The organism is Pseudomonas sp. P5_A12, assembly GCF_056400685.1.
In genome coordinates this window covers 1-57,167 of the sequence record NZ_JBFUKU010000009.1, presented here as the reverse complement: position 1 = coordinate 57,167, position 57,167 = coordinate 1, and the positions used below count along the sequence as shown (strand labels likewise).

Genomic DNA, 57,167 nt, shown 5'->3' with positions numbered 1-57,167 from the left:
CCAGCCAGTCAAATTCAAAGAACGGCACCGGCCGGGTGCCGAAGATTCCGGCTTCCTGCAACGCCTTCACACCATGCCCGGCGAACACCACCGACAGCGCGCACAAAAGACCGGCGTTGATGCTGAAGAACAACGCCAGCGGCAATTTCGCCGAACCGCGCAGGATGACCCACGCCAGGCCCACCAACAGCACCAGCGCCGTGGCGCCGCCGGCCAGCACGGCGTTGTGCCCCGCGGGACCTGCCTGCAGCCACAGGGTTTCGTAGAACAAAATCACTTCGAACAACTCGCGATACACCGAGAAAAACGCCAGGATCGCAAAGCCAAAACGCCCGCCACCACCCACCAGGCTGCTCTTGATGTAATCCTGCCACGCCGCCGCATGGCGACGGTCGTGCATCCACACCCCGAGCCAGAGCACCATGACCGAGGCAAACAGCGCCGTCGCGCCTTCCAGCAGCTCACGCTGGGAGCCGCTGACATCGATCACGTACGCCGCCAGCGCCCAGGTTGCCAGACCGGCCACCAGCGCCAGGCCCCAGCCGACGTTGACGCTGCGCACGGCCGATTGCTGGCCGGTGTTGCGCAAGAAGGCCAGGATCGCCGCCAGCACCAGAATGGCTTCCAGACCTTCGCGCAGTAGAATCAGCAAACCGGAGATGAAGCTCAGGGACCAACTGAGGCCATCGCTGCCCAGCAGGCCCGCAGATTCCTTCAATTTGGCCTTGGCCGTATCCAGACGCTCCTGGGCCTGGGCCACCGGCAAACCGTCCTGCAATGACTGACGGTAGGCCATCAGCGATTTTTCAGTGTCCTTGCGCACATTGGCATCGACGTTGTCGAGGGAGCTTTCGACCAGCTCAAAGCCTTCCAGATACGCCGCGACAGACAGGTCATAGGCCTGATCGTGATCACCGGCACGGTAGGCGGCGATGCTCTTGTCCAGGGTAGCGGCGGTGTAGTCGAGCAACTGCGCCGGGCCACGCTTGACCTGCGGCGGTTGCGCCCGCTGCGCACGGAACGTGGCGGCAGCTCGTGGGCCATCCGCGGCCTGCACTTCGGCCGGCGTCTGACGGCCGAGGTCGGCGATGTTGTAGGTCTTGTCGGATTTGGCAGCCGCCGGATCGGCGCTGAAGCTGGCGATGTAGGTGGCCAGATCCCAACGCTGACGATCGTCAAGCTGATCGGCGAAGGCCGGCATGTCGGTACCTTCGATACCCTGGCCCAACGTGCTATACAGCGCGTAGAGGCTCAAATGACCCAGGCGTGTCGTATCACGCAGATCGGACGGTGGTGGCGTCAGGCCGACACCCGCCGGGCCGTCGCCAGCCCCCGCATCACCGTGGCACACCGAACAATGCTGAGCATACAGCGGCGCGCCTCGGGTCGGATCCGGGGTAATGATCGGTGCCTGGCTGACTTCATAAGTCACGGCCAGTTTCGCACCCAGTTGCCGGGCCTGACGGGCCACGTCCCCGCCGTCCTGACGGGTCGCGATGGCACTGGCCAGCGAGCTGACGCCCTGCTCCAGCCCGGCTTTCTCCTGCTTGGCCGGCATCGCACCGATCAATCCTTGCAAGGTTTTGATGGATTCCAGCTGCTCGCGGTACTCAGACTCATCGATTACCTTGCCCGCTTGCACGGTTTGCGGGTAATCCGCGCTGATGTAATCGAGCAAATGCAGCGCTTGCGGCGCGCCTTCCACGGTGTCGGCCAGCAGATTGGAACTGCACAAGGCAAACAACGGAAGCACCAGCCAGGCCAGAAAACGGGACGGGGCAGTCATGAATGAATCTCAATTGGTAATACGAAGTAACACATTGTTCCCTCCCAATGACTTTCACTCAAGCTTTGTTCGCTAGCTCCACGGGTTCTGTGCTTAATACGGGCATGAAAAAAGGCGACTTCAAAGGTCGCCTTTTTGTCCTTGGGTGCTTTTAAACGGCGGCTTTACGCAGCGTCGCCATGAACGCCGCCGCGCCGATGAACAGCCCGGCAAAAGTGCGATTCATGCGTTTTTGCTGCTGGGGCGTGCGCAACAGACGCAGTACTTTGGACGCCAATCCGGTGTAACCAGCCATGACGATCAGGTCTACGCAGATCATGGTCACCCCGATGATCAGGTACTGGGCCAGCAACGGTGCATGCGGGTCAATGAACTGCGGCAACACCGCCAGCATGAACACCAGCGCCTTGGGGTTGCTGATGTTGACCAGGAAACCACGGAACACCAGCGCCATCGGCTTGCCGATCTGACGCACTGCCGCGTCATCGCTCATGTCGCTGGGCAGCGCGCGCCATTGCTTGATGGCGAGGTAAACCAGGTACGCCACGCCGAACCATTTGATCGCATAGAAGGCCGAAGCTGAAGCCGTGAGGATCGCGCCCACACCCGCACCGACAATCGCGATCTGCACCGCCAGGCCCAATTGCAGGCCCAGGGCATTCCAGTAACCGCGCCAGAAACCGTACTGCAAACCGCTGGACATCGACGCAATGGCGCCGGCACCGGGAGACAGACTGATCACCCAGCAGGCGGCAAAAAACGCCAGCCATGTTTGAAGCTCCATTGCACACCTCGACTCAGACTCGTGACAGACGCCTAAGCTAATGCGGGTTTGGGTTGGTGACTACCGATTTTTTGCCGGATGTTGCGGCTGCCGACCAGCGTTTATAGCTTCAGGGCCCCTTCGCGAGCCGGCTCGCTCCCACCGTGGTTCGCGGCCGATCACAAAAGAGCTGTCCACTGAAGATCTAGTGTGGGAGCGAGTCGGCTCCGGGCGGCGTTCCGACGAAAGCGGCATATCAGGCAACAGAAGGCTTACTTTTCAAACCCGCTAGAAGGGAATACATCACTACCGCGCCAGCGTCGAACCGAGCGCTGAAAGAACAGGCTGTTAGGCACCTGAACCATCGCACTGCCCGTGCCGAGTTCTTCCGCTTCGATCAGCGTGGTGTAAAGCAGATTGATCGCCACCACCCGACCTTTGACGCCGGGCTTGTCCGTGGTGTCCACCAACTCGACCACGTCGCCGAGGCGAAACGGGCCGACGGTGAAGATCAGGATCGCGCACAGCAGGTTGGAGAGCACGCTCCACATGGCGAAAAACGCCACCGCCGCCACTGCGACGAAGCCGGACAGCGCGGTCCAGAGCACCGTGGCCGACACCCCGAGGCGTTCGAGCACGAAAATCAACGCGCTGCCCATGATCAGCCAGCGCAATCCGCCTCGCAGCGGCATCAGCAACTGCGGCGGAAACGGATAACGCTCGCCCAGCCGGGTCAGGCCCTTGGCAACGAAGCGCTGGGTGAAATAACCGGCCAGCAAAATCAGCAGGATTTGCACGACGAGCCAGAGGGGTTCGATCCATACCGCCGGCAACGGCAGCTTGAACGCCTCCATCAAGACAGCGCCTCCAGCTCCGCCTGCATGCTTTCAAGCAGCTCCAGCGCTTCCATCCAGGCCTCTTCAAGCTCGGCTTCACGCACCTTCAGCTTGGCTTGTTCAGCCAGCAGATCGCGCAAATCATTCTTGCGCGCCGGTTCGTAGATATCACTGTCACCAAGGCTGGCATCGATCTTCGCCAGCTTCTCGTGCAGTTTGCCCAGCTCGGCTTCCAGCTTGTCAGCCTCACGCTTGTGCGGCGCCAGTTGCTGACGCAACGCAGCAGCGGCCTGGCGTTGGGCTTTCTTGTCGGTCTTGTCCGGATTGACCGGCGTGTTGCTGACCGGCGCATTGCGCTGGCGATAGTCGACAAGCCAACGGGCGTAGTCTTCCAGGTCGCCGTCAAACTCCTCGACCTTGCCGTCCGCCACAAGATAGAAATTATCGGTCGTGCTTTTGAGCAAATGCCGATCGTGGGAGACCACCAGTACCGCACCACTGAACTCCTGTAGCGCCATGGTCAGCGCCAGACGCATTTCCAGGTCCAGGTGGTTGGTCGGTTCGTCGAGCAGCAGCAGGTTCGGCCGATCCCAAGCGATCAACGCCAGGGCCAGACGGGCCTTTTCACCACCGGAGAAATTCAGCACCGGCTCATCGATACGCGCACCCCGGAAGTCAAACCCGCCGAGGAAGTCGCGCAGCGTCTGCTCACGCTCGGTCGGCGCCAGACGCTGCAAATGCAGCAACGGGCTGGCTTTGGCGTCGAGAGAGTCCAGTTGATGCTGGGCGAAGTAACCGACAACGGTGTTCTCGCCACGGGTCAGGCGACCTGCCAATGGCTCAAGCTCACCGGCGAGGTTTTTGATCAGGGTCGATTTACCGGCACCGTTCGGGCCGAGCAAGCCGATGCGCGCGCCTGGGGTCAGTTGCAGCTTGACCTTCTCGAGCACGGCTTTGTCGCCGTAACCCAAACGGGCATCGGACAGATCGATCAGCGGGCTGGAGATTTTCTGCGACTCACGGAAAACGAAATCGAACGGCGAATCGACGTGGGCGGCGGACAGCTCTTCCATCCGCTCCAGCGCCTTGATCCGACTCTGGGCCTGACGAGCCTTGGTGGCCTGGGCCTTGAATCGGGCGATGTAGCTTTCCATGTGCGCACGTTGCGCCTGCTGCTTCTCGTACGCCTGCTGTTGCTGGGCCAGACGTTCGGCGCGGGCGCGTTCAAAAGCGCTATAGCCACCGCGATACAGCGTTATCTTGCGTTGGTCGACGTGAGCCACATGATCGACCACGGCATCGAGGAAGTCCCGGTCGTGGGAAATCAGCAACAAAGTGCCGGGGTAACTTTTGAGCCACTCTTCCAGCCAGATGATGGCATCGAGGTCCAAGTGGTTGGTCGGCTCATCGAGCAGCAACAGGTCCGAGGGGCACATCAATGCCTGCGCCAAGTTCAGACGCATCCGCCAACCACCAGAGAAATCTCCTACCGGGCGATCCATCTGCTCGTTGGTGAACCCAAGGCCGGCCAGCAATTTGCGGGCCCGAGCGTCGGCGGTGTAACCGTCGGCACTGTCGAGTTCCGAGTGCAGGCGGGCCTGAGCGGCACCGTCATGCGCCGCTTCGGCCGCGGCGAGGTCGCGTTGCACCTCACGCAGGCGCAGGTCGCCATCGAGCACGTAGTCGACCGCCAGGCGTTCGAGCGTCTCGATTTCCTGGCGCATGTGGGCGATGCGCCAGTCGGCCGGCAGGAAGCAGTCACCCGAGTCCGGGTGCAGTTCGCCCCGGATCAAGGCGAACAGGCTCGATTTGCCGGCGCCGTTGGCACCGATGAGGCCGGCTTTGTGGCCGGCGTGCAGGGTCAGCTCGGCGTCTTCTAGCAGACGTTGCGGGCCACGCTGTAAAGTCAGGTTCTGAAGTCGAATCATAATGGCGGCGGAGTCTACCAGCTTCGCTCGCAACTGGCGCGAGTAGCACTATGTCCTCTGACCTGTGGAGCTTTTCCCTGACGACTTACGCCCGTCCCGGCGTTGAGCGCGCTTGCCTGCAATTGCAGGCAGCAGGCGTCAATGTGTGTTTGCTGCTCTGTGGATCGTGGTTGGGACAACATGGCGTCGCCTGCAATGAACAGCGATTACAACGACTACGCGCCGTGGCACAACCTTGGGATGCGGATGTCGTGCAACCGTTGCGCGCATTGCGTATGCAATGGAAAGCCGTCGCGACTGAAGATACAGAGCTGAAGAAGTTGCGCGAACAAGTGAAGGCACTGGAGCTGGAAGCCGAACGGCATCTGTTATTGCGACTGGAGCGATCGGCGCAGAGTTGGCCGCAGGGTGAGGCGACCGATCTGACGGCCTGGCTGGAAGGTGTGGCGGCAGGCGCCGCCAACCTGGACCGCGACGCGCTGCATCAGCTGCGCGTCGCGGTAACCGGCACTTAGGAAGCGCTGGTTGGGGTGGTTGCTGCGATCGATGCGGCGGCCGGCGTTGGCGCTGGCGTGGCTGTCGAAGTGGCTGCTGCTAAAGCAGACGTCGCTACCGGAGCCGGGTTGGCTGTCTTGGCAACTGGCGCGGTGGCCGGCTTGGCAACGGCAGATTTTGCAGCAGCAGGCTTGGCTGCTGGTTTTGCAGCCGGTTTTGCAGCAGCTGGCTTAGCGGCTGGTTTCGCTGCGGCTGGTTTGGCGGCAGTGGCTGGCTTGGCGGCAGCAGCGGGTTTCGCGGCAGCAGTTCTGGCAGCCGGTTTAGCAGCAGGTTTGGCTGCAGCTTTTACAGCCGGTTTAGCAGCTGGCTTGGCTGTAGCTTTTACAGCCGGTTTAGCAGCGGCGGTTTTCGCAGCGGCTGGCTTGGCAGCAGGTTTCGCAGCTGCTGTTTTAGCGGCAGGTTTTGCAGCGGGTTTGGCTGCTGCGGTTCTTGCTACTGCGGGTTTGGCAGCAGGCGATTTTGCAGCTGGCTTGGTAGCAGCAGTTCTCGCAGCGGCAGGTTTTGCAGCAGTTTTCACCGGTGCCTTGGTGGCAGGTTTAGCCGGTGCTTTTGCAGCTGCGGGTTTGGCGGCGGCTTTCTTGGCAGGTGCCGCAGCAGGCTTGGCCGCACGCAGGGACAACGCCTTGCCGACAGCCTCTTGGACACGACCGACGCCCTGGGCCAGTTTCAGGCTTTCTTGAGCATCGCGCTTGAGTTGCAGAATGTAGCTGCGGGTTTCCGATTGACGATCCTTGAGGGCATCGAGCAATTCCTCAAGTTCACTCACCGCGCCCTTGGCTTTGGCTTGTGCCTTGGCCTTGCCGGCCGCCGCAGCATCCTGCAATTTGGTACGGGACTTGTGCAATTTTTCCTGCGCTTTTCCGCGCTGCTTTTCCAGCTTGGCGAGCAATTTTTCAGCATCAGCCAAAGCTTGTGAACAAGCGTTTTCCAAATGCTCGAGCAGGCTGCCCGAGAGTTGTTGGAGTAAGTGCAACGGGGTATTTACAGGCTTCTTGGTGGCCGACATGGTTTACCTCCTGGCTGACGTGGGTGCGGCTCATACTAGACCTCTGCTGCTACCGCCGCTAGGGCATGTTGACAGTATCGAAAGCGCTGCGTTGCAACGGATCGAAAATCTTCTGTGCTTGCGCAAAACCAGTTCACCTTTGTGCGCATTCACACTGGCATAATCCAGCGCATCTCAGGCCGGAGAGTGCCCATGTCGCGCTACCTTTTTTTATCGCTGTGCGTATTTTTATCGGCGGCTCAGGCCCACGAAAAAACCTCCACAAATAACGCTCACGATCTTGCCTACAGCCTGGGGGCGAGCCTCGGTGAGCGCCTGCGCCAGGAGGTTCCCGACCTGCAACTTCAGGCACTGCTGGAAGGTTTGCAACAAGCGTATCAAGGCAAGCCGCTGGCATTGAAAGACGAGCAGATCGAGCAGATCCTGGCCGAGCATGAAGCAGGAATCGCCGAACAACCGGTGCTCCCGCAAAGTGAAGCCGCACTCGAAAAAGAGCAGCGTTTTCTCACCGAAGAAAAAGCCCGGCCGGGCGTTCGCGAATTAACGGATGGCGTATTGCTGACCGAGTTGGCACCCGGTACCGGGGCGAAGGCTGGCCCTGACGGCAAGGTCCAGGTTTTGTATGTCGGGCGCCTGCCGGATGGCACGGTGTTCGATCAGAACAATCAGCCGCAGTGGTTCAGTCTCGACAGCGTGATCAGCGGCTGGCGCAGTGCACTGCAAAACATGCCGGTCGGTGCGAAATGGCGCTTGGTGATCCCATCCTCTCAGGCCTATGGCGCGGAGGGTGCCGGTGATCTGATCGCACCGTTCACACCGCTGGTATTTGAAGTCGAATTGCGCGGCGCCACCAGCTGAATCGCGGACACAAAAAACGGCGCGCAAAGCGCACCGTTTTTAGCTTGCAGGAAGCGATTCAGGCCTGAACCGAGTCCTCTTCCTTGTGAGCTGTGTGCAACACTTCGATCAGGCAATCTTCCAGCTCGAAGCGTTCATGCAACAGGCCGCCCAATTCCTTGAATTTCTCTGCGACGCACTTGCCTGCATCACACAGGTCATTGAACGCCAGCAGCTTTTCAGTGATGACATCGATGCGCGGGTAGATGGTCTCGGCCAGTTCCAGACCACGCTTGTCGTTGAAGGCCTTGGCCTCGCCCGTCAACTGCTCGTAGATCTCGAAGTGCCCGGCAGACACGTAATCGACCAGCACGCCGCAGAACTCCTGCAACGGCTTGCGATTGTCGCCGAGAGCCTCTGGCTTGGCGCCGAGGGCATCATAGGCTCGAACCAGCTCGTGACGTTCCTGCAACCAACGATCGATCAGCAGATGCACTCCACCCCAACGTTCCTGAGCATTCTGACAACTTTCGAGCATGGTGATCTCTCTTCCCTTGTGGGTCATGCTGCCCTACACCTGTCGCACACTTGAAGGTCAAGTACCGGTCAGGCAGAGCGCCATCGAGCAACATAATTCCAATGACACGTGCGGGCCAGATTATGCCCGCGCGGCTGTGGCTTCAAGGTACGCAGCAGATAAAGTTCATACAAGTGTTTAATCGTTCAATTGCACCCGGTGCGACAACTCGCCGCTGAGCGGTCGCTCGCACGCAAGCCAGACGATGTGCAGCAACTGATATACCCCCAGAATCGTCATCGCAACAAAGAGCAGCAGGCTCCATTCCGGAACGCTCAGGTCAAACAACGTCCAGGAAATCTCGGCACAATCGGCGTCCCCTTGGAACATCTGCGTGACCTGGCATAACCAGGGCAGGTTCTCGTACGCCGCGTCCAGGTTGGGCGGGCACGTCAATAGCTCATGCAAAGGATCACTCTGCAGCAAAATCTGCCGCCACGCCGTAATCGTACCCGCGACACTGCAGAAAAAGCCGAGCAACCAATACAGGAATGATCCAAAACGCCTGGGGCCTTGCACGGAAGCTGTCAGGCAGATACCCGTTAGCAACGCCAGGCAAAACCGCTGCAAAAGGCACAAGCCGCAGGGTCTGAGTCCGACCGCATATTCCAGGTAAAAGGAAACACCCAAGGCCAGGGAACCTGTAATGAAAATCATGAAAAACAAGGAGCGTGAGCAGGCCAAAGACATGGCGTTTCCGTACCAGTAGAGACAGGTGGTTACGGTAGAGGAAAGCGCGCCAGCCTTTCAAGACAGGCCGGCACGGACACTTCACCAGAAGCGTAGGGATTTCCCGACAGCATCGAGAGGATTTGATGTAGTCCCCTGTAGGACGAAGCCGACAAGGGACTACAAAGACAAACATGCAACGAATTTAGAGCGGCCGGATCGCTCCAGAGAACGGCTCTCGCCAGCTGCTACAGGAGGATCGGCTTCAAGCGTGAGCCAATGCCGGAAGCGGTGCCGCCAGGAGGCGCTCATCGAGCATGCCCAGGCCTTCCTGAAACAGCTGATTACTGCGCTGCGTGTCACCCAGCTGCGCCAGCAATCGCGCCAATTCTGCACAGGTTTCCGGATTGCGCTGAACCCGCAGGCTGCTTYCCAGATAATCTCGCGCCTTGCCCCACAAGCTGTTTTGCAGACACAAGCGGCCCAATGTCAGCAACAGGCTAGGGTCGCCCGGGTGACCTTTGAGCCAGCCTTCGGCAGTCTGTAGCTGCCGAGCCGGATCGCTGCCACGAACCAGCCCATACAGGCGCGCCAGATGGCTGTCGTAATTGCGCTTGAGGGCCGTGCGCAACACCTCTTCCGCTTCGACCTGCTCGCCCAGTTGGCGCAACTGCTCGGCATAGGCCAGCACCAGTTGAGGCTCCTGGCGCTGAGCCGAGGTGAGCTGCTGCCAGGCGCGACCGAGCGATTGCAAACCGACCTTGCCGCCCTCTTCCTGATGCGCCGCCAGAGACAGGTTTTCCCCCCACGCACGGCGCTCCAGTTCGGCCAGTTCGGCGGGCGGCAGGACTTTATCCTTGCGCAGCTCGGGCAACAGGCGAATCACCGCCGACCAGTCACCACGCTGCTGAAGCAGGCGCTGTAACTGGCGCAACATCTGGGCGTTATGGGGATGACGCTCATGCATGACCTGAAGCGTTGCCAAGGCGCTGTCGGTGTCGCCACGGTCGGTCTGCAATTGAGCGTGATTCAAGGCAATCGCCAATTCAGCCTGTGGCTGGCGCTCGAGCGCACGCTCCAGCAAGTTGTCGCTTTCTTCGTAATGACCTTGTTCGTTAGCGGCACGAGCAGCGCCAAGGTAGTAGAGCAATGGCTGGCGCTCGGCTTCGGCAGCCCGCTGCAAATGGCGCTGCGCACTCGCCCAGCGACCTTCCGCCAAATCCAGCTGACCGTGCTCGATTGCCACTTGCACCCGACGACTGCGATTACGGTGCGACCAGGGGTTGACCACGCCGCTGGAGGTCATCACCAGTTCAACCAACACCTTGATACCCCAGAACAGCAGCCACAATACCGCGACCAACGCCAGGGTCGCCCACAGGCTCGATTCGTAACGGAAGCTCTTATAGGCAATCAGCACGTAACCGGCATGCTCGGCAATCGCCAATCCCAGTGCGGCAGCAGCGGCGATCACCAGAAATACGACCACATAGAGGCGTTTCATGGCGTTGCCTCCTGAACGGTACCTGCGGCCGGTTTATCCATCGGTTTGATCGAGTCTTCGGCGTTGACATTGCGCCGCTCCAGATACCCCTGGACCGCGCTCAACGTGGCGGTCAGATCCGGCGTCACGACCGTGACCCGTTGCTTGCTCAACTCACCGACCTGCTCAAGCATCACTTTGCTCTGAGGGTTGTCCGGGTTGAAGTTACCGGTCAACACATCCCGCGCCTCCGCCAGCGCCTGGGTGTACACAGCTGCCTGACCATTGAGCGCGGCCCATTGCGCCTGCTCCAGCGCCAGGCTCAGGGCCAGACGCACCTGGCTCAGGCTCTGCCCGGCCAACAATGGGCGAACATTCTTGTCAGCATTGAAGTCGATGCGGATGTAGCGGGAAATCTGATCCCACCATTGCGCCCAACGACTGGCACCGTCGCCATCGGCAGTCAGGCCCAGCAGCGAATCTCCCCGGTCTTTGTACTCGGGCGCCAGTTCGGTCAGGTCGATCACCTGATCACGCAAAGCGCCCAGTCGCAGGAACAACCCGGTGCGGTCCGGCTGCTCGGTGCTGCGCAACGCCACCAGGGTTTTGGCCACTTGCTCACGAGCCGCAAAGGAGCCCGGATCGTTCTGTTCACGAAGAATTTCGTCGGCTCCCTGCACCAGCGCCTGGGCGCTGCTGATGTCCTGCAATGCAGAGAGGCGTAGGCTGGCCAGCCGCAGCAAGTGCTCGGCTTCGGCCAGACGCCAGTCCTTGCGGCTTGCACCGAGGACGGTTTCCAGGCGCTGATTCAGGCGCTGTTGATCACCCTGCAACTGCGTCACCAGACGGGCGCGCGCTTCCAGTTCATCCACTGCAGGCAACTGTTCCAGGCGTGCGCTAATGCGCTGCTCATTGAGCTTGAGGTTTTGCGCCTGATCGTTCAGAGCCTGTACCTGAGCCAGTTGCTGCTGGTTATTGGTTTGCAGTTGACGCACCTGCCAGACGCCCCAACCACCCACCGCAACACCGGCAGCGCCGAGCAACAGCGCGACGATTGCCAGCCCATTGCCTCGGCGTTGCACGGCGGCAGGCGGTGCAGTTCCATCCGGAGTTTCAACCCGCGCATCGAGCACTGGCTGGACGTCATCTTTAGGCAAGGCAGTTTCGCTCACGTATCCATCCTTTGCATTAGAGAACGGGTTCGGGATGCTCCCGTAACGCCGTCAGCAATGCCGCGGCGCTGGCGCCGCGACAATCCACAACTGTTTGGGCCCCGGCAGCACGTGCCAGCTCGGCGACCCTGGGGCTTGGAACAAACAACGGCAACCGCGCCAATTGTGGCCAGGCAGCGCCGGCCAGTTGATGCAGGTGCTCAAAACCTTGCCCACTGCTGACCACCAGCCCGTTCAAGCGTTCCGCTACGATCCGGTCAGACAGTGCCGCCAGCGGGTAGGACGGCAAGCCCCGGCGGTACAACTCCAGATACTCGACACTAGCACCAAGCTCGCGCAAACGCTCAGCCAGGAGTTCGCGCCCGCCTTCCCCGCGCATGATCAACACTTTCGGATCGGGCCGGGTGATAGCCTCGCGCAACTGCGCAAGCTCAAGCAATGCTTCGCTGTCATCACCTTCGGCTGGACAGGTCACGTCCAGTCCGCCGTCCTCAAGGATTTGCGCGGTGGCGGCGCCCACACTGAACCACTTCAGCACAGGGGGTTGCGGCCAATACTGGCTGACCAGCTCGACGCCAATTCTGGCCGCGGGTTTACTGACCACGATCACCGCGCAACAACGATCCAGCCTCTGAATCGCCGCGCACATTGTGTCAGAGACAGGGATCGGCTCGATTTCCAAAAGCGGCAAGCTGCTGCTGAAAATCCCCACTTGCGCGAGAACATCGCCCAGTGCCGCAGACTCATCCGCAGGGCGGGTCAGCAGCAAGCGCCACCCCGTCACTCGTGACCTGCCTCGCCATAAACCGCTTTCAGAATATCCTCGGCGCCCTGGCTCAAAAGATCCTCGGCCACTTTTACGCCCAAGGCTTCGGCGTCGGCGCGTGGCGCGCGGGCCTGGGCACTGAGCAACAGACCGCCACTTGGATCACCGACCAGACCACGCAACCAGATCTGCTCACCTTCCAGCACGGCGTAGCAGGCGATCGGTACCTGGCAACCGCCATTAAGATGTTTGTTGAGCGCACGCTCGGCGGTCACGCGAGTGGCGGTGTCCTGATGATGCAACGGCGCCAGCAAGGCATGAATTTCGCTGTCCGCCGTGCGGCATTCGATACCCACAGCGCCCTGACCACCGGCCGGCAGGCTGTCGTCGACACTGATTGCCGAGGTAATACGGTCTTCGAAGCCCAGGCGAATCAGGCCTGCGGAGGCGAGGATAATGGCGTCGTACTCACCGGCATCGAGCTTGGCCAGGCGTGTATTGACGTTGCCACGCAGAAAACGGATTTCCAGATCCGGACGGCGGGTCAGCAGTTGGGCCTGACGGCGTAGGCTGGAGGTGCCGACGATGCTGCCTTGTGGCAACTCATCCAGGCTGGCGAAGGTGTTGGAAACAAAAGCATCACGCGGGTCTTCACGCTCGCAGATGCAAAACAGGCCGAGGCCTTCGGGGAAGTCCATCGGCACGTCTTTCATGGAGTGCACAGCGATGTCGGCTTCGTTGTCCAGCAGCGCGGTTTCCAGTTCTTTGACGAACAGGCCCTTGCCGCCGATTTTCGACAGTGGCGAGTCCAACAGCTTGTCGCCGCGACTGACCATGGGCACCAACGTCACGAGTAGACCGGGATGGGCCTCTTCCAGACGGGCTTTGACGTACTCGGCCTGCCATAGGGCCAGGGCACTTTTGCGGGTGGCGATGCGGATTTCGCGAGTGGACATGGATCAATCCGTACTGAATAGATACGGCGGATAATAACAGCTCAGCCAAATCCACTTTGACTTGTATCAGAAACTGCGCGGCCTCCCTGGCCTCGAATATCCCGGAATTAGCTATTCAACTCGCCTGCGAACGGCGAATTACAGCTGTTGCATCATTTTTCGCACGCCAGCCACATGGCGCCGGCTAACAATCAATGCGTCACCGTTCAAGCCTTTAAGGAACAGCTGGAAATGTCCCAGAGGCGTACGCTGCAGGCGTTCTATGCGATCACGGGCGACCAGAGCGTTGCGGTGGATTCGCACGAATCGGTCGCCAAACTCATCCTCTAGGGCTTTGAGCGGCTCATCCAGCAACACTTCGCCGCCTTCGTGACGCAGGGTCACGTATTTGTGATCGGCAATGAAGTAGACCACCTGATCCAACGGGATCAGCTCGATACCCTTTCGGGTTCGCGCACTGATGTGACTACGGGGACCGCTGCCACTTTCGGCGGCAGGGCGTGTCAGGGCAGCGAGCTGGAGACGGTTGGGGCGCTCGGCTTTCTTTAATGCATCTTGAAGATGTTCAGTACGCACTGGTTTCACCACATAGCCTACGGCGCTGGCCTGTAAGGCTTCCACGGCAAATTCATCGGGTCCTGCACAAAACACCACGGCGGGCGGAGTTTCGCGTTCGCATAACCGCGCAGCCACTTGCAGGCCATCGAGGCCTGGCATACGGATATCGAGCAGCACGATATCCGGCTTGTGGCTGTCGATCAGAGCCAACGCCTCTTCGCCGTTCGTGGCGCTGGGCTCCAGGACACTGTATCCCTCGAGTTCACCGACCATTCGGCTCAGGCGCTCGCGGGCCAAGGGTTCGTCATCAACGATCAGGACATTCATATTGCGCTGGATTCCTGCGTGAGTCTCGCACAAGGATAGCGTAGACAGGTGAAGTGACGTCCGTCACCGCGATCCACGCTAAGACTAGCGCGAGGGCCAAAAAGTGCCGCGAAATCGGCGGCTAAATTTTCAACTGCCGCGTGATTGGAGGCTCTGGCCCGCGTTAGCGAGGGATCGCCGTAGGGTTTGCCGATACACAATATGAACACCCCCTCTTCTTATAGTCGGTTCTCGCACCAGGAAGTGCGCGGATACTACTGTCCAACTGTAGACGGTTGCCGGGACGATATTGCTCAATTGACAAATATCGTTGCTCAATTTGGTAAAGACTCCTTGAGTATGGACCGCGGCATAAGAAAAAAACGTATCGACCAGTGTCAACGACAGGATTGGCAACCCTGTTATTATCCGCAACAGCTTTCAACGTCACTTTTCTCCAGCCGATACGAGCGAATTCATGAGCACTGACAAGACCAATCAGTCCTGGGGCGGCCGCTTCAGTGAACCCGTCGACGCCTTCGTCGCCCGCTTCACCGCCTCCGTCACTTTCGACCAGCGCCTGTATCGCCACGACATCATGGGTTCGATCGCCCACGCAACCATGCTGGCAAAGGTTGGCGTGCTGACCGATGCCGAGCGTGACAGCATCATCGATGGCCTGAACACCATCCAGGGTGAAATCGAGGCCGGTCAATTCGACTGGCGCATCGACCTCGAAGACGTGCACATGAACATCGAGGCACGCCTGACCGACCGCATCGGCGTCACCGGTAAGAAGCTGCACACCGGCCGCAGCCGTAACGACCAGGTTGCTACCGACATTCGCCTGTGGCTGCGCGACGAGATCGACCTGATCCTGAGCGAAATCACCCGCCTGCAAAAAGGCTTGCTGGAGCAGGCCGAGCGCGAAGCCGGCAGCATCATGCCCGGCTTCACCCACCTGCAAACCGCGCAGCCCGTGACCTTCGGGCACCACATGCTGGCCTGGTTCGAAATGCTCAGCCGCGACTACGAGCGTCTGGTCGACTGCCGCAAGCGTACCAACCGCATGCCATTGGGCAGCGCCGCGCTGGCCGGCACCACCTACCCGATCGACCGCGAATACACCGCGCAGCTGCTGGGCTTCGACGCCGTCGGCGGCAACTCGCTGGACAACGTGTCCGATCGTGACTTCGCCATCGAGTTCTGCTCGGCGGCCAGCATCGCGATGATGCACCTGTCGCGCTTCTCCGAAGAGCTGGTGCTGTGGACCAGCGCGCAGTTCCAGTTTATCGATCTGCCGGACCGCTTCTGCACCGGCAGCTCGATCATGCCGCAAAAGAAAAACCCCGACGTGCCGGAACTGGTTCGCGGCAAGTCCGGTCGCGTCTTCGGCGCCCTGATGGGCTTGCTGACCTTGATGAAAGGCCAACCGCTGGCCTACAACAAGGACAACCAGGAAGACAAAGAACCGCTGTTCGACGCCGCCGATACTTTGCGCGACTCGTTGCGGGCCTTTGCCGACATGATCCCGGCGATCAAACCCAAGCACGCAATGATGCGCGAAGCAGCGCTGCGCGGCTTCTCCACCGCTACCGACCTGGCTGACTACCTGGTGCGCCGTGGCCTGCCGTTCCGTGACTGCCACGAAATCGTTGGTCATGCCGTGAAGTACGGCGTGGAAAGCGGCAAGGATCTGGCGGAAATGAGCCTGGAAGAGCTGCGCAAATTCAGCGACCAGATTGATCAGGACGTGTTTGCCGTGCTGACCCTGGAAGGTTCGGTCAATGCGCGCAACCATATCGGCGGCACTGCACCGGCGCAGGTCAAGCTGGCAGTGGTTCGCGGCCAGGCGTTGCTCGCCAGCCGCTAAAAGCTTCGCGAGCAGGCTCGCTCCTACAGTGAATAGTGTTGAACACACCGGACCCTGTGGGAGCGAGCCTGCTCGCGAATGCGATTGTTAAATCGCTACAAAACCTACTTCTTGGACGCGATCATCGCCATAAACGCTGGCATCGCCGCCTCCCTGTCCGCCGCAATCCGCTGCACATTCGGATTATCCCCCAGACGCTCCAGCAGCGCCTTGGCCGCCGGCATCTCGGCCAGCAAATCCAGGCCAAACAGTTTTTTCCCCACCGCACACGCCAACGGCACGCTATACAAGAAATAAATGTCGGCAATGCTCAGACTGTCCCCCGCCACATAAGGGGCGAACTTGCCGTGCCGCGCCAACGAGGCAAACCCAAGCAGCAACTCCGCTTTGGTTCTCTCCTTGATCGCCTCCGGCACCTGCATGCCAAAAAACGCCTCGCCGTAGCACATTCGTCCCGGCAACTCGATGTACAGCTCGATTTCCTTGGCCAGCGCCAGTACCTGTGCACGCTCGAAAGGATCGCTCGGCAGCAGCGGCGTGCCTTTCTGGCTTTGTTCGATGTATTCGAGGATCACCGCTGTTTCGTTGATGAACCCTTGCTCGGTGCGCAGCACTGGCACCTTGCCGCGCGGGCTGATGGCCAGTGCTTCGGGGCTCGGGCCAGGGTAAAACAGTACTTCTTCGAACGGCAGTCCCTTCTCCAGCAGCGCCAGTTTGACCATGTTGTAGTAGTTACTGACGGAAAATCCATAAAGCTTGAGCATCACAAAGCCTCCAGGCCGTGCGGGGTTGGCAGTCCTGTTTTATAGAACGACCGCGCGATTCTTGCCAGCAGCATCACAACGCTGAATGCAGGTAAACTGGCCGCCTTAACTTGAGGAGCCTGCCATGAGCGAGCCAACTGATATCGAGATCGACGAAGAAGAGTTCGCCGAAAACACCCTGATCGAAGCCATCGAAAACCAGATTGAAAGCGACAACCCGCCGGCGGCCAAAGCGACCTTCAACAAGTTGACGCTGGTCGGTTACGAGCGCGAAGAAATCCTCAACTTGATGGCGCACGTGTTGGCGGTAGAAATTGATGCGATCCTCGAAGAAGACCGCGCGTTCAATACCGAATGGTACGAAACGGCGCTGCGCGCGCTGCCGGAATTGCCACCGGAAAAAAAGTAAACGAGCACCGTACGGGAGCGGGCAATCCGCTCCTACACAAATTGTCACCCATCAATCCTGCCTTCCCCCATACCCTGACTACACTGGTACGCACCCCGCTGCCGCACCACCCGCCGGGGAATGCTTCCCGAGGTGAAAAAACCCTGACGCAGGCACTGGACATGCCGCACAAGTGGGCTCACCTTAGGGGCGCTGTCGTCCAATTCCTAGAAAGTCTGGAGTCCTTATGTCGCTTACCCCTGAGTTGGTTGCCGAACTGGAAATCCTCGCACTCTTCAACCTGGACAGTTCCCAGGAAGGTTTGAAAATTCATCAGACCGCTGCTCCGAAAGCCATTGCTGCCGCCCAACGCTTGTATGAAAAAGAACTGATCGACCAGCCCGATGGCGGTTACCTGACCAGCCTGGGGCGTGATGCTGCACAAAATGTGCAGACGCTGCTGACCATTCTGAGCGTCGAAGAAACAGCCTGAAGATCACCACATCGCCCACGGGAACCCCTACAACCGGGATTTCCGCGGGCACACTCCGCGACCTTCCTCACCCGCGCGATAAAAACCTGACGTCAAAAACAAATTCAGCTTAAGAGTGGCGAGCCCGAGGCGCTAAACTGCCCCTTATCCGCCGACCCCACTTCCGAGCCTCGCGAGCCGGTTTGAGCTGACATGTCCCGCACCGATGAAATCCGCCCCGATCTGGACGAGGGAATCGACCGCAAGGTTCTCAGCCAACTGCGTGCGCGCTTTCTAACGCTCAATGAAGGTCGCATGACCCGGGCCAAGGAAGGGTTGTCGACCCGCCAGCAAACAGTGCTGACGCTGCTACCGCTGTTTTTCCATGTTAATCATCCGTTATTGCCGGGGTATGTTTCCAGCAGTACGCCGGCCGGGCTGTCGAACTTCGAGCCGGATGCCAATGCGCTCGCGGAAGCGCAGCGCCTGACCCGCTCGTTCTCTTACAAACCGCGCCACGGCAGCAATCCGCCGCGACCGATCCACGGCCTGTTCCTGATGGGCAGCCTTGGCACGCTGGCTCAAGCCGATCAAAGCGACATGGACGTTTGGGTCTGTCATGCTCCGGACCTCAGAGAAAGCGAACTCGCTGAGTTGCGTAAAAAGTGCCAACTGTTGGAAGTCTGGGCCGCCAGCCAGGGTGCCGAGGCGCACTTCTTCCTGATCGACCCGACGCGCTTCGTGCTTGGCGAGCGCGACTCCCAGTTGAGTTCCGAAGACTGCGGCACCACCCAGCATTACCWGCTGCTGGACGAGTTCTACCGCACTGCCATCTGGCTGGCGGGCCGCACACCGATCTGGTGGCTGGTGCCGGTCTACGAAGAATCAGCCTACGACCGATACACCCACACGCTCCTGTCCAAACGCTTCATTCGTGCCGATGAAAACCTGGACCTGGGGCATCTGGCCTGCATTCCTCCCGGCGAATTCATCGGTGCGGGGCTCTGGCAGTTGTTCAAGGGCATCGAGTCGCCCTACAAGTCGGTGCTCAAACTGCTGCTGACCGAGGTCTACGCCAGCGAACACCCGAAGGTTCATTGCCTGAGCCTGCGTTTCAAGCAAGCCGTATTCGCCAATCACCTGGACCTAGACGAGTTGGACCCTTACATCGTGGTCTACCGGCGCATCGAGGAATACCTCAAGGCCCGGGGCGAACCGCAACGGCTGGAACTGGTACGCCGCGCGCTGTACCTGAAGGTCAATCGCAAACTCACCGGCAACAGCCGCACTCAAAGCTGGCAACGCTCATTGCTTGAGCGGCTGGCTCAAGAATGGGGCTGGGATCAGCGGCAGCTGGCGCTGCTCGATAGCCGCAGCCAATGGAAAGTCCGTCAGGTCAGCTCTGAACGCCGCGCTCTGGTTAACGAACTGAATTACAGCTACCGCTTCTTGACCCAATTCGCCCATACCGAACACACCGTCAGCCTGATCAACAAACGCGACCTCAACGTGTTGGGTCGACGACTGTACGCGGCCTTTGAGCGCAAGGCCGACAAGGTCGAATTTATTAACCCGGGCATCGCCCCGGACCTGGCCGAAGACACGCTGACGCTGGTGCAGGCGCCCAACAAGAAAGAGCCGGGGCAAACCCAGTGGGGCTTGTACAACGGCAGCCTGAGCGCTCAGGAGTGGGAGCATTTCGCGCCGATCAAACGCAGCCGCCAACTGCTCGAATTACTCACTTGGTGCCACCGCAATGGCGTTATCGACAGCAGCACACGGCTCGCCCTGCACCCCGGCACCAGCGACCTGAGCGAGTTCGAGCTGTTCAACCTGCTCGGCAGCCTGCAACAAAGCATCGCGCTGCCCCTGCCTACCATCGCAGAGGAACCTTTGTTGCGCGCGAGCATACCGAGCGAAGTGTTGGTCCTGGTGAACGTTGGCGTCGATCCGCTCAAGCACCATCGCGACATGAACATCCTGATGACCACCGAGCGCACCGACTCCCTCAGCTATGCCGGTGTCCGCGAGAACCTGGTGCTGACGCTGGACCAGGTCACGCTCAACAGCTGGAACGAAGTGCTGGTCAGCCGCTTCGACGGCCCTCACGCCCTGCTCGACTGCCTGAGCGCTTACCTCAACAATTTGCCGAGCGAGCGACAGCAGCCCAAATTACGGGTTCGCTGCTTCTGCCATAACCGCGCGCAGTTCATTGCCCGCAGGGTTGAAGAGGTGATCGACACCGCGCAGAACCTGCTGCTAAGCGACCTTAATCACCGCTACCTGATCCAGGTCCAACAGCACTATCACGTCCTGGAATTAGTGCCGGGCCAGGTTCATCACGTCGCCATCGCCACCTTGCCGGCGCTGATCGATTACCTGGGTGAGGAACTGGCCAGGCACAGCCCGCTGCACCTGGACCCGATGGCGCTGGAAGACCACGACCTCGCGCTCATCCTGCCGATGGGTCAGGCCGAGTGCATTCAGGTGTTCTACAGGATCAACGAGGATCAGGCCGATCTCTATGTTCTGGATGAATTCAATGCGCTGTGGCAACAACGCTTGCCCTATCACGACGAACACAGTCTGTTGGTGCCGCTGCAACGTTTCCTGCAATCGATCCAGTACCGGCGCGATGCCATGTTGCCGATGGACGCCGCGCAACCCCTGAGCCTGGACACGCTGTACTACCAACTGCTGCCGTCCGGCCCCGGACGGGCGCGCCGGGTCGAGCCGCGATCAGCGCCACAAACGCCGGTCAACAAACCGTTCTACGACGTGCAGGCAATCATCGGCAACGCCGCGCCTGGAAAGGTGCAGGTGACGTTGTATTGCAATCAGCGAGAGTTTTCAGAGCTGGAACATGGCGACCAACTGTTCAGTGTGGTCGTGCAAGAGATTGTCGAGCAGCGCCGCGAAACCGAACGCTATCGCTGCTACATCACCGACCTGGGCCTCTCGGGCCTGCTTGGTGATGGTCAGAGTTCCAGCAATCTGTACCTGCGCTACAAGGCTGACCTAGAGCGCTCGTTGAACGAGGCGCTCGAACAGGTCTGAGAGGCGTTATTCCGGGAAGTCGCCGCCATGGGCAGGTTGTGATTCGACTTCCAGCAACGTCAGCTTGAGAGTCTTGCCGCCCGGTGCCGGCCAGTCGATGTGCTGGCCAACCTTCAGACCCAGCAGTGCACTGCCGACCGGTGCCAGAATGGAAATCCTGCCTTCGTCGGCGTTGGCATCCTTGGGATAAACCAGGGTCAGGTGATAGTCCTTGCCACTGCTTTCTTCACGGCAATGCACGCGAGAGTTCATGGTCACGACATCGGCAGGCACTTCATCGTGACCGACCACGGTATCGGCGCGGTCCAGTTCGGTTTGCAGCGCGATTACGCCCGGCAGCGTGTCATCCAGGCTGTCGATCAGGCGCTCCAGACGTTGCACGTCCAGACGAGTAAGGGTGATGGAAGGTGCGGTCATGATTGAGGCAGACTCCTTTCTTCTGCACAGAAAAAGCAAAACCCCGCCAGAAAAAGACGGGGTTTTCACGGAGCCTCGATGGGTTGAGGCGTTTCTGGACACTATCACAGCTCAATAAATATACAAGCCAGGCGCGACAGACACACTTTGTAGCAGCCGGACGCAGGCTTCGCCAGCTGCAACAGGTCGTGTTATGGCTTCAGGCGGAGTTCTTGCGCTGAGAAGCCTGCGCGCAAATAACCCGTCGCCGCTCATCATCCGCCGAGCGCCATTCGCGGATGTCTTCGACATGACGAAAACACCCAAGGCAGACCTTCTGCTCGTCCAGCCGGCACACACCGCTGCACGGCGAAGGCACCGCCGGGCTGACATTGCTGTAGAGCGGTTTAGGCGCGCGGACGGGCGCAGGCTGGGTCACGACCTCACAGACCTTCGAAATCCAGGTCGGCGTCCGCTTGCTGCTTGACGATGCGCTCCAGCATTTCGCCTAGTTGCTCGTCGCTCTTGTCGCACATCCAGCGCTTGCTCTCTTCGTCGTAGTCGAAGTGGAAACCACCGGAGACGGCCGCCAGCCACAGCTGACGCAGCGGTTCCTGGCGGCTGAAAATCAACTGGCTGCCGTTTTCAAACTTGACGGTGAGCACACCGGCCGAGCTCTCCAGATCGATATCCAGGTCACACTCGTCAAAAATATCCTCCAGCGTCTGCTGGGTGGCATCGACCAGATCGTGGAAACGGGCTTCGGTCAAACTCATTGCGGCAACCTCAAAAAGTGTCTGTTCACGCTCAAGCGCCGCAAGATACGGGCGAGCCCCGGTGATTGCAAAGGATAACGAAACCTGTGGGAGCGAGCCTGCTCGCGAAGAGGACATCATATTCAACATCTTGGTTGACTGACACTCCGCCTTCGCGAGCAGGCTCGCTCCCACAAGGGTTGCGCTTGGCTGACCGGATCTGCCAAGCCCCGCCAGACGGGAGCCCCATCGCATAGGCAAGCTGTCGGGTGGCCGGTATACTCCGGCGCAATTAATGCATTTTCAAGGATTTCGCCATGAAGCGCCTGATCTCGTCCTTTGCTGCGCTCGCTTCGCTCGTCGCTTTTGTCAGCTTTTTATCGGCCTGTGGTCAAAAAGGCCCGCTGTATCTGCCAGACGAAGACCAGGACCCTATCGAGCAGGCCAAGTCGTCGCAACAGCAGCCTGCATCCAAAGCACACAAGCACGACGTCTACCAATAAGGGAACGACATGGACGCTTTTAATTACCGTGACGGTGAGCTGTTCGCGGAAGGTGTGGCCCTGTCTGCCATCGCCGAACGTTTCGGCACACCGACCTACGTCTACTCCCGCGCGCACATCGAAACTCAGTATCTGGCATATGCCGATGCACTGGCCGGCATGCCGCATCTGGTTTGCTTTGCGGTCAAGGCCAACTCCAACCTGGGCGTACTGAATGTCCTGGCGCGTTTGGGCGCCGGTTTTGACATCGTTTCCCGTGGCGAGCTGGAGCGTGTTCTGGCCGCTGGCGGCAGCGCCGACAAGATCGTGTTCTCCGGTGTCGGCAAGACCCGTGACGACATGCGTCGCGCCCTGGAAGTCGGCGTGCACTGCTTCAATGTCGAATCCACCGATGAGCTGGAACGCCTTCAAGTAGTTGCCGCCGAACTGGGCGTTCGCGCACCGATCTCGTTGCGTGTTAACCCGGACGTTGACGCGGGCACGCACCCGTACATTTCCACCGGTCTCAAAGAGAACAAGTTCGGTATCGCCATCGCTGACGCGGAAGACGTGTACGTCCGTGCCGCGCAGCTGCCAAACCTGGAAATCCTCGGTGTCGATTGCCACATCGGCTCGCAACTGACCACCCTGCCCCCGTTCATCGATGCCCTCGACCRCCTGCTGGGCCTGGTCGACCGCCTCGGCGACTGCGGCATCTACCTGCGCCACATCGATCTGGGTGGTGGTTTGGGTGTACGTTACCGCGATGAAGAGCCGCCATTGGCTGGCGATTACATCAAGGCTGTGCGCGAGCGGCTCGACGGTCGTGACCTGGCGCTGGTGTTCGAACCGGGCCGCTTCATCGTGGCCAATGCCGGCGTGCTGCTGACGCAGGTCGAGTACCTCAAGCACACCGAACACAAAGACTTCGCCATCGTCGATGCGGCCATGAACGACTTGATCCGCCCGGCGCTGTATCAGGCCTGGATGGACGTCACCGCTGTGCGCCCGCGTGATACGGCCGCGCGTGCCTACGATATCGTTGGCCCAATCTGCGAAACCGGCGACTTCCTGGCCAAGGACCGTCAGCTGGCCTTGGAAGAAGGCGACCTGCTGGCTGTGCATTCGGCCGGCGCCTATGGATTTGTCATGAGTTCCAACTACAACACCCGCGGCCGCGCCGCTGAAGTGTTGGTGGACGGTGATCAGGCAGTTGAAGTGCGTCGCCGTGAGACGGTAGCCGAGTTGTTTGCTGGCGAAAGCCTGCTGCCGGAGTAACCCCATGCTGCTGCGTTTTACCAAGATGCACGGCCTGGGCAATGACTTCATGGTCCTCGACCTGGTCAGCCAGCACGCGCATATTCTGCCCAAGCACGCCAAGCAATGGGGCGACCGGCACACCGGTATCGGTTTCGACCAGTTGCTGATCGTCGAAGCGCCGAGCAACCCGGACGTGGATTTCCGTTATCGGATCTTCAACTCCGACGGTTCCGAAGTGGAACAGTGCGGCAACGGTGCGCGCTGTTTCGCCCGCTTCGTACTCGACAAGCGCTTGACCGCAAAACGGCAGATTCGCGTCGAAACCAAAAGCGGCATCATCGAACTGGACGTGCGGAGCGACGGCCAGATCAGCGTCAACATGGGCGCACCGCGCCTGGTGCCAGCGGATATTCCGTTTGTGGCCCCGGAACAGGCACTGAGCTATCCGGTTGACGTCGATGGTACCCCGGTCGAACTGGCTGCCGTGTCCATGGGCAACCCCCATGCGATACTGCGGGTCAGCGACATCAACAATGCACCGGTGCATGAACTGGGTCCGAAAATCGAACACCACCCGCGCTTCCCGGCGCGGGTCAATGTCGGTTTTCTCCAGATCATCGACCGCAGCCGTGCACAGTTGCGCGTCTGGGAACGTGGCGCCGGGGAAACCCAGGCCTGCGGAACCGGTGCCTGTGCAGCCGCAGTGGCCGCGATCAGCCAGGGGTGGATGGACTCGCCGCTATTGATCGACCTGCCTGGCGGGCGCTTGTCCATTGAGTGGGCAGGCCCTGGCCAACCGGTCATGATGACCGGCCCGGCAGTACGCGTATATGAAGGACAAGTGCGTCTTTGAGTGAGCGAAATCCATGACCGATAAGCCCCAGGTTCCCGCCCTGCAGCCCGACGAAGCCCCTTGCGAAAGCCTTGAGGCGGCGGCGATTGCCGCGTACCTGGAGGCCCATCCGGACTTCTTCATCGAACACGAAGAACTGCTCCCGGCCATGCGTATTCCGCACCGGCGCGGCGACACCATTTCGCTGGTCGAGCGCCAGATGACCATTCTGCGCGACCGCAACATCGAACTGCGTCATCGTCTCTCGCATTTGATGGACGTGGCCCGCGACAACGACCGACTCTTCGACAAGACCCGCCGCCTGATTCTCGCGCTGATGGACGCCACCAGCCTGGAAGACGTGGTGATCAGCGTCGAAGACAGCTTGCGCCAAGACTTCCAGGTGCCCTTCGTCAGCCTGATCCTGCTGGGTGACAACCCGATGCCGGTGGGCCGCTGGGTCACTCACGCCGAGGCGCAAACGGCCATCGGCGGCTTGCTGACGGAAGACAAAAGCGTCAGCGGCAGCCTGCGTGAACACGAACTGGACTTCCTGTTCGGCGAAGAACAGCGCAAGCAAATCGGCTCCACTGCCGTCGTCGCGATCAGCCACCAAGGCATTCACGGCATCCTGGCCATCGCCAGCCGTGATCCGCAGCACTACAAAAGCTCGGTCGGCACCCTGTTCCTGAACTACATCGCCGAAGTCATGGGCCGCGTGCTGCCAAGGGTCAACAGCTCCCTGCGCTCGGTACGCTGATCATGGAACGGCAACTGGACGCTTACTGCGAACACCTGCGCAGTGAGCGACAGGTGTCGCCTCACACGCTGTACGCCTATCGCCGCGACCTCGACAAGGTGCTGGGCTTCTGCGTCAAACAGAACATCGACAGCTGGGCCGCACTGGATATCCAGCGCCTGCGCAGCTTGATCGCCCGCCTGCATTCGCAGGGTCAATCGTCCCGCAGCCTGGCGCGATTGCTATCGGCGGTGCGCGGGCTTTATCACTATCTGAATCGCGAAGGTCTGTGCGACCACGACCCAGCCAATGGCCTGGCGCCGCCGAAGGGTGAGCGCCGCCTGCCGAAAACCCTCGACACCGACCGCGCACTGCAACTGCTGGAAGGCGCGGTGGAAGATGATTTCCTGGCGCGGCGGGATCAGGCGATTCTGGAGCTGTTCTATTCTTCTGGATTGCGTCTTTCGGAGCTGACCGGGCTCAATCTGGATCAGCTGGACCTGGCCGACGGCATGGTTCAAGTGCTGGGCAAGGGCAGCAAAACCCGTCTGCTGCCGGTCGGCAAAAAAGCACGCGAAGCCCTGGAACTCTGGTTGCCGCTGCGGGCCATGACCAACCCGGCGGACGACGCCGTATTCGTCAGCCAGCAAGGCCGGCGCCTCGGCCCACGGGCCATTCAGGTTCGGGTCAAGGCGGCGGGCGAGCGTGAGCTGGGGCAAAACCTGCACCCGCACATGCTGCGGCACTCCTTTGCCAGCCACTTGCTGGAATCCTCGCAAGACCTGCGCGCAGTGCAGGAACTGCTCGGCCACTCAGACATCAAGACCACCCAAATCTACACCCACCTGGACTTCCAGCACCTGGCCGCGGTTTACGACAGCGCCCATCCACGAGCCAAACGCATTAAGGGCGATGACTCATGACCATCCAATTGATCACCTTCGACCTCGACGACACCCTGTGGGACACCGCCCCGGTGATCCTCAGCGCCGAAGCCGTACTGCGTGAATGGCTGACCGAGCATGCGCCGAACCTTGGGGGCGTGCCGGTAGAGCATTTGTGGGCCATTCGGGAGCGGATCCTGAGCAGCGAACCGGGACTCAAACATCGCATCAGCGCATTGCGCCGTCGGGTGTTGTTCCATGCGTTGGAAGAGGCTGGTTACGACCATGGCCAGGCGACCGATCTCGCAGAGAAAAGCTTCGAAGTGTTTTTGCATGCGCGGCATCAGATCGACGTTTTCCCCGAAGTCGAGCCGACCCTGATAACACTGGCCAAGCACTACGCCTTGGGCGTGGTCACCAATGGCAACGCCGATGTACGCCGGTTAGGGCTGGCGGACTACTTCAAGTTTGCGCTGTGTGCCGAAGATATCGGCATCGCCAAACCTGATGCGCGTTTGTTTCATGAGGCGTTGCAGCGCGGGGGAGCAACGCCCGAGACGGCCGTGCATATTGGTGATCATCCGGGCGATGACATTGCCGGGGCGCAGCAGGCCGGGTTGCGGGCGGTCTGGTTTAACCCGCAAGGCAAGGTGTGGGAAGCTGATCGCCTGCCTGACGCGGAGATTCGCAGCCTGACCGAATTGCCGGCGTTGTTGGCTCTGTGGAACTCCCGGCACTGACCTTGAATTCACACACTGCCCCTGTAGGAGCCGAGCTTGCTCGGCTCCTACAGGGTTGCGTCAGGCCCAAGACATTTGTACCAGCAATGAAAAAGCCCGCAGCGACGGCGGGCTTTTTCAGCAAGCAAGGGCAGACGCCTAGATAGGCCGGCTGCCGTACTTGTTATCAGGCTTCTTGGGAGGATCGGCGACCACGTTGGCCTCTACTTCCTGCACCTTGCCGCCCTTGGCCAAAAACTCTTCCATGGCCCGCGCGAGTGCATCGCGTTCCTTGTTCTTGGCTTCAACGCTCGGCAGCTCATCGACCGATACCGCAGCCTTGGCTTTGCCTTTGGCGGTCGGAACGGGCGCTTCACCACCGTCGTCTTCAGCGACGTCTTCGGCCGCTGCTTCCAGACCTTCTTCGGTTTCGTCGTCGTCGCCTACTTCGAGGTCGTCGTTTTCCAGATCATCGTCGCTCATGTTCTACCTCATGACTTGCGAAAAGCAGATTAGTTATAGCCCAGCTTCACCGTCTGTCGACAGTCGCCGGAAAAATTCAATAACCGCTGGTGACCAGCGGTTCATGCCTCTTCACCGTGCACGGTGGCGAGGACTTTACGGGCACCGCCAAAATCACGGTGCTCGCCCAGATAAACACCTTGCCAGGTCCCCAGCGCCAGTCGGCCTGCCGAGATCGGCAAACTGAGCTGACAGCCAAGCACGCTGGCCTTGAAGTGCGCCGGGAGGTCGTCCAGGCCTTCGTCGTTATGCTCATAGCCGTCTGTTCCTTGTGGGACCAGACGATTGAAAAACCGTTCGAAGTCGCGACGTACCGCCGGATCGGCGTTCTCGTTGATGGTCAACGACGCCGAGGTATGCTGCAGCCACAGATGCAACAGACCGACCCGACACGCCTTGAGTTCAGGCAGGCCGGCGAGTAACTCGTCCGTTACCAGATGAAAGCCCCGGGGCCTTGCCCGCAGGGTAATCAGAGTCTGTTGCCACATACAGTTCTCCGCACGTTCGGGGCGCATTCTAGCGCGCTCTGGGAAAAAACAAAGGCCCTAATATTCCTTCAATGATGTAAGCCATCGGCCGCAGAAGAACGCCCGTCGTAAACGCCCCTGAACGTGTACGAAAAAACCTTTCAGCAGTACCTCACTGACAAACGCCAGACAAAAAAATGCCCGGCAAGCCGGGCAAGTTTTTATGCGCGTCTTACAAGTTGTAGCCGCGTTCGTTATGGAGTGCCAGATCGATGCCGACAGCCTCTTCCTCTTCGGTGATCCGAAGGCCCATGACGGCGTCCAGGACCTTGAGAATGATGAAGGTGACGATCGCGGTGTAGATCACCGTGAAGCCTACGCCTTTGCACTGAATCCAGACTTGTGCACCGATGTCGGTGACGGTACCGAAGCCACCCAGGGCCGGTGCAGCGAACACACCGGTCAGTATCGCGCCGAGAATACCGCCGATACCATGTACGCCGAACGCATCCAGGGAATCGTCATAACCGAGTTTGCGCTTCAGGGTCGTGGCGCAGACGAAGCACACAACACCGGCCGCCAGGCCGATGACCAGCGCGCCCATCGGGCCCACGGTGCCAGCGGCTGGAGTGATTGCCACCAGACCGGCAACCACACCCGAGGCGATACCCAGTGCACTTGGCTTACCGTGAGTGATCCACTCGGCGAACATCCAGCCCAGTGCCGCAGCGCCGGTTGCGATCTGGGTCACCAGCATCGCCATGCCGGCCGTGCCGTTGGCCGCAGCAGCGGAGCCGGCGTTGAAGCCGAACCAGCCGACCCACAACATCGCGGCGCCCATCAGGGTGTAACCGAGGTTGTGCGGAGCCATTGGGGTGGTCGGGAAGCCTTTACGCTTGCCCAGCACCAGGCAGGCAATCAGACCCGCCACACCGGCGTTGATGTGCACCACGGTGCCGCCGGCGAAGTCGAGCACGCCCCAGTCCCACATCAGGCCGCCGTTGCCGGACCAGACCATGTGCGCAATCGGTGCGTAAACCAGGGTGAACCACACGCCCATGAAGATCAGCATGGCGGAGAACTTCATCCGCTCGGCGAAGGCACCGACGATCAGCGCTGGGGTGATGATGGCGAAGGTCATCTGGAAGGTGATGAACACCGCCTCAGGGAACAGCGCCGCAGGACCGGTCAGGCTCGATGGCGTGACACCGGCGAGGAATGCCTTGCCCATGCCGCCAATGAACGAATTGAAGTTGACGACGCCCTGCTCCATGCCAGTCGTGTCGAACGCGATGCTATAGCCATAAATGACCCACAGGATGCTGATCAGACCGGTAATGGCGAAGCACTGCATCATCACGGAAAGAATGTTTTTGGACCGAACCATGCCGCCGTAGAACAGCGCGAGGCCAGGAATGGTCATGAACAGCACGAGGGCTGTCGAGGTCATCATCCAGGCGGTATCGCCGGAGTTCAGGACTGGGGCTGCCACTTCGTCTGCCGCCAAAGCCAGGCCGGGCATTACGAGGGACAACAGGGCTCCTAGCCCTGCGAATTTACGCAGAGTCATATTGTTTTCTCCTGGGGCGTTGGGTTTGTGGCGGCTTAGATTGCGTCGGTATCGGTTTCGCCGGTACGGATGCGAATCGCCTGTTCCAGATTGACCACGAAGATCTTGCCGTCACCGATCTTGCCGGTGTTGGCCGCCTTGGTTATCGCCTCGATAACCCGATCCAGATCCTTGTCGTCAATGGCGACATCGATCTTCACCTTAGGCAGAAAATCGACCACGTATTCCGCGCCGCGATACAGCTCGGTGTGACCCTTCTGCCGACCGAAGCCTTTGACTTCAGTAACGGTAATGCCCTGCACGCCGATCTCGGACAACGACTCGCGTACGTCGTCCAGTTTGAACGGCTTGATGATGGCAGTGACTAGCTTCATGAAAACTCTCTCCCGAATTGGTGGACTTGCCCCAGGAAAACAAACCCGTCTCAAGTCTAAGCGCAGTGCCTGGCTTTGTAACGCATCGTCGGCCTTGAATGCCCGTCCGACTCCAGCTAACCACCCCGAACGAAACACTTCCCCCCGTTTCGCCTGGCGCACTGCATTCGACACAGCGACTGCATCAGTGCATGGGTTGATAGTCACTAAGCAGAAAGCTTGCCATCTCGACAAAACCTACTGAATTCAATCCTTTGGCCAATACAGCAGTCCGCCACCCTGATTTACCCGAGAACTAACGCACAACAACAGTGCGTTGCCGTCCGTCCGCATGCGCGAAAAACGTGCGCCGGTTGGCTACCGGAATTGACTATAGACACTGCGTGATACACTGCCCGCCAATGTTTCCAGGACCTTTCCCATGCTCGCGCCCAAAGACTTCCTAGACGCCCTGACGGGCACCGCCTCCCGCCTCTTCAGCGGCGATACCCCGCTGCCGAAAAGCGAAATCGAAAGCCAGTTCAAGGCACTGTTGCAGAGCGGTTTCAGCAAGCTCGACCTGGTCAGCCGGGAAGAGTTTGATAGCCAGATGGTCGTGCTCGCACGCACCCGGGCGCGGTTGGAGAGTCTTGAGGCGAAGGTGGCGGAGCTGGAAGCGAAGCTGATTCCGCCTGCGGAGTAATACCGCAGATCCCACGATGGAGCCCAATCCACTGTGGGAGCGAGCCTGCTCGCGATAAGGTCGGAACGACCTTCAGATTTATCTGTAGGAGTTGCCGAGGGCTGCGAGCTTTTGATCTTCTGCCCCGCCACCATCTCGGCAACGTCCTACAAAGATCACCACCGCCGTCCGATAGCGCCGTGAAGCTCAGGTTCCTAAGCTCATTCTCAGCTGAATATTCAGCACTGGGTTTGGCGACCTGGACAGCATCCGACGCACCGTGACCACGTTCGAACCAGGGAATTATTCCCATCTCGAATTATGGCGGCTGTGCGTGGGAGACCTTCGGGTCTACCGGTTTTCGGGTGCACCGGTTCGCCAACCCGCGCATAGCTGCCACCCTTTTCGTTTGGCGACGATCAGAGGCAGTTTTCTTCATTCGCATCCGAGAACTGCTCTATGAACGATAACTATCTGGTTCCCCACGTCTTCACCCGCCACAAACTCAACCTCCACGCCCTCCTCCTCGAAAACCAACCCTGGTTCAGCGCCCGCGACCTTGGCCGACTACTCCGCCTTTTCCTTGACGAACGCGCCGTACGAAAACTCGACCCCGATCAACACCAGTTCGCGCAAGCCCTCATCCACGGCGTCATCGAAGACACCCTGCTAATCAGCGAATCCGGCGTCTACGCCCTATTGGTCTACCACTACTGCCCCGAATACCGGGGCCTACGCGAATGGCTAACCCACGACGTGGTCCCCGCCCTCAGGGATGCACAGCAACCGACTTCAACCGAACGCCCGACCCTGAGCTTATTGAACTGGCCTGAGATGACGTTGAGTTTGTTGCACTGGAATAATCAGCCGTGGATTCGGTTGCAGGATGTTCCGCAGATGCTACCGAGCAGGGAAAGACCACGAATCGCGGTCAATGCGCCGTGGTGGAAGCGAGCTTCGCGAGTCCTCCAGTTGCTATAAGTACCTGAAAATCACCCATGCCCGTTTTCGGCACGACGCAGATCGTAGGTCGACTGCAAATTCAGCCAGAATTCGGGCGTGGTGTTCAGGTGCATGGATAACTTTCTGGCGAGGTCAGGACTGACATCTCGGTTCTGTGCCACCAGTTCAATCACTTCAGCCTCGAACATGCACAACCGGTATGGAAGATCCGCCACCGTAGAACCCAACGGCCCAAGAAACTCCTTTTCAAGGATTTCCCCGGGATGTATCGGCCGCATTCCACTCGTGTTCATTTCACCTCCTGAGAACTTGATCTGCTCTGATCATAAGCAGAGCTCTCTAGCACACAAGCGCCCCCACGCTCTTTGGCCGACGTCCTTCATGTATCTCGGCAAGGTCCTACAAAAACCTCATCCCCAGGCTGATTACGCCGGCACTCCATGCTCGCTTACGCTTCACCAACCAGAAAGCGACTCGCAACATTCTGCGAAAGTTTGGCGCCTGCGTTGTCATGCTAGCCGGCTACCCTTCAAAAAACCGCAGGAAGCGGTTCCCGTAAAGCTCAAGGAACGACCATGTCCCTCTCCATCGTCCACAGCCGCGCCCAGATTGGTGTAGACGCGCCCGCCGTCACCGTCGAAGTTCACCTGGCTAACGGTTTGCCCTCCCTGACAATGGTCGGTTTGCCGGAAGCTGCTGTGAAGGAAAGCAAGGACCGGGTTCGAAGCGCGATCATCAATTCCGGTCTCCAATTTCCGGCACGACGCATCACTTTGAATCTCGCCCCGGCAGATTTGCCGAAAGACGGCGGGCGATTCGACCTTGCGATTGCCTTGGGGATTCTGTCGGCCAGCGTGCAAGTACCAACGTTGACACTGGATGACGTGGAATGTCTGGGAGAATTGGCACTATCTGGCGCAGTGCGGGCGGTTCGCGGTGTATTGCCGGCAGCCTTGGCGGCGCGCAAGGCCGGGAGGACGCTGGTGGTGCCGCGAGCCAATGCCGAAGAGGCGTGCCTGGCGTCGGGATTAAAGGTGATCGCGGTGGAACATTTGCTTGAGGTCGTTGGGCACTTCAACGGACACACGCCGATCGAGCCCTACGTATCCAATGGCTTGCTGTACGCCAGCATGCCGTATCCAGATTTGAATGAGGTGCAAGGCCAAATGTCAGCCAAGCGTGCGCTGCTGATTGCGGCGGCAGGCGCACATAATTTGCTGTTCAGTGGGCCGCCAGGAACGGGGAAAACCCTGTTAGCCAGTCGTTTACCGGGGCTTTTGCCGCCATTGACCGAGAATGAAGCACTTGAGGTCGCAGCCATTCAATCGGTCTCTAGCTGTGTACCCTTGAGTCATTGGCCCCAACGACCTTTTCGCCAACCTCATCACTCTGCTTCAGGCCCGGCACTGGTCGGGGGCGGCTCACGGCCTCAGCCCGGCGAAATCACCCTCGCTCACCATGGCGTACTGTTTTTGGACGAACTCCCGGAGTTTGATCGAAAGGTACTGGAGGTATTGCGGGAGCCGCTGGAGTCCGGTCACATCGTGATATCCCGCGCCAAAGACCGCGTGCGCTTCCCGGCGCGTTTCCAATTGGTGGCAGCAATGAACCCTTGCCCCTGTGGATATCTTGGCGAGCCGAGTGGACGCTGCTCCTGCTCACCGGACATGGTCCAGCGCTACCGCAACAAACTGTCCGGGCCATTGCTGGATCGCATCGACCTGCACCTGACCGTCGCTCGGGAGGCGACCGCTTTGAACCCCGCCCCAAAGCCTGGCGACGACACAGCAACTGCGGCAGCACTGGTCGCCGACGCAAGAGAGCGGCAACACAAACGCCAAGGCTGCGCCAATGCATTCCTCGATCTGCCGGGCCTGCGCAAACACTGCAAGTTATCCACAGCCGATGAAAACTGGCTGGAATCCGCTTGCGAACGACTGACATTGTCACTGCGAGCAGCCCACCGCCTACTAAAGGTTGCCCGTACGTTGGCAGACCTTGAACAGGTCGATGCAATTACCCGCGAACACTTGGCGGAAGCGTTGCAGTACCGACCTGCATCAGCGTAACCGATTGCTATTCCCCCAAATCATTTATGCAGATCACTTTTCAGGGAGAGCGTCAGTAATACATGGAGTTACTAAAGAGTCATTGGATCAGATTTGTCTATTGCTTGATAAGTATTGCCATCGTTTGGACGGCGCTTCTGCAGCAGGAAATCGTTGTCGGCTCTCCGACATCCCTGAATAATTTTTCCTACGTTGGGCACGGTGATAACCATCGTCGCGCTCATTATTTCAATATCTGAAGTTTTACACAGTGTTCGTTACTCACGGAGCATCAGCGCAGAAGCCAACAGAGCGCTCAAGGACGCTAAAGCAGTAGAGGGCGCCTCAGCCGTAAGCGAATGCCTTGCGACGCTCAATGAGACAGCAGGTTATGTGGATACCGAAAACTATCAATTGGCGCTGAAGTGCTATCAGCATTTCAGGATTCTATTTGCCAAAATACCTGGCACAGGTCAGGAATTTGAAAGGATTGACAATATCCTTGGAAAAACTGAAACCGCGATCAGAAAAGGCATTTTCACGTCAGCAAGCGCTCGACTTGAGAAAGCGACCCGAATAGTTATTCATCACAATCTTGAAAACATCAAAGAGAACCTTGAAAAGGTTAACCCGGCCAGAGGGCGACAATATGTTACCGCCTAAATTTCTCGATTTTGTCAAAACGCTTACAGCGAGAACGGAGCAAGGCGAATTCTCCTGGAGTTATGATGACAATAACTCGCTTGTGAAACTCAAAGAAAAAGCCTTTTCCCTTTCATTACGTTACAGCTTCAACTCCGATGAAAAATATGCGGAGTACGTCATCTATTACTTCGATGATATCGAAGACAAGGAGTACCGGTTTTATACCAATCAAACCTGGAATGACTTCGATTTCATCGGGCGGTTGTTTGATGCCGCACAAGCCTCAAAAATGAGACTTCCCTTTTGACCCTTCAATGAGCAGTGAACACCACATGCAGCATTACTGCTCATCTAGCATCTGTCGAGCGATAGAGAAGGCCGCTTACTCCTTGGTCAAATCCACCAACGGCGCCTGCCTCACCTCAGTCTCCCGCCCACCCTGTATATCGCTCACCGTCTTCAACGCCTTTTCCACAGCCCCCTTATCCGCCAACAAGCTATACCTGATCTGAAACTGCCTCTGCTCTTTAGCCCCAATCATCGGCACTAAACCGATCGGCCGCTGATACCGGCGGTTATAGGAAAAACTCGTCCCCGGCTCCAACCCGGTCACATATCCCTGCCCTTGCGTATCGGTGTTCTTCCATAACGAGAACACGGGCAACTGCTGAGTATTAAACCCAACCGACACCCCAAGGCTGCCTGCCTTGTTATGCAGCACGGTCAACGTGTCACCCTTGGCATCGCCATAAGGCACAACGTTGTAAACGGTTTCGTCGTAATCTTTGGTCGGCGCACGGTAAGTCTGCCAATCCGGCAGATCCCCTTTGGCCTTGTCGTTGAACGGCGACACCTGTTTGACCGGTGCCACAAATCGGGCGCCCTGCTCCAGGAACGGCGTGCTGAAGTTACTGTGGTAAAGCGCCTGGTACTCCTTCGGATAATCACCGTTGTTGGTCAGGGTGTCGTTGAGGGCAAATGTGACGCTGCCGGGCTCAGTGACCAATTCTGTCATTACCGAGAAATCGACTTTCTTGAACGCCTGCTCTTTGAGTTCGCCGCGCAGGCTGATCGCGTAGGGCGGTTTTTCATCGATATGCAGGGTGACTTTGCCGGCCGGGATGTTGGCGGCGCGGCCATGCAGGGTCAGCAATTCGCCGTTGTCCATGCCGGGATGGCCGACCCATTCGTAGCCGCAGCGAGTGACGAGTTCGTTAAAGCCTTCGAGCCAGCCCAGGCCGCCACGACCGTTGAGCTCGATGAAGGAGGGATTGACCACGTCCTTGACCGGCGAATCCCAGCCCATGCGCACATTACCGACCGACGCCTGCAGGACGTTCATCCCGCGAGTCGGCACCACCGAGAGTTTCATCATGCCGTTATCGATGTCGACGATGCTGACGCCCTCTTGCCGGCCGCCGTGCAAGGTACGAAGGTTCACGGAGAAGGGATGGTCGGTCTTCACACCGAGTTGCTGGCTGGTGATCTGCCAGTTTTGCGCGGCTTTGTCGCTGTCGAGCAGGACGTAATCCCAGGCCATGGCGTGGGAGGCGGACAGCGCGCCAAGGGCGACGACGAGTTTTAGCGGGGACATGGGGAAAGCCTTTCTTGGAGTTGTGCATTTTTTATAGCGCTGATGAAACGATTCAGCAAGCTTAAAAAAGCTGACGCCCGAGCCTTCCCCAGCCAATTAAATTTGACCTTATGCAACCTCCGCACGCTTACGTTAGTCTCATGAGGTTTAAACCTCCGGCAGATTGACGGCGATATCATGATGACACTAAGGTCGCCGGCTAATTGCAGGAGCAAGCACAGACATCTTTGTCTGTCATTTTTGCGCAACGGATCGTATGGAGTTTGAATGCGCGGGGCACTATTACGCAGCGGTAAGAGCGGGTCATTCACTGCCCTCGGCGAAACAGGTCAACCGGTCTACCGGGCAGCCCTGCAATTGCGCGAAGCCATTCGCCGCAAGAACCCCGATTTGGTCGATCATCTGGCCATCCCTCAAAGTGATGAACTCGGTAACCAGATCGATTGGTACAGCGCCCTCGACGGCGATGTGATTCCGTGGAGCAGTGCGACCGAGGAAGAACGCGCCCCTGCCCGCCGCCAACTTGAAGCCCTCAAGACCGCACTCGAAGAATTGAGCCAGCGTTTCCTGGCAACTGAATCCGGCGAACAGCAGCAAGGCGACAAAGCCGTGTTCGGCAAGTTGCTCAAGCGTGTGATTCATATACCCGACGAAAATTTCGTCTATCTGGTGCAAGGCAAACCGGTGCTGACCTTTTGGGGTTTCGAGCACGCCGGTACCGACTTCAATCGCGATCCGCTGCACTGCCTCTATCAGGCTCCACCCGTGGTCGAAGCGCCTGTTGTTGCGCCCGTCGTGCCAGTGGTTGCCCGTCCGTGGTGGCGACGCTGGTGGTGGTGGCTGTTACTGCCGCTCCTGCTGCTGCTTTTGTGGCTGTTGCTCGGCCTGCGCGGTTGCGTCCCGATTCCGTTGGTGGCGGTAGACCTGCTGCCCAAGGGCATCGTGCCGGTGGAAAAACAACTGGAAGCGCCGCAACTGCCTGGYAATGTCACGACGTTGAATGGCGTTCCGGTGACGGGCACCGTTATAGGCTCCACCACTGGAACCGGCACCGCCGTGACCGGAACACAAGGTATGGAAGCGCCGGCCGTCGAGGGTAACGAGGCTGACGCCGCGGCCACCGACCTGGCCAAAGACCCTGCCAAAGAACCTGCCAAAGACCCGGCAGCCGAGTCTCCTGCCACCCCACCCGAAAACAAAACCACGCCGCCGGATGTCACATCGCCGGAAGCAGAAAAATCCGCCGCCGCAAAAGCCGGCCCTCCCCTGAGCATTCCGCCAGACGCCGCCGACGGTGCCGCCAAGTTCCTCGACGGTCAGTACAACGCAGGCGCCGGGATACAGGACCGCCGAACCGGCAAACCGCTGCGCCTGGAATACCAGCTCAAGGACGGTAAGGGCCAAGTCACCGTACACCAGGCCGACGGTTCTAAATGTAGCGGGCCGGTGAGCGCTACTATGAAGGGTGGCAGTCTGGCCATCGACAGCCAGGGCCAGGCCGTTTGTGGCGATGGCAGCACTTACGACATGCCCAAGGTCAACTGCCGCCCAGGGGCGACCACGGTCGCGGATTGCACCGGCGGTTACGGAACAGAACAATTCCCCATGTCCATGCGGCAAGCGGCCGAAAAAACGGAATAACCCGACATGTTGCCTGAAGTCACTCAATTCGAAGACACCGTCACGCTGGTCAGCGACACCGGCATCCAGTTCATGGATTTCGCCCTGCGCCTGGATCCCCGCAAGGAACCGGCAGGCGAGTTCGCACCGATGATCAGTGGGCTGATCTGCCGCCTGGCGTACAACGAAGAGAAAGACTTCTTTTTCTACGAGCCCGAACCGGAAAAGGTCGAAAAAGCCAAACCTGCGTTCAGCGTCGACATGAAAAGCAGCCTCGATCTGCTCGACGGCATCTGGCTGCCGACCCCGTTTTTCCGCTTCATGCCGCCGCATCGCTTTGATGAAGGCCCGACGAACTGGTCGCGCATGCGTCTGGTGAAACTGGCAACACCCGACATCGACGGCAACACCCATCGCCTGACGATGGCGTTCGACAGCCGTGTGATGCCCAAGCGTGACGGCACGGCTTACCTGGCGCCAAACGAAGAAGACATCAGCTCCGGCGTGTCTTTCAAACTGGCGACCAAGGCCAGCGAAACCCGCTGGTTCCTGGCGCAGCCGTGGGTCAACGAGTGGTTGCTGGAAGTGTTCAACGAGGGCAATGCCCACCGTTCGCGCGCAGAGCTGGACACCGATATCCGCGCCAGCTATCACCTGGCGCACTACCTCAACCTGCTCAGCCTGTTGAGCACGCCGTCAGCCGCCCAGCAGTCGAYGGCCCGGGCGAAAGTTGAAATTCCCGAGCTGAAAGTGGTCGCCAACGACAGCAACGGCCTGGTCAAACCGATTCCGGTGGACCTGGTGCTGGACGTCGGCAACTCGCGTACCTGTGGCATCCTGATCGAAAACCACGGTCAGGCCGGCTCCGGGTTGAAGCAGAACTACGTGCTGGAACTGCGCGACCTGATCACCCCCGAACACACCTACAACCTGCCGTTCGAAAGCCGCGTGGAATTCGCCCAGGCGTACTTCGGCAAGGACCACTGCTCGGTCAAGAGCGGCCGTCACGATGCGTTCCAATGGGCGACGATTGCCCGTGTCGGCAATGAAGCCAGCCGTCTGGCCAGCCGTCGCCGTGGCACCGAAGGTTCCACGGGCCTGTCCAGCCCGAAACGCTATCTGTGGGACGAAAACGCCTATGGCCACGGCTGGCGCTTCAATTGCTCGTACATCAAGACCGACAACGAGCCGTACGCCACCGCCGCGCCGTTCTCACACCTGATCAACGAAACCGGCGAGGCGCTGTACAGCCTCGAAGAAGACGATCGTCTGCCGGTGTTCATGCCGCGTTATTCACGCAGCTCGCTGATGACCTTCATGCTCGCCGAAGTGCTGGCCCAGGCGCTGTCGCAAATCAACAGCCCGGCCCAGCGCTCGCGCCAGGGGCACACCCGCGTGCCACGCCAGCTCAACAGCATCACCCTGACCGTGCCGCCGGGCATGCCGCAGGCCGAGCGCAGCATCCTCAACGAACGCATGCTGCAAGCCATCGGCCTGGTGTGGAAAAGCCTCGGCTGGCATGCCGGCGAGGAAGATCCACATCTGGATCAGGCCGTCAGCCCGCGCACACCGATCCCGAGTATCCGCGTGGAATGGGACGAAGCGTCCTGCGGCCAGTTGGTGTACCTGTACACCGAGGTCAACGAGAACTTCGCCGGTCACCCGGAAGAATTTTTTGACACCATCGCCCGGCCGGACAAGACCGACCGCCAACGCATCACCCTGGCAACCATCGACATCGGCGGCGGCACCACCGACCTGGTGATCACCGACTATCGCCTCGACCGCGCGGGAAATACCGGCAGCGGCAGCAACGTGCACATCGTGCCCGAACAGCGTTTTCGCGATGGTTTCAAAGTGGCCGGCGACGACATCCTGCTGGACGTGATTCAGGACTTCGTCCTGCCGAGTTTCGAAAAAGCCTTGCAGAACGCCGGCGTGAAAGCCCCGGATTCGCTGATGTCACGGCTGTGTGGCGATGAATCGGTCAGCGCCCAGGACATGATCCTGCGCCAGCAATTGAACCTGCAGGTGTTCGCCCCGCTGGGCCTGGCGCTGCTCAAGGCATACGAGCATTACGATCCGCAGGTCCCGCAAGAAGTCACCCCGCAAAGCTACCGCCAATTGCTCGGTGACAACGCGATCAGCAAGACCGTGCTCGACTACGTCAACGCCGCCGTGCGCCGCGATGTCGGCAGTCAGAGTGGTTTCGACCTGTATGCCGCGCCGATCAGCTTCGACCTGCAAAAGCTCCACGCCGCGTTCCTCAACGATCAGATCAACATCACCAAGATCCTGGGTGCGCTGTGTGAAGTGGTCGCGCATTACCCGTGTGATGTCTTGCTGCTGACCGGCCGCCCTTCGCGCCTGCCCGGCATCCAGGCGTTCATTCGCAAGGTGTTGCCGCTGCCACCGGGGCGCATTCTGGCGCTGCAAAACTACCGCACCGGCGGCTGGTATCCATTTCACAAGAACGGCCGGATCGACGACCCGAAAAGCACCGCCTCGGTCGGCGCCATGCTCTGCCTGTTGTGCGCCAACCACAGCGTGCCGAATTTCTACTTCCGGGCATCGGCGCTCAAGCCGTATTCGACGGTCAAGCACATCGGCGTCATCGACCTGAACAACGTGATCAAGGATGCCGATGTGCTGTACCGCGACATCCAGTCCGAGGACTACAAAATAAAGCTGCCGGAAATTGGCGTTGGCGACGCCGCCGACACGCCGCAGCTGGAAATGCGCGGCGATCTGCGCCTCGGTTTCCGCCAGTTGGCCACCGACCGCTGGGCCGCCTCGCCGCTGTATACCTTGCGGTTCACCAAGGCTGGTCGGGAGAAATTTTCCCGGGCAATCGGTGAAAACGGCAGCGCGCCGCTGCTCAAGGTGCGGTTTGAGGTAAAACCGGCAGACAAATACACGCGCAAGCAGGATCTGGTCAGCGACCGACTCTCGGTTCGCGACATCGAATCCAACAGCAACAACGTCAACTTCAACCCGCGCAGCGACCTCGAGCTGGAACTCAACACCATGCTCGACGCCGGCCTGAGCGAGACCAAGTACTGGCTCGACAGTGGAAGTGTGAAACGCAAATGAAAGACCTGACCCCCGATCAAACTCAGCTCTCTGCCAGTTGGGCCGCTGTTTATGAAGGCGCCGGTCAGGCGCTGGACTGGATAGGCCAGACGCGCGGCAATGCGCCGCGCCTGGACAGCGAAGCCGACAACCTGAACATCCGCCTGCACCGCGCCCGCAACCTGGCTCAAAGCCTCGGTCGTGTGGCTTGCACGCCGATGACCATTGGCTTTTTCGGCTTGTCCCAGGCCGGCAAGTCCTACCTGATTTCGGCCCTCGCCGCCGGTCAGAACGGCAAACTGGAGACCGAGTTCGGTGACCAGCGCCTGGACTTCATCAAGCACATCAACCCGGTGGGCGGTGGCAAGGAAGCCACCGGCCTGGTGACGCGCTTCAGCCGTCGGGCGACGGAAAGTCAGGACAAGGACTTCCCGGTAGAGCTCACGCTGTTCAAGGAAATCGAGCTGGCGAAGATTCTCGCCAACGCCTGGTTCAAGGACTTCGACCTTGAGCGAATTTCCTACGAGATTGATGAAGAACGCATCAAGCGCGTGCTCAAACCGTTCGAAGGCTGCGAAACCGGGCCCCTGCAAACGGGGGTCGATGCCGACGATCTGGTGTCGCTGTGGGATTACCTGCGCGACAACTTCCGCAACTCGGTGAAAAAGCTTGAGCACCTGTATTGGCCCAAAGCGTTGCAACTGGCGCCACGCCTGAATTTCGAGGAACGAGCCAAGCTGTTTTCGATCCTTTGGGGTGAGCAACGCGAGTTGACGCGCGTGTACCAGCAACTGGCCGGCGCGCTGCACAAACTGGGTCTGCCCGAGACCGTGTTCGCACCGTTGAAGGCCTTGGTCAGTTTCGAAGACGACACCTACAGCCAGCGCGACAGCATYATGAACGTCGACATCCTCGAACGCTTCGGCAGCCCGCTGGACTTGCCGATCGATGTTCGACCGCTGGTGGGTGATCGCCTGCAAAACAGTCAGGCGATCCCGGTCGCGCAACTGGCGGCACTGACCGCCGAAATGACCTTCCGCCTGATCGAATCGCCGGTGGATGACATCGTCAATCAGGTCGACTTGCTGGACTTCCCCGGTTATCGCGGGCGCCAGAAGCTGCACGAGATCGCCGATTCCAACGACCCGCAATCCACCGCCAAGGACAACTCCGTTTCCCAGCTGATCTTGCGCGGCAAGGTCGCCTACCTGTTCGAACGCTACACCGACAACCAGGAAATGAACGCGCTGGTGGTCTGCACAGGCACGACCAAGCAGAGCGACGTCAACGACGTGGGCCCGGTGCTGACCCGCTGGATCGAAAAAACCCAGGGTGCCGACTCGGCTGCTCGCAGCAAGCGCGATACCGGCCTGATCTGGGCGCTGACCATGCTTGACCTGCGCATCACCAACTCCCTCAGCCTGACTCCGGATCAGTACGACGAGAGCTGGAACGGCAWGGTCAAGCTGACCATGCTGGAGCGCTTCGGCAGCCTGAGCTGGATGAACGACTGGGCCGGCACACCGTTTCAGAACACTTACCTGGTGCGCAAACCGCGTATGGACGCGGCGTTCATCGGGCAAGACGCGACCGGTGCGGAAACCGGCCTCAATGCCATCTATCAGGAACGTGTCAGCGCGCTGGGCACCAGCTTCGCCAGCAACGCCCTGGTGTGCAAACACATCAAGAACCCGGCCAACGCCTGGGCAGAAATGCTGCGCAACGATGACGGTGGCATCAGCCACTTCAGCGGCAGTTTCAAAGGCGTGGCCAACCTCGAATTCAAATTGCAGCGCATCCGCGAGCAATTGAGCGAGTGCCTCGAAGGCCTGACCACTCATGGCCTTAGCCCTTGGTACCACGCCGACGGCGACGGTGCCGCAGCCGCCAAGAAAGCCAAGGCGCAAATGATTCTGACGGGCCTGGGTCGTCGTCCGGCAGTGCTCGGTGAGTTGATCGATCAACTCGACATACCGAGCGAAGAGGTGCGTGACCTGTACCTCAGCGGCGTGTACGAAACCGATGACGAGCCCGCCGTGAGCGACGAACCGGCTGCCCCGACCCCGAGCCAAAGCCTGTACGGCAACGACGCCGGTTTTGATTTCGATTTCAGTGATGACCTGAGCCACGACGCGCCAGTCAGCAGCAAAACCGGAACCCCGGCGCCCGAGCTGCAAAGCAACGAGCACCGTTTTGCCAAAGCGGCCTTCAAGGCCTGGATCGCACACCTGCGTGAACTGACCACCCGGCAAAGCCTGCTCAACCTGCTGGGGCTGGAAAAGGCTTTGCTGGAAGCAGTGGTCGATGAACTGATCACCGCCGGCTATCGCCAGGACTTGCCGGGGCAACTGAGTCGTGCCGTCCTCAAGCGTGCACAAAGTGGCGCGCGGCGCGATCAACTGGTCGAGCGCCAGGTACTGGAAGTGCAGCGGGTTCTGCGCGATTTCGTGTCCTGGTTCGGCTACCTCCAGAAGCCGGTGAGCGAGCGTCCAAACAGTCGCGCCGGTGCCAAGGAGCCGTTGTTTTCGTTCTACACCGACATTGGCCCGGGACAAGTGCCCGTACTGCCGGCGCAACCGGCCAATCAGGCGCAGCGGTATCTCGGCGACTGGCTCTCGGGCCTGGCCTACATCACGCAGGACAATGCCGGCCATGGTGCCGGACGTGAAATCACCCCTGAACAGAACGAACGGCTGGGCCAAGTGCTCACAGCCTTCGCAGCGAGATAAGCAATGCCCATTCGTGTCGACCTGCTCGCGTTAGAGCCCAATGTGCCTGGCCAGGCCCGCCTCACTGTGAAGAAATGGCAGGGTGGCGAGGAACAGTTGGAGTTTTCCATTCAGCGTAACCAGGACGGTTTTTACCTCCAGGACCACAAGGCCTGGAGCAATAATCCATTCTGGTTCAAGGTCTCGCGTTTCAACCTCACCGCCAACGGTGAAGCTTTGGAAACTCAGGTCGGCCCGATCGTGGTCGACCCGCTGCTGGAAGGCGGCGCTAACTCGCAATTCCAGATCGAACTGCGCGAACAGAACCATGGTCATGCCGATAAAGGCGTGGTTCGCCCAGGCGTTGGCTTGCTGCCGTCCGCGGCCGGCGGCCAGACACGCTCGACCTACGGCGGTGCCGAACTGACGGCGCCGAGCGTACCGGCACCGCAGATCCTGGAAATCCCGGATCTACCTGAACTGACCCTGTCCACCGCCGAGCCAGAAGTGGAGTTGGAGTCGGTACTCACCGAACCTGCCTATACGCCGCCTCCCGCACCGGTGAAGAAAAGCAACAAAGGCTTGATCGGCCTGTTGATTGTCGTGTTGTTGCTGGCAGCCGGCGCCGGATTCTGGTTCTACCAACGTACCCCGGCCCCTGCGGTTGCAGCCACTGCCGCCGCATCGGCCGGCGCCGATGCTCAAGCCTGTACCCTCGACAGCATGAACAGCCTGCCCGAGCTGACCTTCGTCCAGACCTGCATCAAGGCGGCACCCGACAGTGCCAAGTTGCTGGAGATCATCAACCAGGCCAAGGCCGGCAAGCACTGCGGCGTTGCCCAGCGCCTGTACGCCAACCGAGCCCAGGCCGGTGACACGCTGATCGCCAACGCCTATGCCCGCGAATACGACTCTAAATACTTGAAAGCCAGCGAGTGCTTCCCGGCCGCGGACAACGCCACTGCCGCCTACTGGTATGAAACCATCCTCACCCAGGACCCGAACAACGCCGAAGCCAAGCAGCGCTTCGAGGAGTTGCAGAAGTGATCCGTTCGCCCCTGAGTCGATTCCTGCTGAGCGGTGCCGCCTTGCTCGCGCTGTGCATCAGCCCGCTGTCCCAGGCCGATGACAAGCCGCTGATCCAGGCCGGTAAAAAGACCCTGTTCCAACGCGTGCTGACCACACCGGGCTGCAAGATCAGCCCGACCGCGGGCGGTGCCGAAGGTGAAGCACAACCGGTCTTCAGCCGCTTTTATGTGTACGAACGTGCGCAAGCGAAGAACGCCGAGTGGCTAAAAGTCGGCCCCGACAGTTACGGCAAAACCATTGGCTGGCTGCCTGCCAGCTGCACGACCGACTGGAAGATGCAACTGACGCTGGCCTTCACCAACCCGGCCAACCGCGACCGGTTGCTGTTCTTCAAGGACCGCGCCACCGTCGAAGGCATCCTTGATGCGCCGGACCCGGTCAGCAAAGTCGCTCCGCTGCGGGCCACGCTGAAAAAGGGCCAGCAAGCACCGGGCGTACTGGCTGAAGAACCGGAATACTTCGTCGACCTGCAAAAGCAGTTCTACCTGCTGCCGGTGCTCAGTGGCGAAGAAGTCATGACCGAAAGCGGATTCCGCACGCGCCTGCTCAATGTCGCCTCCGTCAGCAAGCCGGATGACAAGAACGCCAAGGCCGGTGCTGGAAGCAGCGCTGCCGGCAGCAAGGAAGCCGAAGAGAAAAAGGCCAACCAGCTGAAGGAATTCAGTGCGGCCGTGGTGTTTGTCATCGACTCGACGATCTCGATGGACCCCTACATCGACCGCACCCGCGAGGCGATCCGCAAGGTTTACCAGAAGATCGAAGCGCAGAACCTCGGCAAACAGGTCAAGTTCGGCCTGGTGGCTTTCCGTTCCAATACCCAGGCAGTGCCAGGGCTGGAATACACCACCAAAATGTACGCCGACCCAACCAAGGTGAAAGACAGCGCCGACTTTTTCGCCAAGATCGCCGACCTCAAACAGGCCACCGTGTCGAGCAGCAGCTTTGATGAAGACTCGTTTGCCGGCGTCATGGAGAGCATCGACAAGGTCGACTGGAACCAGTTCGGCGCACGCTACGTGGTGCTGATCACGGATGCTGGCGCCATCGAAGGCGACGACAAGCTGTCGAAGACCGGTTTGAGCGCCGCACAGGTGCGTATGGAAGCCGCCAACCCGGGCGTGGCAATTTACACCCTGCACCTGAAGACCCCGGCCGGGGTCAAGGACCACGCCAAGGCCGAGGCGCAGTACCAGAACCTGTCGACCTACCCGGGCACCAACACCTCGCTGTATTACCCGGTGAACGCCGGTGATGTGCAGGAATTCGGGCGCAAGGTTGACGCCCTGGCCGGGGCGATCACGACACAAGTGAAAGCCGCCTACATGGGCGAAGACGCCATCGGCAGTGCGGCGAACGCCAAGCAGGACCCTGCCGAGAAGAAAATGCTCGAAGACGCGGCGCTGATCGGCCACGCCATGCAGCTCGCCTATCTCGGCGAGAAGACCAACAGCAAGGCCCCGCCAGTGTTCAAGGCGTGGATCACCGACCGCGACCTGATCAAGCAGAACATCCCGACCACCGACGTGCGGGTGCTGCTGACCAAATCCCAGCTCAGCGACTTGAGCGACGTGATGAAGCAGATTCTCGATGCCGCCAACGAAGGCCTGATTTCACCCACGGAAATGTTCGATCGCCTGCGTTCCGTGGCGGCGACCATGGGCGCCGATCCCAATCAGCTCAAACAGAACAGCAACGCCAAACTGGCGGACATGCACGTCCTCGGCGAATACCTCGAAGACCTGCCTTATCACAGTGAAGTGCTGAACCTGGATGAAGAGACCTGGAAGAGCTGGGACGGTCTGGCGCAAGAGAAATTCATCCGCACGCTGAACACCAAACTGCGGCATTACCAGCGTTACAACGCCGATGTCGACCGTTGGGTAGCTTTAGCCAAAGACAGTGATGCGCGGGACAACGTCTATCCCGTGCCACTGGAAATGATGCCTTAACGAGACGCCGATGCTTGATATCAAGAACCTGCTGGTGCGCCGTGGTGAAGGCGCACAGGCTCATCACGTGCGATTGCCGCACTTGCAGGTCGGCGCCGGAGAGATCCTCGCCATCACCGGCGAGAGTGGCAGCGGCAAAAGCACGTTGCTCGAAGCCATCGGCCTGTTGCTCGCGCCGGTGGAACTCGAGCGTTTTCGGCTGGGCCCGACGCACGCTCAGGATATCGCCCATCTGCTGGCGACTGACGACCAACCTGCTCTTGCCGCGGTGCGCTCACGGCATTTGGGCTTCATTTTGCAGAGCGGCGGTTTGCTGCCGTTCCTGAGCGTGCGTGACAACATCAACCTGCCGCGCCGTTTGCTCGGAATGACGGCGAAGAGCGAGCACATCGACCACGCCGTTGACGTGTTGCGCCTGCAAGGGTTGCTGGATAAACAACCTCAGGCCTTGTCGATCGGCGAACGCCAGCGCGTGGCCTGCGTTCGGGCAATTGCCCATGAACCGCTGCTGCTGTTGGCCGACGAACCGACCGCCGCGCTCGATCCTCACAGTGCCCGGCGTTTGTTCGAGTTGCTCCTGAGCCTGGTGTCGAGCATGGGTTTGAGCGCACTCGTTGTGTCCCATGACTGGGCCTTGCTGAAGGATTTCGGCTTGCCGCGACTCGGCGCTATCAGCCGCCAGGGAGAGACTCTGTTTGAACCGATGGACTGATCGCTTGCACCTGCTGGGCTCACTGGCGCTGCAAGACCTCTGGCACGACCGCAAGGTCTCGCTGTGCATCGCCGCGTCCCTGGTGGCGGTGATCGCGCCGTTGTTGCTGCTGTTCGGGCTCAAGCACGGGGTGGTCAGCCAGTTGCAGGACGAACTGCTGCGCGACCCGCGCAACCTTGAAGTGAAGATGCTCAGCAACGGCAACTACGACACGGCCTGGATCGAGCGTTTGCGCCAGCGCCCCGAGACCGGTTTTGCCCTCGGCCAGACCCGCTCGCTCAATACCCAGGCTGACCTGCTGATCGGCATGCAACGGTTTGTCGAAGGTGCGGAAATCATCGCCACCGAACTCGGCGACCCACAACTGAACCTGGCGTCACTCAACCCCGTCGGCAATCAAGTGATCCTCAGCGCCAGCGCAGCGCAACGCTTGCAGGCCAAGGCCGGCGACAGCGTGCAGCTGCGGGCCTTGCGCCGCCTGGATGGGGTCAATGAACGCGGCGAGATGACGCTGACGGTACTGGCCGTGCTCGACGGTGCCCGCTTCGGTCGCGCGGCCGGGTTTGTCGCCCCGCCGCTGCTGCTGGATCTGGAGCGCTTTCGCGACGGTTATCAGGTCAGTGCCTTCGGCGTTGCCACCGGCAAGCCTCAGGACGATCTGCAACCGCTGTATGCCCGCGCCCGCGTGTATGCGCGCGACATCGACCAGGTCGCGCCACTGGAACGCTGGCTCAACGAACAACACATCGAAACGTCGAGCCGACTGGCCGACATCGACAACGTCAAAGCCATCAACCATGTGTTGGGGCTGATCTTCGGTGTGATCGCCATGGCGGCGCTGATCGGCTGCGTGGCGTCGATGGTCGGCGCGTTCCTGGCCAACATCGATCGCAAACGCAAAAGCCTGGCAGTCCTGCGTCTGCTGGGTTTCAAACGCAGGGCCGTCGGCGGCTTCGTGGTCCTGCAAGCGTTATTGCTGAGCTTGGCCGGCTACGTGGGCGGGCTGGGGTTTTACGCCGTAGGCAGTCATTTGTTCGACTATTTGCTTGGCAGCAGCCAGGCCACCGGTACCTTCGTTTGCCACATCACTGTTTGGCACGGCGTTGCCGCCCTGCTCCTGACCTTTTTGGTCGCTGCCTTGGTGGCCATGATTGGCGCCCTGCGCGCCATCAACATCCAACCTGCGGAGAGTCTGCGTGAGCTATAAACGGTTTGGCTTGCTGTTACCCCTGACCCTCGGCTACGTGCTCGACGCCTCGGCGGCAGGCTGGGAAGAGAAGTATTACAACCCGATGCCCGAGGCTGGCGACGTCGTGCTGCCGATGCCCTGCGAAGGCTCGATGGTGTTTCGCAAGGTATTCATTCCGGTCGCCGGTCCGCTGGATGACTACCCGATCAACATCGGTCAGGACGGTGCGGAATACGGCTACGTCGAACAGACCCGTCCGACCTTTATCGCCGGCAGTTTTACCGGGGCCAAGAACGACAAATCCCGCTACTACCTGATGGCCAAGTACGAGATGAGTCAGTTGCAATACGCCGCGCTGACCGAAGCAACCTGCCCAACCGCTGCCACCAAACTGCGCGTGCCGCAAACGGCGGTGAGCTGGGTGCAAGCCATTGAGGCCGCCGACAAGTACAACCTGTGGCTGCGCAAAAACGCCGCCGGCAAACTGCCCAAGGAGGACGGTGCGCAAGGCTTCCTGCGCCTGCCCACCGAAGTTGAGTGGGAGTTCGCCGCACGCGGCGGGCTGGAAGTCGGTGCCGCTGAATTCCGCGATACGCACTACCCGATGCCAGAAGGCATCAACGCCTACGAGTGGTTCGCCGGGGCGCAATCGTCCAACGGCAAAGTGCAATTGACCGGACTGCAAAAGCCCAACCCGCTGGGCCTGCATGACATGCTCGGTAACGTCGACGAAATGATGTTCGAGCCGTTTCGCCTGAACAAACTCGACCGCCAGCACGGTCAGGCCGGCGGCTACGTCGTCCGTGGCGGCAATTACCTGACCGCGCAGGCCGACTTGCGAACGGCATTGCGCAAGGAAGAGCCGTATTACAACGCCGAAGGCCAGGTGAAAAACAAGACCACCGGCCTGCGACTGGTGCTCGTCTCCCCGACCCTCACCTCTCGCGAACGGGTCGCCAGCATCGAAAGCAGCTGGAAGAAACTCGGCACCGGCAGCAAGGAAGCCGAATCCGCCGACAAAGGCACCGTACAATCCCTGAACAACCTAGCCTCGGGCGTTGAAGACAAAGCGCTCAAGGAAAAGCTCCAGGCCCTGGAAAACCAGCTGCGCGCGAGCAACCAGCAGCAGGAAGAAACCCGCGACCAGGCGATCCGCGCCAGCCTCAATCTGGGCGCATTCTTGTGCACTAAGATGCTCGACGATGGTCAGTACGTGGACTTCCTGCAAAAGAACTACAAGCTCAATTGCGAAGGCACGGACAAAGATGCCAGTTGCGACATGCGCAAAACCAAGCTCGACGAGCAAAAGGACCGCCTGCACAAGCTCAGCCGTTACTACGCCAGCAGCCTGGTGGAATCGGCTACCTTGTACGGCCAGCCACTGCTTGAAACGCAAGTCCCGGTGATGGAAGAAATCATCAGCCGCAACAAACAGCTGCAAGACCTCAAACCTTACTTGCGCACCCACTGGGCCAATCAGAAGGCGTTCCTGCAAAAGCAGAAAATCGACACTGAAGCCTGGCTGAACAGCTGCAAAACCGTCACTCAATAACAACGCGTCAACACCGTCACGTAGGAGTTTCACCATGTCGCGCAGCCTTTGGACTCGCTTCAAGCTACAGATCGCTTTCGTAGTCGCCGGCAGCCTGCTAATGACCGGCTGCGCCAACACCGGCAGCTCTATGCTCGGCGAAGGCGACGGTGCCGACCCGCGCCTGACCCAAGGCAATGACGCAGAGTTCTTCAGCAAATCCGGATACCAGGCCTGCGCCGTCGGCGCCGGTATCGGCATCCTCGCTTGCGCACTGTCCAACAGCAACAACAAAACCGTGTGCGTCGTCGCCGCCGGTATTACCGCATGCGGCGTGGCCATGGGCGCGAATTATTACCTGGATCAACGTCGCGCCGAATACGCCGACACCTCCACCCGTTTGGCGAAGATGAACAGCGACGTAGAACAAGACACGCAGAAGGTGATCGCCCGTACCGCGACCGCTCAGCAGGTGATCAAAGATGATCAGGCGCAAATCGCCCAGATCAAAAAGGACATCGCCAACAAGAAAGTCGACCATTCCAAGGCTCAGGCGCAAATCGCCGGTATCGATTCGGACATCGCGCGCCTGCGTAAAGACCTGGCCAACATGCGTACCAAAGTCACCGAGTACAGCAAAGTGGCAGACGCCGAGCGCTCACAAGGCACCAGCGCCGAGATCAGGCAGGTGGACATGAACATTCAGAAAATGAACCAGAAAGTCGTCACCTTGCAGAAGGAAGTCGACGCTCTGTACAGCCAACGCTCCGCAATCACTTTGGGTTAAAGACATGACGCTACAACAACTGGTAGTCATCACTGCCGTCCTGGCCCTGAGCGGTTGCGCGACCCAGCCCGGCGAATGCGATGCGACCAATCGCGACAGCAGCATGCTGACCAAGATGAACTGCGACTACTCCGGTGGTTACAGCGAACAGGTCAAGCAGAAGGAACTGGCCCTGAGCGAGTCCCGGCAGCAAAACGCAATGTTCCATCAGGTGTACCAGAACATTCAGGCCCAACAGCTCAGCACCAAGACCGATCTGGCCAGCCAGCAGAAATCCCAGGCGGCGCTGAATCAGTCGCTGGCGCAACTGCTGACCTCGCTCAAAGCCCGGCGTGGCAATGAAGCCCACGTGCAGAAGCAGATTGCCGACCTCGAGAAGCAGCTCAAGGCTTCGCAAGCGGCGCCAACGACCAAATCAACACCCGCGGCGCTGGCGGCCAAGCAGCAAGAGCTGAAAACGTTGCAGAAGAAGGTCAATCAGCTGCAATTCAGCCTCGGCTACGAAGAGTAACTTTTCACCCCGCAGGACATCCCGACGGATGCCTGCACTTTTTCAGGAATCGTCGTCATGCAGCGGGTCATCAGGGATGCGCAAGCCACATCGGAGGGGATGAGTGCGCTGCAAGCCAAAGTCGCCCTCATCCAGAAACACTTTCCGCCGACCGTCGCCAGTCTGTTTGCTATCCCGCGGATGGGCAGTGGCGACGTGCTGGAATGGTGGACCGAACTGGGAGGCCAACCCACGCCCTATGCCGACCTCAACGAGGACGCGCAACGACGTTTGCTGGAAACCTATGAAGCGCGTCAGACGTCCCTCGAACAGCTGGCGGACGAACTACAAAAACGCGGTCAACCGACGGTAGCGGATGACCTGCGCAGCCTCCTCGGCACGCCTGAGCTGGACAAACTCTACAGCCTCAACGGTGAGCCTTTGGTGGTGCGCTGGAACCTGCGTCCGCCCAGACCTATCGTGCCGCCGGTGGTTCCGGTGGTTCCGGTGGTGTCGCCATCGCGGCGTGGCTGGTGGATCGCGGCGGCCTTGCTCGCGCTGCTGTTACTGCTTCTGGCGCTCTGGCTCTGGTGGTTCCTGCACCGTGAGCCGGTTGTCGTGGTTCCGCCGGTAGCGCCTGTGGCGCCGGTGGTAACGCCAGTTGAAAAACCGGTTGAGAAACCGGTTGAGCCGGTCCCCGAACCTGTCGTGGAACCGGAACCGAAACCTGCTCCGGTACCAGAACCCACGCCAGAACCGGTACCGGAGCCCAAGCCGGTCCCGCCACCCAAACCGGTACCGGAACCCAAGCCGGTCCCGCCACCCAAACCGGTTCCACCGCCAAAACCGGTAGTGGCTGCCCCGCCACCGCCGCCACCGCCACCGCCACCGGCCCCGACGCTGGACAACTTCGCATGCCGTAAAAATGCGCCGGCCGCGGAGGTCCCGCAATTCGTGGTGGTGCTCGACACCTCGGGTTCGATGAACTTGAACATCAGGTCAGTGAAAGCCGACGAGGACTGGTTCTACGGTGGTGGTGACCTCAACAAGCTCCTGGACCCGAATCGCTACATGCGTCTCACCGCCAAACCCAGCCGCATGGACGTCGCCAAGGACTCGCTGGCCGGCATGATCAACGGGCTGGACCCGAAGATCGACACACGCTTGATCACCTTCGCCGGCTGCGAAAGAACACCGGACCGGGGTGTGTTCAAGTTCGGCGACCGCCCGCGGCTGATCAACGGTATTCGTGGCCTGGCTCCCGACGACGGCACACCGCTGGCCGACAGCCTGGCCCACGCGGCGAGTACCGTCGACGGGCGCAATAACGATGCGGTTATCGTGATGTTTGTCGACGGAGAAGACGGTTGCGGGCAGGACGTTTGCGCGGTATCCCGTCGAATCGCCAGGGAACAACCGCGCCTGCGAGTCAACGTGGTGAAAATCGGTGTTGGCGGCACGTCACGCTGCATCGCTGAAAACACCGGCGGCCGGGTTTACAACAGCACCAATGCGGCTGAACTGGGCAGCCTGTTGAAACAGGCGAGCAAGGAAGTATCCAGCAGTGCCAAGTGCGATTAGCTTGGGATAGATCCTGAAATGAGGGGACCTCAATCGCGAGCAGGCYCGCTCCCACAGGGTTTTGTGTCGATCACAAATCCAATGTGGGAGCGAGCCTGCTCGCGATGGCTATTTCAGCAGCGCCTCAACGAAACCGGTCAACCTCATGCCGCAGGTCCGCCGCGAGCTGCTCCAGCTCTTTAGCGGTAATGGCCAGATTCGACACCACTTCACGCTGTTCACTGTTGGCCAACGCGATACTTTGCAGGTTGCTACTGAGCAACGTCGCCGTACTGCTTTGCTCTTGAGTCGCGGTGGTGATCGCGGCGAATTGCTGACCGGCCGAACGGCTTTGCTCGTCGATCCGCGCCAGGGCTGAAGCCACATTGGCGTTACGCGCCAACCCTTCCTGCATCAACACATTGCCCTGTTCCATGGTGCTGATGGCGTTGCCGGTTTCTTGCTGGATGCTGCTGATCATCCCGGAAATTTCGTCAGTGGCCTGACGGGTACGCGATGCCAGATTACGCACTTCATCGGCCACCACCGCAAAACCACGGCCCYKCTCWCCGGCGCGAGCCGCTTCGATGGCRGCGTTCARSGCYAGCAGGTTGGTTTGCTCGGCAATCGATGTAATCACCCCGACGATGCCGCCGATTTCCTGGGATCGCTGGCCCAAGGTATTGATCACGGTTGCGGTGCTGTTCAAGGCGCCAGCGATTTGCTCAAGTGACGAGGACGCTTCGTCCATTGACGTACGACCGATCCGGGTTTGTTGCGCGTTTTCCTGAGCCAGACGCTCGGTGTTGCCCATGTTGTCGGCGATGTTCAGGGACGTGGCGCTGAACTCTTCCACGGCGCCGGCCATGCTGGTGATTTCGCCGGACTGTTGTTCCATTCCCTCAAAAGCGCCACCGGACAGACCAGACAACGCCTGGGCACGGCTATTGACCTCTTGCGAGGCTTTGCGGATGTGCTCGACCATGGTCGACAGGGCCTGGCTCATCTGATTGAAAGCGCGGGCCAGCTGACCGATCTCATCGTTGCTCGCCACGTTCAGGCGCACACTCAAATCACCGGCGCCCAACGCTTCGGCCTGACGCACCAGATCACCCAGCGGCGCGAGTTTGCTACGCAATAACCAGATTGCCGAACCAACCGCGATCAACATCGCCAGCAAACTGCCGATGGCCAATTGAATGCCGACACTCCAGGTCACGGCACGGATTTCAGCTGTTGGCATGCTCGCCACAACCGACCATGGGCCGCCATCGAACGGTACGACCACGCTATAGAAGTCTTCGGATTTGTCGCTCCAGAAATTGCCTTTGCCCGGCGCTTTCGCCAGACCGGCAATCGCCGGAGTCGCTTGATCCAGTGCTTGCACGCCCGCAGGTGGCACCAGCCATTTGCTTTGTTCATCCAGCAACGCCAGCGAACCGGTCTGGCCGATGCGGAAGTGTTTGAGGTTGGCGAACTGCGCGTTCTGCGCATCGGTGTAATCGAACCCTACGAACAGCACGGCAATCACCTTACCGCTACCATCCCGTACGGGCGTGTACTGCGTCATGTAGGAGCGATCGAAAAGCAAGGCGCGACCGACGTAGCTCTGCCCCGCCATCAAGCGCGCATACGCCGGGTGAGCGTGATCGAGCAGCGTGCCGATGGCGCGGTTGCCGTCCTGCTTGGTCAGGGAGGTGCTGACCCGAATATAGTCTTCGCCGCTGCGCACGAACAACGTCGCCACGCCGGCGGTCATCTGCTTGAACTCGTCCACTTCCTCGAAGTTGTTGTTCAACACGTCGCTGCCCAGATGCAAGCCCGGTGTTTGCACACCCGCCACCGTCACCGGCTCCTCCGGGTGCAGGCTCAGCCCGGTACTGAACCGCTTCTCGAACAGACCGCTCAGACGCTGGGTGCTTTCACGCAAAGTGCCGTGAAAGGTGCTCAATTGATCAGCCAGCAGTCGGGCTTCACTGGCCAGGTGCTCTTCGCGGGTGGCGAGGTTGGCCGTGTCCAGCGAGCGCAGGGCGAACATGGTACTGCCAGTGATGGCAATTGCCAGGATCACGGCAAGCGCGAGACCAAGCTGTGAGGCAATGCGCGCACGGGGTTGAGTCATGACAGCTCCTGGCCGAGCGACCTGATCCTGTTTGATCGGGCTGATCGCTCAACAAATGTTCCAGTAATGGGCAAAAACGGCGAACCTATACGAAGGTTCCACTTGCAAATTTTCGGCGGCAAATCTGAAAACTTGAGTCATTAACCGGGATACAGCTCAGCGCAGGTGCTCGACCGCCGGTAAATCCATGGCCCGAACCTCTCCCAAAAGAAAATCGCTGAGGCGGCGCAATCGCTCACCTCCGGGACGGGTTTTCGGCCAGACCAGGTAATAATTCTCACCGCTGGCGACCGCCGTCGGCCACGGCAAACTCAGTCGCCCCTGCGCCACATCTTCCGCCACCATCAACAAATCGCCCATGGATACGCCATAGCCTCGGGCGGCGGCGATCATGCCCAGCTCCAGCGTGTCGAACACCTGGCCGCCCTTGAGTGAGACTTGTTCGGTCAGGCCCATGCGCTCCAGCCAACTGCGCCAGTCGCGGCGGTCGGGCGTTGGGTGCAGCAGTTCGGTGCTGGCCAGGCGCGCGACGTCCCAAGGCTGATCGTTCAGCAGATTCGGCGCGCCCACGGGAATCAGCTCCTCCGGGAATAACAACGTCGCCTCCCAGTCCGGAGGGAAACGCCCGTTGCTGAGGATCACGGCGCAATCGAACGGTTCCTGATTGAAGTCCACCGAGTCGATGTCCATCCAGGCGCTGGTCAACTGCACTTCATTGCCTGGTTGCAGGTGCCGGAAACGGCTGAGCCGCGCCAGCAACCAGCGCATGGTCAAGGTCGACGGGGCTTTCATGCGCAGGATGTCGTCTTCGGCGCGCAAGGTATTACAGGCGCGCTCCAGGGCCGTGAAACCGTCACGAATGCCCGGCAGGATCAACCGCGCCGACTCGGTGAGTTGCAAGTTGCGTCCGCTGCGGTGAAACAACCGACAGGCAAAATGCTCTTCGAGCGTACGAATATGCCGGCTCACCGCGCTTTGGGTGATCGACAGCTCTTCAGCCGCGCGGGTGAACGAGCTATGCCGCGCTGCCGCTTCAAATGCGCGCAAGGCATATAAGGGAGGAAGACGACGAGACATGAGGAAAGGTCCTATAGCGTAATCCGGCTACCGTAGCAGAAACTCTTTAGCATGAGTCTGACTCATGCTACCCATCCTTTTTATCCCTTTGTGCAAACCCCGTGAAGCGCCGAGAATCGACGTTTTCCAGTTCTCTTTGTTGATCGAGCGTGATGACCATGAAGCATCCAGCGCGTACTGAACTCCGGGCCATTCTGCGGCTGGCGGGGCCGTTGATTGCCTCGCAGTTGGCGCACATGCTGATGGTCCTCACCGACACCTTGATGATGGCGCGCCTGAGTCCCGAAGCACTGGCCGGCGGCAGTCTGGGCGCGGCGACCTACTCGTTTGTAGCGTTCTTTTGCATTGGCGTTATCGCCGCCGTTGGCACTCTGGTATCCATCCGTCAGGGCGCGGGCGATACCGTCGGCGCTGCGCGGCTGACCCAGGCCGGACTGTGGCTGGCGTGGTTGATGGCACTGGTGGCCGGGCTGCTGCTGTGGAACCTCAAACCAGTGTTGCTGCTGTTCGGCCAGACAGAAAGCAACGTCCACGCGGCCGGGCAGTTTCTGCTGATCCTGCCGTTCGCCCTGCCCGGTTACCTGAGTTTCATGGCCCTGCGCGGTTTCACCAGCGCCATTGGCCGCGCAACACCGGTCATGGTGATCAGCCTTGGCGGCACCGTAGCCAACTTCCTGCTCAACTATGCGTTGATCACCGGGATGTTCGGCCTGCCAAAAATGGGCCTGATGGGCATCGGGCTGGTGACGGCGATTGTCGCCAACCTGATGGCGGTAGCGCTGGCGGTGCACATCCGTCGGCATCCGGCGTATGACGCGTATCCCTTGCGCCAGGGCCTGTCACGGCCAAACCGTCAGTACTTGAAAGAGCTGTGGCGTCTTGGCCTGCCGATTGGCGGCACATACGCGGTGGAAGTCGGGCTGTTTGCGTTCGCCGCGCTGTGCATGGGCACCATGGGCAGCACACAGTTGGCGGCGCACCAGATCGCCCTGCAAATCGTATCGGTCGCGTTCATGATTCCGGCGGGGCTTTCTTACGCGATCACGATGCGTATCGGCCAGCACTATGGCGCCGGGCAATTACTCGATGCGCGACTGGCCGGCCGGGTCGGCATTGCCTTCGGCGGGGCGGCGATGCTGGGATTTGCGATGGTCTTCTGGCTGCTACCAAATCAGTTGATCGGCCTGTTCCTGGACCACAACGACCCGGCGTTCCGTCCTGTCATTGAACTGGCCGTGAGCCTGTTGACGGTGGCGGCCTGGTTCGAGCTGTTCGACGGCACGCAAACCATCGCCATGGGCTGCATACGCGGGCTCAAGGATGCCAAGACCACGTTCCTGGTCGGTCTGGGTTGCTATTGGCTGATTGGCGCACCGGCCGCGTGGTGGATGGCCTTTCATATGCACTGGGGGGCGACGGGCGTCTGGTGGGGGTTGGCACTGGGGCTGGCGTGCGCGGCGGTGAGTTTGACGCTGGCGTTTGAATGGAAGATGAAGCGGATGATTCGGCGAGAGCCAACGTTGCAGCAGCGGTTCCAGGTCCCTCAGCCAGAATGAGATCCCCTGTGGGAGCGAGCCTGCTCGCGAAGGCGGAGCGTC

Annotated in this window: 53 protein-coding genes (1 of these 53 running past the window's edge); 29 read left to right on the top strand and 24 right to left on the bottom strand. The window is 59.9% G+C overall.

Annotation, left to right across the window (positions count from 1 at the left end; genetic code table 11):
* The 4 genes from AC1DSG_RS02785 to AC1DSG_RS02770 all read right to left on the bottom strand — a co-directional run.
* A protein-coding gene (locus AC1DSG_RS02785) for an FTR1 family protein (RefSeq protein ID WP_477789484.1) crosses the window boundary here: on the bottom strand, positions 1-1,786 show its 5' portion. 113 nt of this gene lie to the left of the window's left edge; only the first 1,786 of its 1,899 coding nucleotides appear in the window; its start codon is at positions 1,784-1,786; the stop codon falls past the left edge of the window.
* A 151-nt stretch (positions 1,787-1,937) separates the two neighbouring features.
* Complete coding sequence (rhtB, locus tag AC1DSG_RS02780; RefSeq protein ID WP_027926427.1) at positions 1,938-2,570, bottom strand: homoserine/homoserine lactone efflux protein; 633 nt, start codon at positions 2,568-2,570, stop codon at positions 1,938-1,940.
* A gap of 251 nt (positions 2,571-2,821) precedes the next feature.
* Entirely contained in the window at positions 2,822-3,403 is a 582-nt protein-coding gene (locus AC1DSG_RS02775; RefSeq protein ID WP_027926426.1) for a mechanosensitive ion channel family protein, read from the bottom strand.
* Entirely contained in the window at positions 3,403-5,313 is a 1,911-nt protein-coding gene (locus AC1DSG_RS02770) for an ATP-binding cassette domain-containing protein (RefSeq protein WP_477789483.1), read from the bottom strand. Before AC1DSG_RS02770 ends, AC1DSG_RS02775 begins: the two co-directional genes overlap by 1 nt.
* 50 nt (positions 5,314-5,363) lie before the next feature.
* Between AC1DSG_RS02770 and AC1DSG_RS02765 the strand changes: the two genes are divergently transcribed.
* The gene (locus AC1DSG_RS02765) at positions 5,364-5,828 is read left to right on the top strand and encodes a TIGR02444 family protein (protein WP_477789482.1); all 465 of its coding nucleotides are present in this window, start codon (positions 5,364-5,366) and stop codon (positions 5,826-5,828) included.
* On the opposite strand, the gene AC1DSG_RS02760 is transcribed toward AC1DSG_RS02765, so the two are convergent.
* Positions 5,825-6,874 (bottom strand): AlgP family protein, encoded by a 1,050-nt coding sequence (locus tag AC1DSG_RS02760; RefSeq protein WP_477789481.1) that lies wholly within the window; start codon positions 6,872-6,874, stop codon positions 5,825-5,827. The genes AC1DSG_RS02765 and AC1DSG_RS02760 overlap by 4 nt on opposite strands.
* Before the next feature lie 192 nt (positions 6,875-7,066).
* Between AC1DSG_RS02760 and AC1DSG_RS02755 the strand changes: the two genes are divergently transcribed.
* Positions 7,067-7,732, top strand: a complete 666-nt coding sequence (locus tag AC1DSG_RS02755; protein ID WP_477789480.1) for an FKBP-type peptidyl-prolyl cis-trans isomerase — start codon at positions 7,067-7,069, stop codon at positions 7,730-7,732.
* Between the two features lie 58 nt (positions 7,733-7,790).
* On the opposite strand, the gene rsd is transcribed toward AC1DSG_RS02755, so the two are convergent.
* The 7 genes from rsd to AC1DSG_RS02720 all read right to left on the bottom strand — a co-directional run bounded on the left by rsd (position 7,791) and on the right by AC1DSG_RS02720 (position 14,219).
* Complete coding sequence (gene rsd / locus AC1DSG_RS02750; protein WP_477789479.1) at positions 7,791-8,249, bottom strand: sigma D regulator; 459 nt, start codon at positions 8,247-8,249, stop codon at positions 7,791-7,793.
* Between the two features lie 177 nt (positions 8,250-8,426).
* Positions 8,427-8,978: a disulfide bond formation protein B gene (locus AC1DSG_RS02745; protein WP_477789478.1), complete on the bottom strand. Its 552-nt coding sequence runs from the start codon at positions 8,976-8,978 to the stop codon at positions 8,427-8,429.
* 244 nt (positions 8,979-9,222) lie between these two features.
* The gene (locus AC1DSG_RS02740) at positions 9,223-10,461 is read right to left on the bottom strand and encodes a heme biosynthesis HemY N-terminal domain-containing protein (protein WP_477789477.1); all 1,239 of its coding nucleotides are present in this window, start codon (positions 10,459-10,461) and stop codon (positions 9,223-9,225) included.
* The gene (locus tag AC1DSG_RS02735; protein WP_477789476.1) at positions 10,458-11,612 is read right to left on the bottom strand and encodes a uroporphyrinogen-III C-methyltransferase; all 1,155 of its coding nucleotides are present in this window, start codon (positions 11,610-11,612) and stop codon (positions 10,458-10,460) included. The genes AC1DSG_RS02740 and AC1DSG_RS02735 overlap by 4 nt, the downstream gene beginning before the upstream one ends.
* Before the next feature lie 16 nt (positions 11,613-11,628).
* Positions 11,629-12,396, bottom strand: a complete 768-nt coding sequence (locus AC1DSG_RS02730; protein ID WP_477789475.1) for a uroporphyrinogen-III synthase — start codon at positions 12,394-12,396, stop codon at positions 11,629-11,631.
* On the bottom strand, positions 12,393-13,334 hold the full coding sequence (gene hemC, locus AC1DSG_RS02725; protein WP_477789474.1) for a hydroxymethylbilane synthase: 942 nt from the start codon (positions 13,332-13,334) through the stop codon (positions 12,393-12,395). The genes AC1DSG_RS02730 and hemC overlap by 4 nt, the downstream gene beginning before the upstream one ends.
* A 138-nt stretch (positions 13,335-13,472) precedes the next feature.
* Complete coding sequence (locus AC1DSG_RS02720; RefSeq protein WP_477789473.1) at positions 13,473-14,219, bottom strand: LytR/AlgR family response regulator transcription factor; 747 nt, start codon at positions 14,217-14,219, stop codon at positions 13,473-13,475.
* Positions 14,220-14,676: 457 nt separating this feature from the next.
* Here AC1DSG_RS02720 and argH point away from each other — a divergent pair, with 457 nt between their 5' ends.
* Positions 14,677-16,071 carry an argininosuccinate lyase gene (gene argH / locus AC1DSG_RS02715; protein WP_150780141.1) on the top strand — a complete coding sequence of 465 codons (1,395 nt, stop codon included), beginning with the start codon at positions 14,677-14,679 and terminating at the stop codon, positions 16,069-16,071.
* Between the two features lie 104 nt (positions 16,072-16,175).
* Here the strand turns inward: argH and AC1DSG_RS02710 are convergent, their stop codons facing one another.
* On the bottom strand, positions 16,176-16,835 hold the full coding sequence (locus tag AC1DSG_RS02710) for a glutathione S-transferase family protein (protein ID WP_477789472.1): 660 nt from the start codon (positions 16,833-16,835) through the stop codon (positions 16,176-16,178).
* A gap of 124 nt (positions 16,836-16,959) precedes the next feature.
* Here AC1DSG_RS02710 and AC1DSG_RS02705 point away from each other — a divergent pair, with 124 nt between their 5' ends.
* From AC1DSG_RS02705 to AC1DSG_RS02695, 3 genes are all read left to right on the top strand, one after another.
* Positions 16,960-17,244 carry a hypothetical protein gene (locus AC1DSG_RS02705; protein WP_007894899.1) on the top strand — a complete coding sequence of 95 codons (285 nt, stop codon included), beginning with the start codon at positions 16,960-16,962 and terminating at the stop codon, positions 17,242-17,244.
* Between the two features lie 226 nt (positions 17,245-17,470).
* A complete protein-coding gene (locus AC1DSG_RS02700) occupies positions 17,471-17,716 on the top strand; it encodes a TIGR02647 family protein (RefSeq protein WP_477789471.1) in 246 nt (81 codons plus the stop codon).
* A 192-nt stretch (positions 17,717-17,908) separates the two neighbouring features.
* Positions 17,909-20,752 carry a class I adenylate cyclase gene (locus AC1DSG_RS02695; protein WP_477789470.1) on the top strand — a complete coding sequence of 948 codons (2,844 nt, stop codon included), beginning with the start codon at positions 17,909-17,911 and terminating at the stop codon, positions 20,750-20,752.
* A 6-nt stretch (positions 20,753-20,758) separates the two neighbouring features.
* Here AC1DSG_RS02695 and rnk read toward each other — a convergent pair whose 3' ends face one another.
* The 3 genes from rnk to cyaY form a co-directional block, all read right to left on the bottom strand.
* Positions 20,759-21,169, bottom strand: a complete 411-nt coding sequence (gene rnk, locus AC1DSG_RS02690) for a nucleoside diphosphate kinase regulator (RefSeq protein WP_150780144.1) — start codon at positions 21,167-21,169, stop codon at positions 20,759-20,761.
* Positions 21,170-21,368: 199 nt separating this feature from the next.
* Positions 21,369-21,587, bottom strand: a complete 219-nt coding sequence (locus AC1DSG_RS02685) for a DUF1289 domain-containing protein (RefSeq protein ID WP_477789469.1) — start codon at positions 21,585-21,587, stop codon at positions 21,369-21,371.
* A gap of 4 nt (positions 21,588-21,591) precedes the next feature.
* A complete protein-coding gene (cyaY, locus tag AC1DSG_RS02680; protein WP_477789468.1) occupies positions 21,592-21,924 on the bottom strand; it encodes an iron donor protein CyaY in 333 nt (110 codons plus the stop codon).
* A gap of 296 nt (positions 21,925-22,220) precedes the next feature.
* Here cyaY and lptM point away from each other — a divergent pair, with 296 nt between their 5' ends.
* From lptM to AC1DSG_RS02650, 6 genes are read left to right on the top strand one after another with little or no spacing between them, the layout of a single operon-like run.
* Entirely contained in the window at positions 22,221-22,406 is a 186-nt protein-coding gene (gene lptM / locus AC1DSG_RS02675; RefSeq protein WP_477789467.1) for an LPS translocon maturation chaperone LptM, read from the top strand.
* Between the two features lie 9 nt (positions 22,407-22,415).
* The gene (lysA, locus tag AC1DSG_RS02670) at positions 22,416-23,663 is read left to right on the top strand and encodes a diaminopimelate decarboxylase (RefSeq protein ID WP_477789466.1); all 1,248 of its coding nucleotides are present in this window, start codon (positions 22,416-22,418) and stop codon (positions 23,661-23,663) included.
* Positions 23,664-23,667: 4 nt separating this feature from the next.
* On the top strand, positions 23,668-24,498 hold the full coding sequence (dapF, locus tag AC1DSG_RS02665; protein ID WP_477789465.1) for a diaminopimelate epimerase: 831 nt from the start codon (positions 23,668-23,670) through the stop codon (positions 24,496-24,498).
* Between the two features lie 13 nt (positions 24,499-24,511).
* Positions 24,512-25,237 carry a DUF484 family protein gene (locus AC1DSG_RS02660; protein ID WP_477789464.1) on the top strand — a complete coding sequence of 242 codons (726 nt, stop codon included), beginning with the start codon at positions 24,512-24,514 and terminating at the stop codon, positions 25,235-25,237.
* A gap of 2 nt (positions 25,238-25,239) precedes the next feature.
* Positions 25,240-26,139 (top strand): tyrosine recombinase XerC, encoded by a 900-nt coding sequence (gene xerC, locus AC1DSG_RS02655; RefSeq protein WP_477789463.1) that lies wholly within the window; start codon positions 25,240-25,242, stop codon positions 26,137-26,139.
* Entirely contained in the window at positions 26,136-26,840 is a 705-nt protein-coding gene (locus AC1DSG_RS02650; protein WP_477789462.1) for an HAD family hydrolase, read from the top strand. Before xerC ends, AC1DSG_RS02650 begins: the two co-directional genes overlap by 4 nt.
* 138 nt (positions 26,841-26,978) lie before the next feature.
* Here AC1DSG_RS02650 and sutA read toward each other — a convergent pair whose 3' ends face one another.
* The 4 genes from sutA to glnK all read right to left on the bottom strand — a co-directional run bounded on the left by sutA (position 26,979) and on the right by glnK (position 29,752).
* A complete protein-coding gene (sutA, locus tag AC1DSG_RS02645) occupies positions 26,979-27,302 on the bottom strand; it encodes a transcriptional regulator SutA (protein ID WP_007942370.1) in 324 nt (107 codons plus the stop codon).
* A gap of 101 nt (positions 27,303-27,403) precedes the next feature.
* On the bottom strand, positions 27,404-27,829 hold the full coding sequence (locus AC1DSG_RS02640) for a secondary thiamine-phosphate synthase enzyme YjbQ (protein WP_007942369.1): 426 nt from the start codon (positions 27,827-27,829) through the stop codon (positions 27,404-27,406).
* Between the two features lie 211 nt (positions 27,830-28,040).
* The gene (locus AC1DSG_RS02635; RefSeq protein ID WP_477789461.1) at positions 28,041-29,378 is read right to left on the bottom strand and encodes an ammonium transporter; all 1,338 of its coding nucleotides are present in this window, start codon (positions 29,376-29,378) and stop codon (positions 28,041-28,043) included.
* A gap of 35 nt (positions 29,379-29,413) precedes the next feature.
* Positions 29,414-29,752 carry a P-II family nitrogen regulator gene (glnK, locus tag AC1DSG_RS02630; RefSeq protein ID WP_002555808.1) on the bottom strand — a complete coding sequence of 113 codons (339 nt, stop codon included), beginning with the start codon at positions 29,750-29,752 and terminating at the stop codon, positions 29,414-29,416.
* A gap of 421 nt (positions 29,753-30,173) precedes the next feature.
* Between glnK and AC1DSG_RS02625 the strand changes: the two genes are divergently transcribed.
* Together AC1DSG_RS02625 and AC1DSG_RS02620 are read left to right on the top strand one after the other, a co-directional pair.
* The gene (locus AC1DSG_RS02625; protein ID WP_477789460.1) at positions 30,174-30,434 is read left to right on the top strand and encodes an accessory factor UbiK family protein; all 261 of its coding nucleotides are present in this window, start codon (positions 30,174-30,176) and stop codon (positions 30,432-30,434) included.
* A gap of 438 nt (positions 30,435-30,872) precedes the next feature.
* Complete coding sequence (locus tag AC1DSG_RS02620) at positions 30,873-31,394, top strand: BRO-N domain-containing protein (RefSeq protein WP_477789459.1); 522 nt, start codon at positions 30,873-30,875, stop codon at positions 31,392-31,394.
* An 11-nt stretch (positions 31,395-31,405) separates the two neighbouring features.
* On the opposite strand, the gene AC1DSG_RS02615 is transcribed toward AC1DSG_RS02620, so the two are convergent.
* Positions 31,406-31,669, bottom strand: a complete 264-nt coding sequence (locus AC1DSG_RS02615; protein ID WP_477789458.1) for a HigA family addiction module antitoxin — start codon at positions 31,667-31,669, stop codon at positions 31,406-31,408.
* A gap of 282 nt (positions 31,670-31,951) precedes the next feature.
* Between AC1DSG_RS02615 and AC1DSG_RS02610 the strand changes: the two genes are divergently transcribed.
* The 3 genes from AC1DSG_RS02610 to AC1DSG_RS02600 all read left to right on the top strand — a co-directional run bounded on the left by AC1DSG_RS02610 (position 31,952) and on the right by AC1DSG_RS02600 (position 34,376).
* Positions 31,952-33,445, top strand: a complete 1,494-nt coding sequence (locus AC1DSG_RS02610; RefSeq protein WP_477789457.1) for a YifB family Mg chelatase-like AAA ATPase — start codon at positions 31,952-31,954, stop codon at positions 33,443-33,445.
* A 201-nt stretch (positions 33,446-33,646) separates the two neighbouring features.
* Entirely contained in the window at positions 33,647-34,087 is a 441-nt protein-coding gene (locus tag AC1DSG_RS02605) for a hypothetical protein (protein ID WP_477789456.1), read from the top strand.
* Positions 34,074-34,376 carry a hypothetical protein gene (locus tag AC1DSG_RS02600; protein ID WP_477789455.1) on the top strand — a complete coding sequence of 101 codons (303 nt, stop codon included), beginning with the start codon at positions 34,074-34,076 and terminating at the stop codon, positions 34,374-34,376. The genes AC1DSG_RS02605 and AC1DSG_RS02600 overlap by 14 nt, the downstream gene beginning before the upstream one ends.
* A 75-nt stretch (positions 34,377-34,451) precedes the next feature.
* On the opposite strand, the gene AC1DSG_RS02595 is transcribed toward AC1DSG_RS02600, so the two are convergent.
* Positions 34,452-35,663: an aldose 1-epimerase family protein gene (locus AC1DSG_RS02595; protein WP_477789454.1), complete on the bottom strand. Its 1,212-nt coding sequence runs from the start codon at positions 35,661-35,663 to the stop codon at positions 34,452-34,454.
* Positions 35,664-35,930: 267 nt separating this feature from the next.
* On the opposite strand from AC1DSG_RS02595, the gene AC1DSG_RS02590 reads away from it, so the two are divergent.
* Genes AC1DSG_RS02590 through AC1DSG_RS02540 form a run of 11 tightly spaced genes read left to right on the top strand, consistent with a single transcriptional unit; the run spans position 35,931 to position 52,391 of the window.
* Positions 35,931-37,304 carry an SrfA family protein gene (locus AC1DSG_RS02590; protein WP_477789453.1) on the top strand — a complete coding sequence of 458 codons (1,374 nt, stop codon included), beginning with the start codon at positions 35,931-35,933 and terminating at the stop codon, positions 37,302-37,304.
* 6 nt (positions 37,305-37,310) lie between these two features.
* Complete coding sequence (locus AC1DSG_RS02585; protein WP_477789452.1) at positions 37,311-40,376, top strand: virulence factor SrfB; 3,066 nt, start codon at positions 37,311-37,313, stop codon at positions 40,374-40,376.
* Entirely contained in the window at positions 40,373-43,084 is a 2,712-nt protein-coding gene (locus AC1DSG_RS02580; RefSeq protein ID WP_477789451.1) for a putative virulence factor, read from the top strand. The genes AC1DSG_RS02585 and AC1DSG_RS02580 overlap by 4 nt, the downstream gene beginning before the upstream one ends.
* Before the next feature lie 3 nt (positions 43,085-43,087).
* The gene (locus tag AC1DSG_RS02575; RefSeq protein WP_477789450.1) at positions 43,088-44,110 is read left to right on the top strand and encodes a hypothetical protein; all 1,023 of its coding nucleotides are present in this window, start codon (positions 43,088-43,090) and stop codon (positions 44,108-44,110) included.
* Positions 44,107-46,101: a vWA domain-containing protein gene (locus AC1DSG_RS02570; protein WP_477789449.1), complete on the top strand. Its 1,995-nt coding sequence runs from the start codon at positions 44,107-44,109 to the stop codon at positions 46,099-46,101. Before AC1DSG_RS02575 ends, AC1DSG_RS02570 begins: the two co-directional genes overlap by 4 nt.
* A gap of 10 nt (positions 46,102-46,111) precedes the next feature.
* A complete protein-coding gene (locus AC1DSG_RS02565) occupies positions 46,112-46,813 on the top strand; it encodes an ABC transporter ATP-binding protein (protein ID WP_477789448.1) in 702 nt (233 codons plus the stop codon).
* Positions 46,797-48,020 carry an ABC transporter permease gene (locus tag AC1DSG_RS02560; protein WP_477789447.1) on the top strand — a complete coding sequence of 408 codons (1,224 nt, stop codon included), beginning with the start codon at positions 46,797-46,799 and terminating at the stop codon, positions 48,018-48,020. Before AC1DSG_RS02565 ends, AC1DSG_RS02560 begins: the two co-directional genes overlap by 17 nt.
* On the top strand, positions 48,010-49,554 hold the full coding sequence (locus tag AC1DSG_RS02555) for an SUMF1/EgtB/PvdO family nonheme iron enzyme (protein WP_477789446.1): 1,545 nt from the start codon (positions 48,010-48,012) through the stop codon (positions 49,552-49,554). Before AC1DSG_RS02560 ends, AC1DSG_RS02555 begins: the two co-directional genes overlap by 11 nt.
* Positions 49,555-49,588: 34 nt before the next feature.
* On the top strand, positions 49,589-50,320 hold the full coding sequence (locus AC1DSG_RS02550; protein WP_477789445.1) for a hypothetical protein: 732 nt from the start codon (positions 49,589-49,591) through the stop codon (positions 50,318-50,320).
* Positions 50,321-50,324: 4 nt separating this feature from the next.
* Entirely contained in the window at positions 50,325-50,831 is a 507-nt protein-coding gene (locus tag AC1DSG_RS02545; protein ID WP_477789444.1) for a hypothetical protein, read from the top strand.
* Between the two features lie 57 nt (positions 50,832-50,888).
* Positions 50,889-52,391, top strand: coding sequence for a vWA domain-containing protein (locus AC1DSG_RS02540; protein ID WP_477789443.1), 1,503 nt, complete (start codon positions 50,889-50,891; stop codon positions 52,389-52,391).
* A 124-nt stretch (positions 52,392-52,515) separates the two neighbouring features.
* On the opposite strand, the gene AC1DSG_RS02535 is transcribed toward AC1DSG_RS02540, so the two are convergent.
* Together AC1DSG_RS02535 and AC1DSG_RS02530 are read right to left on the bottom strand one after the other, a co-directional pair.
* Positions 52,516-54,492: a methyl-accepting chemotaxis protein gene (locus tag AC1DSG_RS02535; protein WP_477789442.1), complete on the bottom strand. Its 1,977-nt coding sequence runs from the start codon at positions 54,490-54,492 to the stop codon at positions 52,516-52,518.
* Positions 54,493-54,648: 156 nt separating this feature from the next.
* Positions 54,649-55,569: a LysR substrate-binding domain-containing protein gene (locus AC1DSG_RS02530; protein WP_477789441.1), complete on the bottom strand. Its 921-nt coding sequence runs from the start codon at positions 55,567-55,569 to the stop codon at positions 54,649-54,651.
* A gap of 158 nt (positions 55,570-55,727) precedes the next feature.
* Here AC1DSG_RS02530 and AC1DSG_RS02525 point away from each other — a divergent pair, with 158 nt between their 5' ends.
* Positions 55,728-57,125 (top strand): NorM family multidrug efflux MATE transporter, encoded by a 1,398-nt coding sequence (locus AC1DSG_RS02525; protein ID WP_477789440.1) that lies wholly within the window; start codon positions 55,728-55,730, stop codon positions 57,123-57,125.
* Positions 57,126-57,167: the final 42 nt, after the last annotated feature.

Coding starts and splice junctions, on each gene's coding strand:
- AC1DSG_RS02620 (WP_477789459.1), top strand. CDS start 30,873: ATGAACGATAACTATCTGGTTCCCCACGTCTTCACCCGCCACAAACTC.
- rhtB (WP_027926427.1), bottom strand. CDS start 2,570: ATGGAGCTTCAAACATGGCTGGCGTTTTTTGCCGCCTGCTGGGTGATC.
- AC1DSG_RS02700 (WP_477789471.1), top strand. CDS start 17,471: ATGTCGCTTACCCCTGAGTTGGTTGCCGAACTGGAAATCCTCGCACTC.
- AC1DSG_RS02575 (WP_477789450.1), top strand. CDS start 43,088: ATGCCCATTCGTGTCGACCTGCTCGCGTTAGAGCCCAATGTGCCTGGC.
- AC1DSG_RS02600 (WP_477789455.1), top strand. CDS start 34,074: ATGTTACCGCCTAAATTTCTCGATTTTGTCAAAACGCTTACAGCGAGA.
- argH (WP_150780141.1), top strand. CDS start 14,677: ATGAGCACTGACAAGACCAATCAGTCCTGGGGCGGCCGCTTCAGTGAA.
- AC1DSG_RS02540 (WP_477789443.1), top strand. CDS start 50,889: ATGCAGCGGGTCATCAGGGATGCGCAAGCCACATCGGAGGGGATGAGT.
- AC1DSG_RS02760 (WP_477789481.1), bottom strand. CDS start 6,874: ATGTCGGCCACCAAGAAGCCTGTAAATACCCCGTTGCACTTACTCCAA.
- AC1DSG_RS02565 (WP_477789448.1), top strand. CDS start 46,112: ATGCTTGATATCAAGAACCTGCTGGTGCGCCGTGGTGAAGGCGCACAG.
- AC1DSG_RS02710 (WP_477789472.1), bottom strand. CDS start 16,835: ATGCTCAAGCTTTATGGATTTTCCGTCAGTAACTACTACAACATGGTC.
- AC1DSG_RS02545 (WP_477789444.1), top strand. CDS start 50,325: ATGACGCTACAACAACTGGTAGTCATCACTGCCGTCCTGGCCCTGAGC.
- cyaY (WP_477789468.1), bottom strand. CDS start 21,924: ATGAGTTTGACCGAAGCCCGTTTCCACGATCTGGTCGATGCCACCCAG.
- AC1DSG_RS02595 (WP_477789454.1), bottom strand. CDS start 35,663: ATGTCCCCGCTAAAACTCGTCGTCGCCCTTGGCGCGCTGTCCGCCTCC.
- AC1DSG_RS02650 (WP_477789462.1), top strand. CDS start 26,136: ATGACCATCCAATTGATCACCTTCGACCTCGACGACACCCTGTGGGAC.
- AC1DSG_RS02755 (WP_477789480.1), top strand. CDS start 7,067: ATGTCGCGCTACCTTTTTTTATCGCTGTGCGTATTTTTATCGGCGGCT.
- AC1DSG_RS02550 (WP_477789445.1), top strand. CDS start 49,589: ATGTCGCGCAGCCTTTGGACTCGCTTCAAGCTACAGATCGCTTTCGTA.
- AC1DSG_RS02775 (WP_027926426.1), bottom strand. CDS start 3,403: ATGGAGGCGTTCAAGCTGCCGTTGCCGGCGGTATGGATCGAACCCCTC.
- AC1DSG_RS02615 (WP_477789458.1), bottom strand. CDS start 31,669: ATGAACACGAGTGGAATGCGGCCGATACATCCCGGGGAAATCCTTGAA.
- AC1DSG_RS02530 (WP_477789441.1), bottom strand. CDS start 55,569: ATGTCTCGTCGTCTTCCTCCCTTATATGCCTTGCGCGCATTTGAAGCG.
- glnK (WP_002555808.1), bottom strand. CDS start 29,752: ATGAAGCTAGTCACTGCCATCATCAAGCCGTTCAAACTGGACGACGTA.
- lptM (WP_477789467.1), top strand. CDS start 22,221: ATGAAGCGCCTGATCTCGTCCTTTGCTGCGCTCGCTTCGCTCGTCGCT.
- AC1DSG_RS02720 (WP_477789473.1), bottom strand. CDS start 14,219: ATGAATGTCCTGATCGTTGATGACGAACCCTTGGCCCGCGAGCGCCTG.
- AC1DSG_RS02525 (WP_477789440.1), top strand. CDS start 55,728: ATGAAGCATCCAGCGCGTACTGAACTCCGGGCCATTCTGCGGCTGGCG.
- AC1DSG_RS02635 (WP_477789461.1), bottom strand. CDS start 29,378: ATGACTCTGCGTAAATTCGCAGGGCTAGGAGCCCTGTTGTCCCTCGTA.
- AC1DSG_RS02625 (WP_477789460.1), top strand. CDS start 30,174: ATGCTCGCGCCCAAAGACTTCCTAGACGCCCTGACGGGCACCGCCTCC.
- rnk (WP_150780144.1), bottom strand. CDS start 21,169: ATGACCGCACCTTCCATCACCCTTACTCGTCTGGACGTGCAACGTCTG.
- hemC (WP_477789474.1), bottom strand. CDS start 13,334: ATGTCCACTCGCGAAATCCGCATCGCCACCCGCAAAAGTGCCCTGGCC.
- AC1DSG_RS02765 (WP_477789482.1), top strand. CDS start 5,364: ATGTCCTCTGACCTGTGGAGCTTTTCCCTGACGACTTACGCCCGTCCC.
- AC1DSG_RS02660 (WP_477789464.1), top strand. CDS start 24,512: ATGACCGATAAGCCCCAGGTTCCCGCCCTGCAGCCCGACGAAGCCCCT.
- sutA (WP_007942370.1), bottom strand. CDS start 27,302: ATGAGCGACGATGATCTGGAAAACGACGACCTCGAAGTAGGCGACGAC.
- AC1DSG_RS02705 (WP_007894899.1), top strand. CDS start 16,960: ATGAGCGAGCCAACTGATATCGAGATCGACGAAGAAGAGTTCGCCGAA.
- xerC (WP_477789463.1), top strand. CDS start 25,240: ATGGAACGGCAACTGGACGCTTACTGCGAACACCTGCGCAGTGAGCGA.
- rsd (WP_477789479.1), bottom strand. CDS start 8,249: ATGCTCGAAAGTTGTCAGAATGCTCAGGAACGTTGGGGTGGAGTGCAT.
- AC1DSG_RS02610 (WP_477789457.1), top strand. CDS start 31,952: ATGTCCCTCTCCATCGTCCACAGCCGCGCCCAGATTGGTGTAGACGCG.
- dapF (WP_477789465.1), top strand. CDS start 23,668: ATGCTGCTGCGTTTTACCAAGATGCACGGCCTGGGCAATGACTTCATG.
- AC1DSG_RS02745 (WP_477789478.1), bottom strand. CDS start 8,978: ATGTCTTTGGCCTGCTCACGCTCCTTGTTTTTCATGATTTTCATTACA.
- AC1DSG_RS02770 (WP_477789483.1), bottom strand. CDS start 5,313: ATGATTCGACTTCAGAACCTGACTTTACAGCGTGGCCCGCAACGTCTG.
- AC1DSG_RS02640 (WP_007942369.1), bottom strand. CDS start 27,829: ATGTGGCAACAGACTCTGATTACCCTGCGGGCAAGGCCCCGGGGCTTT.